The 57671-nt window shown below is 58.4% G+C and carries 48 protein-coding genes, 4 tRNA genes and 4 pseudogenes (2 of these 56 cut by a window edge); 24 read left to right on the top strand and 32 right to left on the bottom strand.

Annotated features, from left to right (window positions below; translation table 11 throughout):
* Positions 1–596, top strand: partial view of a glycine oxidase ThiO gene (thiO, locus tag CES87_RS09410; RefSeq protein ID WP_128605922.1) — the 3' portion only. The gene continues 505 nt to the left of window position 1, outside the view; only the last 596 of its 1101 coding nucleotides appear in the window; its start codon lies off the left edge, out of view; its stop codon occupies positions 594–596.
* A 128-nt stretch (positions 597–724) separates the two neighbouring features.
* Here the strand turns inward: thiO and CES87_RS09400 are convergent, their stop codons facing one another.
* The 4 genes from CES87_RS09400 to CES87_RS09385 form a co-directional block, all read right to left on the bottom strand.
* Entirely contained in the window at positions 725–2062 is a 1338-nt protein-coding gene (locus CES87_RS09400; protein ID WP_128605920.1) for a sigma-54 dependent transcriptional regulator, read from the bottom strand.
* Positions 2059–3645, bottom strand: coding sequence for a PAS domain-containing sensor histidine kinase (locus tag CES87_RS09395; RefSeq protein ID WP_128605919.1), 1587 nt, complete (start codon positions 3643–3645; stop codon positions 2059–2061). The genes CES87_RS09400 and CES87_RS09395 overlap by 4 nt, the downstream gene beginning before the upstream one ends.
* Entirely contained in the window at positions 3635–3868 is a 234-nt protein-coding gene (locus tag CES87_RS09390) for a PP0621 family protein (RefSeq protein ID WP_128605918.1), read from the bottom strand. The genes CES87_RS09395 and CES87_RS09390 overlap by 11 nt, the downstream gene beginning before the upstream one ends.
* A gap of 135 nt (positions 3869–4003) precedes the next feature.
* Positions 4004–5026 (bottom strand): outer membrane protein assembly factor BamD, encoded by a 1023-nt coding sequence (locus CES87_RS09385; protein WP_128605917.1) that lies wholly within the window; start codon positions 5024–5026, stop codon positions 4004–4006.
* Positions 5027–5177: 151 nt separating this feature from the next.
* On the opposite strand from CES87_RS09385, the gene rluD reads away from it, so the two are divergent.
* The 7 genes from rluD (at position 5178) to CES87_RS09350 (ending at position 10374) form a co-directional block, all read left to right on the top strand.
* Positions 5178–6140 carry a 23S rRNA pseudouridine(1911/1915/1917) synthase RluD gene (rluD, locus tag CES87_RS09380; protein WP_128605916.1) on the top strand — a complete coding sequence of 321 codons (963 nt, stop codon included), beginning with the start codon at positions 5178–5180 and terminating at the stop codon, positions 6138–6140.
* Complete coding sequence (gene pgeF / locus CES87_RS09375; protein WP_128605915.1) at positions 6137–6862, top strand: peptidoglycan editing factor PgeF; 726 nt, start codon at positions 6137–6139, stop codon at positions 6860–6862. Before rluD ends, pgeF begins: the two co-directional genes overlap by 4 nt.
* Before the next feature lie 130 nt (positions 6863–6992).
* Entirely contained in the window at positions 6993–9557 is a 2565-nt protein-coding gene (gene clpB, locus CES87_RS09370) for an ATP-dependent chaperone ClpB (RefSeq protein ID WP_128605914.1), read from the top strand.
* Between the two features lie 401 nt (positions 9558–9958).
* A tRNA-Asn gene (locus CES87_RS09365) sits at positions 9959–10034 on the top strand.
* Positions 10035–10043: 9 nt separating this feature from the next.
* Positions 10044–10120: transfer RNA gene (locus tag CES87_RS09360), tRNA-Pro, on the top strand.
* Between the two features lie 5 nt (positions 10121–10125).
* Positions 10126–10201, top strand: a tRNA-Lys gene (locus CES87_RS09355).
* A 96-nt stretch (positions 10202–10297) separates the two neighbouring features.
* Positions 10298–10374: transfer RNA gene (locus CES87_RS09350), tRNA-Pro, on the top strand.
* A gap of 178 nt (positions 10375–10552) precedes the next feature.
* On the opposite strand, the gene CES87_RS09345 is transcribed toward CES87_RS09350, so the two are convergent.
* The 5 genes from CES87_RS09345 to CES87_RS09325 form a co-directional block, all read right to left on the bottom strand.
* Positions 10553–11851, bottom strand: a complete 1299-nt coding sequence (locus tag CES87_RS09345; protein WP_128605913.1) for an NAD(P)/FAD-dependent oxidoreductase — start codon at positions 11849–11851, stop codon at positions 10553–10555.
* 60 nt (positions 11852–11911) lie between these two features.
* Positions 11912–12085 (bottom strand): DUF3094 domain-containing protein, encoded by a 174-nt coding sequence (locus tag CES87_RS09340; RefSeq protein WP_128605912.1) that lies wholly within the window; start codon positions 12083–12085, stop codon positions 11912–11914.
* A gap of 51 nt (positions 12086–12136) precedes the next feature.
* Positions 12137–12664: an MOSC domain-containing protein gene (locus CES87_RS09335; protein ID WP_128605911.1), complete on the bottom strand. Its 528-nt coding sequence runs from the start codon at positions 12662–12664 to the stop codon at positions 12137–12139.
* Positions 12661–13287 (bottom strand): DUF1780 domain-containing protein, encoded by a 627-nt coding sequence (locus tag CES87_RS09330; RefSeq protein WP_007970534.1) that lies wholly within the window; start codon positions 13285–13287, stop codon positions 12661–12663. Before CES87_RS09330 ends, CES87_RS09335 begins: the two co-directional genes overlap by 4 nt.
* A gap of 144 nt (positions 13288–13431) precedes the next feature.
* Complete coding sequence (locus CES87_RS09325) at positions 13432–15027, bottom strand: winged helix-turn-helix domain-containing protein (RefSeq protein WP_128605910.1); 1596 nt, start codon at positions 15025–15027, stop codon at positions 13432–13434.
* 259 nt (positions 15028–15286) lie between these two features.
* Here CES87_RS09325 and CES87_RS09320 point away from each other — a divergent pair, with 259 nt between their 5' ends.
* The 7 genes and pseudogenes from CES87_RS09320 (at position 15287) to CES87_RS09290 (ending at position 23563) form a co-directional block, all read left to right on the top strand.
* On the top strand, positions 15287–16045 hold the full coding sequence (locus tag CES87_RS09320) for an SDR family oxidoreductase (RefSeq protein WP_128605909.1): 759 nt from the start codon (positions 15287–15289) through the stop codon (positions 16043–16045).
* Positions 16046–16126: 81 nt separating this feature from the next.
* Positions 16127–16540, top strand: a complete 414-nt coding sequence (locus CES87_RS09315) for a cupin domain-containing protein (protein WP_128605908.1) — start codon at positions 16127–16129, stop codon at positions 16538–16540.
* A gap of 97 nt (positions 16541–16637) precedes the next feature.
* Positions 16638–17734 (top strand): annotated as a pseudogene (locus CES87_RS09310) (HlyD family secretion protein).
* Positions 17731–19337, top strand: a pseudogene (locus CES87_RS09305) (DHA2 family efflux MFS transporter permease subunit). Before CES87_RS09310 ends, CES87_RS09305 begins: the two co-directional pseudogenes overlap by 4 nt.
* 364 nt (positions 19338–19701) lie before the next feature.
* Positions 19702–21060: an aromatic acid/H+ symport family MFS transporter gene (locus CES87_RS09300; RefSeq protein WP_128605907.1), complete on the top strand. Its 1359-nt coding sequence runs from the start codon at positions 19702–19704 to the stop codon at positions 21058–21060.
* A complete protein-coding gene (locus tag CES87_RS09295; RefSeq protein WP_128605906.1) occupies positions 21057–22277 on the top strand; it encodes a benzoate/H(+) symporter BenE family transporter in 1221 nt (406 codons plus the stop codon). Before CES87_RS09300 ends, CES87_RS09295 begins: the two co-directional genes overlap by 4 nt.
* A gap of 17 nt (positions 22278–22294) precedes the next feature.
* Positions 22295–23563 (top strand): OprD family porin, encoded by a 1269-nt coding sequence (locus CES87_RS09290; protein WP_128605905.1) that lies wholly within the window; start codon positions 22295–22297, stop codon positions 23561–23563.
* Positions 23564–23571: 8 nt separating this feature from the next.
* On the opposite strand, the gene CES87_RS09285 is transcribed toward CES87_RS09290, so the two are convergent.
* A complete protein-coding gene (locus tag CES87_RS09285) occupies positions 23572–23808 on the bottom strand; it encodes a DUF2790 domain-containing protein (RefSeq protein ID WP_128605904.1) in 237 nt (78 codons plus the stop codon).
* Positions 23809–24121: 313 nt separating this feature from the next.
* On the opposite strand from CES87_RS09285, the gene CES87_RS09280 reads away from it, so the two are divergent.
* Positions 24122–24811 carry an energy-coupling factor ABC transporter permease gene (locus CES87_RS09280; protein ID WP_128605903.1) on the top strand — a complete coding sequence of 230 codons (690 nt, stop codon included), beginning with the start codon at positions 24122–24124 and terminating at the stop codon, positions 24809–24811.
* A gap of 52 nt (positions 24812–24863) precedes the next feature.
* Here the strand turns inward: CES87_RS09280 and CES87_RS09275 are convergent, their stop codons facing one another.
* Complete coding sequence (locus CES87_RS09275; protein ID WP_128605902.1) at positions 24864–25202, bottom strand: hypothetical protein; 339 nt, start codon at positions 25200–25202, stop codon at positions 24864–24866.
* A gap of 302 nt (positions 25203–25504) precedes the next feature.
* Between CES87_RS09275 and CES87_RS09270 the strand changes: the two are divergent.
* The 5 genes and pseudogenes from CES87_RS09270 (at position 25505) to CES87_RS09250 (ending at position 30514) form a co-directional block, all read left to right on the top strand.
* Positions 25505–26958: pseudogene (locus CES87_RS09270) on the top strand (c-type cytochrome).
* Positions 26959–26999: 41 nt separating this feature from the next.
* A pseudogene (ctaD, locus tag CES87_RS09265) lies at positions 27000–28774 on the top strand (cytochrome c oxidase subunit I).
* The gene (locus tag CES87_RS09260) at positions 28771–29463 is read left to right on the top strand and encodes a cytochrome c oxidase subunit 3 (RefSeq protein ID WP_128605901.1); all 693 of its coding nucleotides are present in this window, start codon (positions 28771–28773) and stop codon (positions 29461–29463) included. Before ctaD ends, CES87_RS09260 begins: the two are co-directional and overlap by 4 nt.
* Positions 29464–29469: 6 nt before the next feature.
* Positions 29470–30183, top strand: coding sequence for a heme-copper oxidase subunit III family protein (locus tag CES87_RS09255; RefSeq protein ID WP_128605900.1), 714 nt, complete (start codon positions 29470–29472; stop codon positions 30181–30183).
* Positions 30184–30196: 13 nt separating this feature from the next.
* Entirely contained in the window at positions 30197–30514 is a 318-nt protein-coding gene (locus CES87_RS09250; protein WP_128605899.1) for a cytochrome C oxidase subunit IV family protein, read from the top strand.
* Positions 30515–30546: 32 nt separating this feature from the next.
* Here CES87_RS09250 and CES87_RS09245 read toward each other — a convergent pair whose 3' ends face one another.
* The 5 genes from CES87_RS09245 to CES87_RS09225 form a co-directional block, all read right to left on the bottom strand.
* Positions 30547–31107 (bottom strand): magnesium transporter, encoded by a 561-nt coding sequence (locus tag CES87_RS09245; RefSeq protein ID WP_128605898.1) that lies wholly within the window; start codon positions 31105–31107, stop codon positions 30547–30549.
* Between the two features lie 232 nt (positions 31108–31339).
* Positions 31340–31540, bottom strand: coding sequence for a DNA gyrase inhibitor YacG (gene yacG, locus CES87_RS09240; RefSeq protein ID WP_128605897.1), 201 nt, complete (start codon positions 31538–31540; stop codon positions 31340–31342).
* On the bottom strand, positions 31537–32160 hold the full coding sequence (coaE, locus tag CES87_RS09235; RefSeq protein ID WP_128605896.1) for a dephospho-CoA kinase: 624 nt from the start codon (positions 32158–32160) through the stop codon (positions 31537–31539). The genes yacG and coaE overlap by 4 nt, the downstream gene beginning before the upstream one ends.
* Complete coding sequence (locus CES87_RS09230; protein WP_128605895.1) at positions 32157–33029, bottom strand: A24 family peptidase; 873 nt, start codon at positions 33027–33029, stop codon at positions 32157–32159. The genes coaE and CES87_RS09230 overlap by 4 nt, the downstream gene beginning before the upstream one ends.
* Before the next feature lies 1 nt (position 33030).
* Positions 33031–34248: a type II secretion system F family protein gene (locus tag CES87_RS09225; protein WP_128605894.1), complete on the bottom strand. Its 1218-nt coding sequence runs from the start codon at positions 34246–34248 to the stop codon at positions 33031–33033.
* Positions 34249–34509: 261 nt separating this feature from the next.
* Between CES87_RS09225 and CES87_RS09220 the strand changes: the two genes are divergently transcribed.
* Complete coding sequence (locus CES87_RS09220) at positions 34510–34914, top strand: pilin (RefSeq protein WP_128605893.1); 405 nt, start codon at positions 34510–34512, stop codon at positions 34912–34914.
* Between the two features lie 347 nt (positions 34915–35261).
* Positions 35262–35615, top strand: a complete 354-nt coding sequence (locus tag CES87_RS09215) for a BON domain-containing protein (protein ID WP_128605892.1) — start codon at positions 35262–35264, stop codon at positions 35613–35615.
* Positions 35616–35848: 233 nt separating this feature from the next.
* Here the strand turns inward: CES87_RS09215 and CES87_RS09210 are convergent, their stop codons facing one another.
* The 16 genes from CES87_RS09210 to dksA form a co-directional block, all read right to left on the bottom strand.
* Positions 35849–36148 (bottom strand): DUF2845 domain-containing protein, encoded by a 300-nt coding sequence (locus CES87_RS09210; protein ID WP_128605891.1) that lies wholly within the window; start codon positions 36146–36148, stop codon positions 35849–35851.
* Positions 36145–39096, bottom strand: coding sequence for a DUF748 domain-containing protein (locus tag CES87_RS09205; RefSeq protein WP_128605890.1), 2952 nt, complete (start codon positions 39094–39096; stop codon positions 36145–36147). Before CES87_RS09205 ends, CES87_RS09210 begins: the two co-directional genes overlap by 4 nt.
* Before the next feature lie 92 nt (positions 39097–39188).
* Positions 39189–40205, bottom strand: coding sequence for a class I SAM-dependent rRNA methyltransferase (locus tag CES87_RS09200; protein WP_128605889.1), 1017 nt, complete (start codon positions 40203–40205; stop codon positions 39189–39191).
* Positions 40206–40353: 148 nt separating this feature from the next.
* Complete coding sequence (locus tag CES87_RS09195; RefSeq protein ID WP_128605888.1) at positions 40354–41223, bottom strand: oxygenase MpaB family protein; 870 nt, start codon at positions 41221–41223, stop codon at positions 40354–40356.
* Positions 41224–41340: 117 nt separating this feature from the next.
* Positions 41341–43275: an acetate--CoA ligase gene (gene acs, locus CES87_RS09190; protein WP_128605887.1), complete on the bottom strand. Its 1935-nt coding sequence runs from the start codon at positions 43273–43275 to the stop codon at positions 41341–41343.
* Between the two features lie 308 nt (positions 43276–43583).
* Positions 43584–45248, bottom strand: coding sequence for a glucose-6-phosphate isomerase (pgi, locus tag CES87_RS09185; RefSeq protein ID WP_128605886.1), 1665 nt, complete (start codon positions 45246–45248; stop codon positions 43584–43586).
* A 223-nt stretch (positions 45249–45471) separates the two neighbouring features.
* Positions 45472–45852 (bottom strand): aspartate 1-decarboxylase, encoded by a 381-nt coding sequence (gene panD, locus CES87_RS09180; RefSeq protein ID WP_003228271.1) that lies wholly within the window; start codon positions 45850–45852, stop codon positions 45472–45474.
* A gap of 160 nt (positions 45853–46012) precedes the next feature.
* The gene (gene panC / locus CES87_RS09175; RefSeq protein WP_128605885.1) at positions 46013–46873 is read right to left on the bottom strand and encodes a pantoate--beta-alanine ligase; all 861 of its coding nucleotides are present in this window, start codon (positions 46871–46873) and stop codon (positions 46013–46015) included.
* Complete coding sequence (gene panB / locus CES87_RS09170) at positions 46870–47670, bottom strand: 3-methyl-2-oxobutanoate hydroxymethyltransferase (RefSeq protein ID WP_128605884.1); 801 nt, start codon at positions 47668–47670, stop codon at positions 46870–46872. Before panB ends, panC begins: the two co-directional genes overlap by 4 nt.
* Before the next feature lie 280 nt (positions 47671–47950).
* Entirely contained in the window at positions 47951–48436 is a 486-nt protein-coding gene (gene folK / locus CES87_RS09165; protein ID WP_128605883.1) for a 2-amino-4-hydroxy-6-hydroxymethyldihydropteridine diphosphokinase, read from the bottom strand.
* Between the two features lie 2 nt (positions 48437–48438).
* The gene (locus tag CES87_RS09160; protein WP_128605882.1) at positions 48439–49839 is read right to left on the bottom strand and encodes a polynucleotide adenylyltransferase PcnB; all 1401 of its coding nucleotides are present in this window, start codon (positions 49837–49839) and stop codon (positions 48439–48441) included.
* 791 nt (positions 49840–50630) lie between these two features.
* On the bottom strand, positions 50631–52070 hold the full coding sequence (locus CES87_RS09155; protein WP_128605881.1) for a sigma-54 dependent transcriptional regulator: 1440 nt from the start codon (positions 52068–52070) through the stop codon (positions 50631–50633).
* Positions 52071–52092: 22 nt separating this feature from the next.
* Entirely contained in the window at positions 52093–55047 is a 2955-nt protein-coding gene (locus CES87_RS09150; protein WP_178081408.1) for a sensor histidine kinase, read from the bottom strand.
* Complete coding sequence (locus CES87_RS09145; RefSeq protein ID WP_003176118.1) at positions 55031–55207, bottom strand: hypothetical protein; 177 nt, start codon at positions 55205–55207, stop codon at positions 55031–55033. The genes CES87_RS09150 and CES87_RS09145 overlap by 17 nt, the downstream gene beginning before the upstream one ends.
* Before the next feature lie 77 nt (positions 55208–55284).
* Positions 55285–56181: a tRNA glutamyl-Q(34) synthetase GluQRS gene (gluQRS, locus tag CES87_RS09140; protein ID WP_128605880.1), complete on the bottom strand. Its 897-nt coding sequence runs from the start codon at positions 56179–56181 to the stop codon at positions 55285–55287.
* Between the two features lie 76 nt (positions 56182–56257).
* Positions 56258–56701, bottom strand: coding sequence for an RNA polymerase-binding protein DksA (gene dksA, locus CES87_RS09135; protein WP_128605879.1), 444 nt, complete (start codon positions 56699–56701; stop codon positions 56258–56260).
* Positions 56702–57034: 333 nt separating this feature from the next.
* Here dksA and CES87_RS09130 point away from each other — a divergent pair, with 333 nt between their 5' ends.
* Positions 57035–57671 carry the 5' portion of a pyridoxal phosphate-dependent aminotransferase gene (locus tag CES87_RS09130; RefSeq protein WP_128605878.1) on the top strand. It continues 536 nt past the right edge of the window, so only the first 637 of its 1173 coding nucleotides appear in the window; its start codon is at positions 57035–57037; its stop codon lies off the right edge, out of view.

Raw genomic sequence — 57671 nt, 5'->3', positions numbered from 1 at the left:
TTCATGAGCAGTGCGAAGTCAGCGGGTTTATTCGCGAGGACGAAAAAGTGGTCGGTGTGCAGACGTCCACTGGCGCGATCCACGGCGATCAAGTGGTATTGACTGCTGGCGCCTGGAGTGGCGATTTACTCAAAAGCCTGGGCCTTGAGTTGCCAGTCGAACCGGTGAAGGGGCAGATGATTCTCTACAAGTGCGCGGCGGATTTTCTGCCGAGCATGGTGTTGGCCAAGGGGCGTTATGCGATCCCGCGCCGCGACGGACACATCCTGGTTGGCAGTACGCTGGAGCACGAAGGCTATGACAAGACGCCCACCGACTCGGCGCTGGAAAGCCTCAAGGCCTCGGCGGTGGAGTTGATTCCAGCGCTGGCGAATGCCGAAGTGGTGGGGCATTGGGCCGGTTTGAGGCCGGGTTCGCCGGAGGGGATTCCCTACATTGGCCGGGTTCCGGGGTTTGACGGGTTGTGGCTTAACTGTGGGCATTTCCGCAATGGGTTGGTGCTGGCGCCGGCGTCGTGTCAGTTGTTTGCCGATGTGATGTTGGGGCGTGATCCGATTATTGATCCTGCGCCGTATGCGCCGACCGGGCGGATCTAGTTTCGAGATTTTTGACATCTGTCAGATCGCTTTCGCGAGCAAGCCCGCTCCCACATTGGATCTGTGTCGTACACATTTGTGTCCAACGCATATCCAATGTGGGAGCGGGCTTGCTCGCGAAGGGGCCCTCAATCCAACCCGAGCTTCTTCAGTCTGTAACGCATCGATCTGAACGAAAGATTTAACCGCTGAGCCGCTGCCGTGCGGTTCCAGCGCGTTTCCTCCAAGGCCTGAAGAATCAACTGGCGTTCGACGTTTTCCAGGTAAGCCTCCAGATTGTCGATCTGCGTGAGGTCCGGCACGGTCCCTTCAGCAGCACAGTTACCTTCGACCAGACGCAGGTCCCCGGCTTCGATCTGTTTGTTTTCGCACAGCGTGTGAGCCCGTTCGAGCATGTTCTCCAGCTCCCGCACATTGCCCGGAAAGCGGTAGCTTTTCAGCGCATCGAGGGCTTGCGGGTGAAGCTTTGCCAGGGGTTGGCCGGTGTCGGTGGCCAGGCGCTTGAGCACATGACTGGTCAGCGGTTCGATATCGTCGCGACGTTCGCGCAAGGGCGGAACCCGCAGCTCGATCACGTTCAACCGGTAGTACAAATCCTGGCGAAAGCGCTCGGCGGCGACTTCGGCAGCGAGATCTTTGTGGGTGGCGCAAAGAATGCGCACATCGACCACCACTTCCTGTTGCCCGCCAACACTGCGTACGGCTTTCTCCTGAATCGCCCGCAGCAGCTTCACCTGCATCGGTAGCGGCAGGTCAGCCACTTCGTCGAGGAACAGGGTGCCGCCATGGGCAGCCTGAAACAGTCCGGGTTTGTCTTCGATGGCGCCGCTGAAGCTGCCTTTGCGATGGCCGAAAAACTCGCTTTCCATCAGCTCCGTGGGAATGGCTCCGCAATTGACTGGAACGAAAGGTTGGTTGGCGCGCGGCCCGCGGTCATGGATCAGGCGTGCAACCAACTCCTTGCCGCTGCCGGACTCGCCGCTGATGTATACAGGTGCCTGGCTGCGCGCCAGTTTATCGATCTGTTTGCGCAGGGTGCGCATGGGCAATGAATCGCCCAGCAAGCGGCGATCGATGGCAATGCCGGGGGCGGGCAGAAGAAGGGCGCTGGTGACCAGTTCTCTCAGGCGGGTGAGGTCCACCGGTTTGGTGAGGAAGTCGAAGGCGCCGGCCTTGAGGGCGTTGATCGCGGTATCGACACTGCCATAGGCGGTGATCATGGCCACCGGAACTTGCGGGTAGCGTTGCTGGATGTGCTGTACCAGTCCCAGGCCTGTACCGTCCGGCAGACGCATGTCGGTCAGGCACAGATCGAACGTCTCGCGTTTCAGCAGGGCCAGGGCCTCGCCAGCGTTACGAGCGCTCCAGGTTTCGAGTTTCATCCGTCCCAGGGTGATTTCCAGGAGTTCGCGGATGTCCGGTTCGTCGTCGACGATCAGGACTTTTTTCCGAGGGCTGGTATTCAACTTTGTTTCCGTCCGTGAGCAAAGGTGATGCGAAAGCAGCCGCCTTGGCGTGGTTTGAAATCTAGGCGGGCCTGGTTGCTTTCGCACAGCTCACGGGACAGATAAAGCCCCAGGCCAGTGCCTTGGTGGCTGGTGGTGAAGAACGGCTCGAACAGTTGCGCTTGATGGTCCGGGGCCACACCGGGGCCGTCGTCGAGGATTTCGAGGATTGGCAACTGGCTATCGGGATCGATAAACAGCTCAAGCCAGACCTGCGCCTGATCGTGGTTCTGGGCACTGTGGCGCCAGGCATTGCGTATCAGATTGTCGAGAATCTGGTTCAACTGGTTCGGGTCCATCAGGGTCTTGAAGTCCCCGGCAGCGATGTGCAGATGAATCTGCTGGTGCTCGGTTGCGCCCTCGCGGATTTCGGTGACGAACTGTTGCAGCCACGGCTTCAGGTTCAGCCGTTGCGCAACGGTTTGCTGGCGGCGGGACAGATGCAGGACGTTTTCGATAACCCGATTCATTCGCTGAGAGTGATCTTGAATAATCTGCGTCAGACGTTGATCCGCGCTGTTCAGTTCCTCAGATTCTCGCAATAGCTGCGCGGCATGACTGATGGCGCCCAACGGGTTGCGGATTTCATGGGCGATACCGGCAGTCAGACGCCCCAAGGCGGCGAGTTTCAATTGTTGGGCTTGCTGGGCGATCTGGGCGAGGTCTTCGAGAAAAACCAGTGTCTGGTGGTGCGGGCTTGGGTCCAGCGCAATGAAACTCGGTTGCAGCTCCACGCCGCTGTTGGCAATTCTCAGGCTTTGCGGTCGCAGCGTCGGATTGCTGAGCCACAGGTGCAGGCGTTCGACCAGAGCGGGGAAATGGTCGTCGATCAGGCAGCCTTCGAGGCGGCTGCTACCGAGCAGTGACAGGGCGCTGTGGTTAGCCAATTGCACGCGTCGCTGCTCATCGAGCACCAGAATACCGGTGCGCATGCGTTGCAGGATCAGCGCATTGAGTGCTTCCAGTCCGACGATTTCGCTGGCCTTCTGCTCCGCCAGGGTTTCGCTGACTTCCACCCGTCGGATCAGGCCTTGCACCAGCAATGCCGCGGCAAAACACAGGGCGCCAAGGGTGCCGACCTGTAAATAATCATTGGGACTGGGGGGATGACTGAGGTTCAGCAGGAAACTCGAGCCGACGATGCCAAGTGCGCCGATTGCGGCAATCAGCAGGCCTATGCGCCTTCGCAATAACGTATTGCTGATGGCCACCGAGACGATCAGCAAGTTGCCAATGGCGCTGGCCACACCGCCGCCGGCGTAGAACAAACAGCACAGCAGCATGACGTCGAGAAGAGCCAGGCTGAACAGTTGCGCTGGGCGGCGGGTGTTCTCGAAGAAAACCACCAGCAGAATGTTAAGCACGAGGTACAGCCAGCTGCCACTGCGCAGCAGGTCGTCATTGGCCGACGTCAGCAACCGATTGTCCACGTTGCTGGAAATCAGCAGCACCAGGGTAATGCCGATGCTCAAACGGTAGAGATGATAAAGGCGCAGCAGTCGCTGGGCCTGTTTGCCGCCGTGACTGGACGTCTCAGCGATCACTGGAGCCGGGGCCTTGCTCCAGATGAGCCTGGCTGCAATACCACTGTTGTTGAAAACTCACGGCGCGCTCACGAGGCAGGTGCACGCCGCAATGGGCACAGCGGACCATCGGTGCCGCTTCCAGTTCGGCAGATGACTTGGGTACGGCAGCCTGGCCCTTGTATTTGCGCCAGAACCATACTGCTGCGGCAATCACTGCGATCCAGAATAATAAACGAAGCATGATGAGCTGCTTTTTGGCTGATGAACCCGAAGTTTAGCCGGGGACATGGCAGGCGCACAGCGCTATTGCGTTTCACAAAATAGCGCAATAAAAAAGGGAGACTCGAGAGTCTCCCTTTCTGCACCGCCGGTCGTGTCAGTCGAACACGCCGAAGGTCATGTAGCTGAACCACGAACGATCTTCGTTGTTGCCTTGCGCTTCGTGATCTTCTTCTTTGATCACGTCGCCATTGGAGTTTTTAGGCTTCAGCTCGCTCGGAATCGCGTCCTTGGCATCCTGGAACTGCTTCTGCACGTCCTGGTTGGCGCGGGTTTCTCCCGGTGGCAGCGGCGGACGGGATTCGATCAGACCCAAAGTGGCCTTGCTCATCCAGGAACGGTTGTCGGCTTCGGCGACCGACGGCACGAACTGACCGTCTACCAGACTTGGGTGGTTCGGGTAGTTGAGCTTCAGGGTTTCGAGGCTGGTGGCAGCAAGCTCGTCCAGGTGCAGGCGCTGGTAGGCCTCGGTCATCACCGCCAGGCCGTCACCGACCGAAGGGGTTTCCTGGAAGTTTTCCACGACGTAACGACCACGGTTCGCCGCGGCAACGTAGGCCTGACGGGTCAGGTAATAGTCAGCAACGTGAATTTCGTAGGAAGCCAACAGGTTGCGCAGATAGATCATGCGCTGCTTGGCGTCAGGTGCGTAACGGCTATTGGGGAAGCGGCTGGTCAGTTGGGCGAACTCGTTATAGGAGTCGCGAGCGGCACCCGGGTCACGTTTGGTCATGTCCAGTGGCAGGAAGCGGGCCAGCAGACCGACGTCCTGGTCGAAAGAAGTCAGGCCCTTGAGGTAGTAGGCGTAATCGACGTTCGGATGCTGTGGATGCAGACGAATGAAGCGCTCAGCGGCAGCTTTTGCAGCTTCGGGCTCAGAGTTCTTGTAATTGGCGTAGATGAGTTCGAGTTGAGCCTGATCGGCATAACGACCGAACGGATAACGCGATTCCAGAGCCTTCAGCTTGGCGGTTGCGCTGGTGTAGCTGTTGTTGTCCAGGTCAGCTTGAGCCTGTTGGTACAACTCGACTTCGCTCAGGTTTTCGTCTACGACTTCCTTCGATGAGCAAGCAGCGGTCAATGCGAGGATGGCGATCAGCAGCAGGTGTTTCACTTGCATGGCGGCTTGCGTCCCTATGACGGCCGCTGTCTTGGGCGTGGCCGTCCTGTTATGATGAGCGCCCCGTTGAATAGCCTCGGGGCAAAAGACGCCGTATTTAACCACAAGCGCGCAGCCGAAACCAAAGGCTGTGCCGACGCCTAGTCTGAGCATGTCCGATAAAATTGAACTCCGCGCAGAGGTGCCGTCCGAATTGGGCGGCCAACGCCTCGACCAAGTCGCCGCACAATTATTCGCTGAGCACTCGCGCTCGCGCCTTTCCGCCTGGATCAAAGATGGCCGCCTGACTGTGGATGGGGCGGTTATCCGCCCGCGAGACATCGTTCACGGTGGCGCCATACTTGAACTCACTGCCGAGCAGGAAGCTCAGGGCGAATGGGTCGCTCAAGACATTGCCCTGGACATCGTCTATGAAGACGACGACATCCTGGTGATCAACAAGCCTGCGGGCCTGGTGGTGCATCCGGCCGCCGGTCACGCCGATGGCACGCTGCTCAACGCCTTGCTGCACCACGTGCCGGGCATCATCAATGTACCCCGTGCCGGTATCGTGCATCGTCTGGACAAGGACACCACCGGTCTGATGGTGGTGGCCAAGACCATTCAGGCGCAGACGCAACTGGTGACACAGTTGCAGAGCCGCAGCGTCAGCCGCATCTATGAATGCATTGTGATTGGTGTGGTGACGGCTGGCGGCAAGATCAACGCTCCAATCGGTCGCCACGGCCAGCAGCGCCAGCGCATGGCCGTGATGGAAGGTGGCAAGCAAGCCGTCAGCCATTACCGCGTGCTTGAGCGTTTCCGCTCCCACACTCATGTGCGGGTGAAGCTGGAAACCGGTCGTACGCACCAGATTCGCGTACACATGGCGCACATCAACTTCCCGTTGGTCGGAGACCCTGCCTACGGCGGTCGCTTCCGTATCCCGCCGGCAGCCAACCCGACCATGATCGAATCGTTGAAAAACTTCCCGCGTCAGGCGCTGCATGCGCGGTTCCTGGAACTGGATCACCCGACGACCGGTAAACGCATGAGCTGGGAGTCGCCGTTGCCCGAAGACTTCGTCTGGTTGCTGACCCTGCTCAAGCAAGATCGCGAGGCGTTCATCGGATGAGTGACTGGCTGATTCCTGACTGGCCCGCGCCGGCCGGGGTCAAAGCCTGCGTCACCACCCGTGCGGGCGGCGTCAGTCTGGCGCCGTTCGACAGCCTCAACCTTGGCGATCACGTCGACGACAACCCTGAGGCTGTCGCCGAAAATCGCCGTCGTCTCACCGACCACTTTTCCATTCGACCGGCGTGGCTACAGCAGGTCCACGGCATTGTCGTGGCTCATGCTGACCCGAGCCAGGTGGTGACCGCCGATGCAAGTTGGACGGCAACACCGGGGATCGCTTGCGCGGCGATGACCGCTGATTGCCTGCCAGCGTTGTTTTGTGACCGCGCCGGCACTCGCGTTGCGGCGGCTCATGCCGGCTGGCGCGGGTTGGCGGCGGGTGTGCTGGAAGCAACCCTCGACAGCCTGGCCGTGCCTCCTGCCGAAGTACTTGTCTGGCTTGGTCCGGCCATTGGCCCGCAAGCCTTTGAAGTCGGCCCCGAAGTGCGCGAAACCTTCGTTCAGCAATTGCCCGAAGCCGCGAAAGCCTTTGTGCCGAGTCAAAACGCAGGCAAGTTCATGGCTGATATCTACATGCTGGCGCGCTTGCGTCTGGCGGCTCGTGGTGTCACCGCTGTTTATGGTGGCGGTTTCTGCACCGTGACCGATCCGCGCTTCTTTTCATACCGCCGCAGTCCGCGCACTGGTCGGTTTGCCTCCCTTATCTGGCTTGAACGCTAGACTCCTCTGACCTGCGTCAACGTCACGACGCTTGAAACTCCCAGAATCGACCGCATCTATTGTGGTATCTGGCAGGTTTCTTCATTCAGGATGTTTTATAGGTCCGGCCTGCTCAAAAGGAAGGTGACCCATGCGTATAGACCGTTTAACCAGCAAATTGCAGTTAGCCTTGTCCGACGCCCAATCCCTGGCCGTTGGTCTTGACCATCCAGCCATCGAGCCGGCGCATTTGATGCAGGCCCTGCTCGAACAACAGGGTGGTTCGATCAAGCCCCTGCTGATGCAAGTGGGCTTCGACGTCAACAGCCTGCGTAAAGAGCTGACCAAAGAGCTCGACCAGCTGCCGAAAATCCAGAATCCGACCGGCGACGTCAACATGTCGCAGGATCTGGCGCGCCTGCTCAATCAGGCCGATCGCCTGGCCCAGCAGAAGGGCGATCAGTTCATTTCCAGCGAGCTGGTGTTACTCGCCGCGATGGACGAGAACAGCAAGCTCGGCAAACTGTTGCTTGGCCAGGGCGTCAGCAAAAAAGCCCTGGAAAATGCGATCAACAACCTGCGTGGTGGTGAGGCGGTCAACGACCCCAACCACGAAGAGGCACGCCAGGCTCTGGATAAATACACCGTCGACCTGACCAAACGCGCCGAAGACGGCAAGCTTGATCCGGTGATCGGCCGTGACGACGAAATTCGCCGGACAATTCAGGTCCTGCAACGCCGCACCAAGAACAACCCGGTGCTGATCGGTGAGCCTGGTGTCGGTAAAACCGCCATTGCCGAAGGTTTGGCCCAGCGCATCATCAACGGCGAAGTGCCGGACGGCCTCAAGGGCAAGCGCCTACTGTCCCTGGACATGGGCGCGTTGATCGCCGGTGCCAAGTATCGCGGCGAGTTCGAAGAGCGGCTCAAGGCGCTGCTTAACGAACTGTCGAAACAGGAAGGGCAGATCATCCTGTTCATCGACGAGCTGCACACCATGGTCGGCGCCGGCAAAGGTGAAGGCTCGATGGATGCCGGTAACATGCTCAAGCCAGCCTTGGCGCGCGGTGAGCTGCATTGCGTTGGCGCGACCACGCTAAACGAGTATCGCCAATATATAGAGAAGGATGCGGCCCTCGAACGGCGCTTCCAGAAAGTATTGGTGGACGAGCCTAGCGAAGAAGACACCATCGCTATCCTGCGTGGCCTTAAGGAACGCTACGAGGTTCACCACAAGGTGGCGATTACCGACGGTGCGATCATCGCGGCGGCCAAGCTCAGCCATCGCTACATCACTGACCGTCAGTTACCGGACAAGGCCATCGACCTGATCGACGAAGCCGCCAGCCGCATCCGTATGGAAATCGATTCCAAGCCGGAAGTGCTGGACCGATTGGAGCGTCGTCTGATTCAGCTGAAGGTGGAATCCCAGGCACTGAAGAAAGAAAGCGACGAAGCGGCGATTAAACGTCTGGAAAAACTCCAGGAAGAAATTACTCGTCTCGAACGTGAATACTCGGATCTCGAAGAAATCTGGAACTCGGAAAAAGCCGAGGTCCAGGGTTCGGCGCAGATTCAGCAGAAAATCGAACAGTCCCGTCAGGAACTGGAAGCCGCACGCCGCAAAGGCGACCTGAATCGCATGGCCGAGTTGCAGTACGGAGTGATACCGGATCTGGAGCGCAGCCTGCAAATGGTCGACCAGCATGGCAAAAGCGAAAACCAGTTGCTGCGCAGCAAGGTGACTGAAGAAGAGATCGCCGAAGTCGTGTCGAAGTGGACCGGTATTCCGGTGTCGAAAATGCTCGAAGGCGAGCGCGACAAACTGATGAAGATGGAAAGCCTGTTGCACCAGCGTGTGATCGGCCAGGACGAAGCGGTGGTCGCGGTTTCCAATGCGGTGCGGCGTTCTCGCGCCGGATTGTCCGACCCGAATCGCCCGAGCGGTTCGTTCATGTTCCTCGGCCCGACCGGTGTTGGTAAAACCGAACTGTGCAAGGCACTGGCCGAGTTCCTCTTCGATACCGAAGAGGCGATGGTGCGTATCGACATGTCCGAATTCATGGAGAAACACTCCGTGGCTCGCTTGATTGGCGCACCACCGGGCTATGTAGGCTATGAAGAGGGTGGTTACCTGACCGAGGCGGTGCGTCGCAAGCCTTACTCGGTGATCCTGCTGGACGAGGTCGAGAAGGCGCACCCGGATGTGTTCAACATCTTGCTGCAAGTGCTGGAAGACGGCCGCCTGACCGACAGCCATGGCCGCACGGTGGATTTCAAGAATACCGTGATTGTCATGACCTCCAACCTGGGGTCGGTACAGATCCAGGAATTGGTTGGTGATCGTGAAGCCCAGCGTGCGGCGGTGATGGATGCGATTTCCTCACACTTCCGGCCGGAGTTCATCAACCGGGTCGACGAAGTAGTGATCTTTGAACCGTTGGCGCGGGATCAGATCGCCGGCATTACCGAGATTCAGTTGAGCCGTCTGCGCAGTCGCCTCACCGAGCGAGAGCTGAAGCTGGAGTTGAGCCCTGAAGCCATGGATAAGCTGATCGCGGTCGGTTATGACCCGGTGTATGGCGCACGTCCGCTCAAACGTGCGATCCAGCGCTGGATCGAAAACCCGTTGGCGCAGCTGATTCTCTCCGGTCGATTCATGCCGGGAGATACTGCCAAAGGCACCGTGGAAAACGACGAGATCGTTTTCAACTGAGCCACTGTAGGAGCGAGCTTGCTCGCGATGGTCGTTAACGATAACGCGTACTTACTGGCTGAGGGCTGCGTTATTGAGCCCATCGCGAGCAAGCTCGCTCCTACAAAATCGCTGACTGAAAAGGAGGCCTCGCATTGCGAGGCCTTTTTTTCGCCAGGCTGTTGAACTTAAAGGAAAATGCTTGTAAAGTGCGCCCCGCAGTAAGTCACCCGGTAAGGGTTTCTGCTCCCCAAGCAGGAATCTGAAATAAGTTGCAAATCATTAACTTGAAAGCAATTTAGGGGGTTGACAGAGGTGCTTAAGATTGTAGAATAGCGCGCCTCAGACACACGAACGCAGCGATGCGAACGGGTCGAAGAGAACGCAGTAAAGCTTCAACGTTGTAAATTGAAATATGTAGTTCCGTGATAGCTCAGTCGGTAGAGCAAATGACTGTTAATCATTGGGTCCCAGGTTCGAGTCCTGGTCACGGAGCCAATTTCAAACCGGGGTATAGCGCAGTCCGGTAGCGCGCCTGCTTTGGGAGCAGGATGTCAGGAGTTCGAATCCCCTTACCCCGACCATTTTTGGGTCGTTAGCTCAGTTGGTAGAGCAGTTGGCTTTTAACCAATTGGTCGTAGGTTCGAATCCCACACGACCCACCATTTTTGAAACCAGTTAACGCTGGAATCGAATCTTAAGATCAGAGGCCAAAAGCGCTGATCGAAGAAGGCGACTTGTATAGGTCGCCTTTTTTTTACCGGGGTATAGCGCAGTCCGGTAGCGCGCCTGCTTTGGGAGCAGGATGTCAGGAGTTCGAATCCCCTTACCCCGACCATATTAAAAATCCTCGTATCGAAAGATACGGGGATTTTTTTTGTCTGCTGAAAAAGTAGATTCTTTCAAATGTGGGAGCGGCGGTGCGACGATTCGACTTGCTCGCGAATGCGGTATATCAGTCGACAAATGTACTGACTGATCCAGCGCTTTCGTGAGCAAGTCCCACCTGGAGCGAGTTAATGCAACTTAAGCCGCGGCTCGGTCCCACGTCCGATCTTGCTTCCCAACATCAGCATCGCCGTGCGGAACGGCCCGTACAGCGCCACCTGGTGCATGCGGTACAGCGACACGTAAAACATCCGCGCCAGCCATCCTTCAAGCATCACGCTGCCGGTAAGGTTGCCCATCAAGTTACCCACAGCGGAAAAACGCGACAGCGAGATCAGCGAGCCATAGTCGGTGTACTTGTACTCAGGCAACGCCTTGCCTTCGATCCGCAGCTTCAGCGATTTGGCCAGTAACGACGCCTGTTGATGCGCAGCCTGGGCGCGCGGCGGCACGTTGCGGTCGGAGCCCGGTTGCGGGCAGGCCGCGCAGTCACCGAAGGCGAAGATGTTCTCGTCGCGAGTGGTTTGCAGGGTTGGCAGCACTTGCAGTTGGTTGATGCGATTGGTTTCCAGGCCATCGATGTCCTTGAGGAAGCCTGGTGCGCGGATCCCCGCAGCCCAGACTTTCAGGCTGGCATTGATCACTTTGCCGTCGGCGGTAATCAAGGCATCTGCCGTCACTTCGCTGACCGCCGCATTGGTCATGACGTTGACCCCGAGTTTCTCCAGGGTTTTATGCACAGGCCCGCCGATGCGCTCCGGCAGCGCCGGCAGCACCCGTGGCCCGGCTTCGATCAGAGTGATGTGCATGTTTTCCGGTTTGATCCGGTCCAGGCCATAGGCCGCCAGTTCATGGGCGGCGTTGTGCAGTTCGGCGGCCAGCTCGACCCCGGTGGCGCCAGCACCGACGATGGCCACGCTGATTTGTTCGACCGTATCTGTCTGCCCGGCATGGGCGCGTAGGTAGTGGTTGAGCAATTGTTGATGGAAGCGTTCGGCCTGTTTGCGGGTGTCGAGGAACAGGCAGTGCTGCGCAGCGCCCTGGGTGCCGAAATCGTTGGTGGTACTGCCGACGGAAATAACCAGCGAGTCATAAGCCACTTCCCGCGCCGGCACCAGCTCCAGGCCGGATTCATCATAAGTGGCGGCCAACTGAATTTTTTTCTGCGCCCGATCGAGCCCGCTCATGCGCCCCAGCTGGAACTCGAAGTGGTTCCATTTCGCCTGAGCAACATAGTTGAGTTCGTCTTCGGAAGAGTTCAGGGAACCGGCGGCCACTTCGTGTAAAAGCGGTTTCCAGATGTGGGTCAGGTTCGCGTCGACCAGCATCACATTGGCCGTGCCGCGCTTGCCCAGAGTCTTACCCAGACGGGTAGCCAACTCCAGACCGCCGGCGCCGCCGCCAACGATGACAATACGATGAGTCATGGGGATATCTCGCAAGGCTAAAAGAAATCGGTGCAGATACCCTCGCGAGCGCTAAGCGGCTCATAGCGTCAGGTAGCTGATAAATCGGCTCAACAGGCCCAAACCAATGGTCACTGCCAACACCAGCACCAGGAGCATCCACGGCCTGAATGGCCGGCGCTCGACTCGGTGCTGGGACAACTGCAGGTACTCTTCGACATGCTTCTGGTCGTCGGGGTTCAGGCGGCTGGTCATAATGGCCTCGTCAGGTAGACGTTGCTGAATGTGTAGAAGCTACAGGCAGATTTAACGAATGATGAACGGAGCATAGCCGGTCTCGGGTATGGGCTCGACGCTCACCGTGTCGTCCAGGCGAATGATGCCACTTTGTAACACTCGGGCGGTGATTCCGCCATGTCCGCGCACCGCCTGAAAGGTCCCGGGGCCGAGGATGTTTTGCAGGCGGGCGCATGGTTGGCACCAGCCAGTGGTTTCGAGAATGGCCTGGCCAATCCGAAAACGCCTCCCTTTGAGGCTGAACAAATTGATCCCACTGATAACGAGATTGCGCCGCAGATCTTCAGGCATGACCGGTTGATTGTCCGCACGACCCATCAGTGAACTGATCACCGCCAGGTGTTCCCACTGAATCAGTGTCACCTGTCGCGCATTGCGCACGCCTGGCCGGGCGCGGTCACCGGTCAAGCCGGCCTCAAGTCGCGCTTCCACGGCATCAAGTTCGATCATCGGCACGTGAGGTGCCGGGCGCACGCCGATCCAGCGTACGCGGCCGATTTGCGGGACTTCAGCAATCAGTTCCTGCAGTGGACTCACAGGCTGATCCCGACATCGAAAACAATGCTGCGTCCCAGATTGCTACGCAGGAAATCTGGCGCGTCCGGATGCGCGAACAGCACGCGGGCGAAGGTCGGCCCTACCAGCGACAGCGAACGCCAGCCTTGGCGCAGGTATTCGGTGGGCGGCGGAAAATGGCTATTGAGGTCCAGCACTTCGCGCTTGAGGCTGGCGAAGGCGATGATGTCCAGTTCGCCCAAATCCATGCCGCGTTCTTTGTAGTTATGCGCTTTTTTGCGCAAGGTCGGTGCCAGTCGCAGCAAGAACTCGTTGGCCGGGATGCGCCGGGGCTTGGCCTCGCGCCGTACCAGTTGGCTGAGGGAAAACGCGCTGCGCCGGCGCTGCAGCTCGTCGCGCCATTCGTCGTTGAGGCGCCGGCCCTCGTCGAGGACGAAGAACACCTCGAAACTGGCGTCGCGAAACAACACGTCCGGCGGCTCCCCGGCCGGGGCGAATTCGTCGGCGCGATAAGGAATGTTCAAGCCTTGCAGCAGGCGCTGGCACACCCAACGCTCTCGCTCCCATTTGCGGGCATTGGAAAGGAATGCGTTGGCTTGCTCGGCCGCGATGGTCAGCAGGCGTAAATAATCTGAGTCATCCATAGGCCCAAGCTTAGCGCTCAAATGTGATCTTGAAGAATAAAGTCTGTCGCGCTCCTCGCTCTGGGGCTATTGATAATCGTGAGGTCTACCCACCAACGATTTCTCTGGATAGTCTGTCGTTGGTACCAGAAGGCCATTCCACGGTTACTCGGGTAACCCCGCCAGCCGCAGTCCATCGGCGAAGCGCGCGAAATCCTCGGGCCGTTGGATGGGCAGCCAGTCTTTCAGGTTGGAGAGGCGCAACGAGGGATCCAGTTCACGTAGACGCTGCATCGCCAACCTCGCTTTATCCATCCGTCCGCTGAGGGCATGACTGGCCGCTACCAGGGCCACCGGGGCCAGGAAACTGGACAGGTTGCCCAGCGCTTTTTCCGCCCATTGCGTCGTGAGATCGAAACGCCCGGCGAAGAAATGCGCGAGCGCCATTCCGACCTGCATCCTGAACATTTCCGGATCCAGCGGACTCAAACGAGTGGCATGGGTCAGGTGCTCGATGGCAGCGTCTGTTTCACCGCGCAGCGCGCGCAGGAGGCCGCCCAAGTACCAGGCGGGGGCAAGGTTGGGATTGAGCAGGCGTGCCCTGTCGAGCAATGCAATGCCGCCGTCAACATCGCCGGCGAGATGGCTCAATGCATGTCCGCCTCGCGTCAACGCGACCGCATCATCCCGGCCCAGTGTCACCGCCAATCGTGCGAGCCGTACGCCCTCAGCGATCTCTAGCGTCCGATCGGTCATCCAGCCATTGAGCTTGCGCCAGAAGTAGCACCAGGCTGCCATGCCATAGGCCGATGCAAATTCGGGATCGAGCTCGATGGCCTTGTAGAACAACGGCAGCGCCTTGTCGAGAGCTTCTCGGGTGCCATTGTGCAGTTTTTCCATTGCGCGCAGGTAGTAGTCGTAGGCGTCCAGGTTCTCCGTCGGTTTGCGTTTGGCGCGTTCGATTTCTGCCCGTTCGAGTTGCGGCGCAATGGCACCGACGACACTTTCGGTGATTTGATCTTGCAGCTCGAAGATGTCGTTGAGTGTGCCTTCGAAGCGCTCCGCCCAGATATGCGTCCCGCTCGTCGCGTCGATGAGCTGCCCGGTGATGCGTACCTTGTTCCCGCACTTGCGCACGCTGCCTTCCAGCACGTAGCGAACGCCCAGCTCCTGGCTGACGCCTTTGGCGTCCACCGTCCGGCCCTTGTATGTGAAGCTCGAATTACGCGCGATGACGAATAGCCAGCGGATACGCGACAGGGCAGCGATGAGGTCTTCCACGATGCCGTCAGCGAAATATTCCTGCTCCGGATCGCCGCTCAAATTTTGGAAGGGCAAGACAGTAATCGAGGGTTTGTCCGGGAGCACGAGCGAGGAGGGCATCTCCTTCGGGTCTGTGGACGCGCGTTCATCGATGTCAGGCCGGTAAGCCTGTTGCGTTTCGCCGATCCCGCCGACCTTGATTTGGCCGACAAAGCGGTAGCCCTTGCGGGAGACGGTGCGCACCAGACGCTGTTCCTCGCCGGTATCGCCGACGGCCTTACGCACCGCATTAATGTGGCTGGTGATCGTCGATTCCGAGACGATCCGGCCGTTCCACACCGCCTTGAGCAGGTCGTCTTTGCTGACAACGCGATCGGGGTTACTGACGAACAGCAGCAATAGATCGAAAACCTGCGGCCCGACGGCCACGACTTGCCCGCGCAAGGTCAGTTCCCGGCGCTCCTCATCGAGCACGTAGTCTTCAAACACGAATGGCAAAGTGAGGTTCCTTTGGCGAAGCGCCCTCAACTCCGTGTCCGAGGCGACTGGCGATTAGTATTTGAAATTGATGATACGGCAGCGCTAAACCCGCCGCACCGTCCGCAGCAGTGACGACGTCGGGCAGCGGCCTCTTTGGACGTAAAACCAAGCTTTCGTGGAGGGAAACCCACAGCAGGCACAAGGACTTCGCACACGCGCGCAGGCAATCTCCCTTTACACCGACGCAATGGTTGCAGTCGACACGTGGAGAAAGCCCATGAAGATCGTCGTCATCGGAGGCTCCGGCCTCATCGGATCGAAACTTGTGAAAAACCTCCGCGAGCTTGGCCATGACGTGCTCGCAGCCAGCCCCAGCACGGGCGTAAACAGCATCACCCGCGAGGGCTTGGCCCAAGCGATGGATGGTGCTGACATCGTTGTCGACGTGGCGAACGCGCCGTCGTGGGAGGATCAGGCCGTCCTCGAGTTCTTCGAAACGTCGAGCCGTAACCTGCTGGCCGCCGAAGCGGCCGCCGGGGTTCGCCATCACGTTGCCCTGTCGATTGTCGGGAGCGAACGACTTCCCGAGAATGGCTATTTCCGGGCCAAGGTCGCGCAGGAAAACCTTATTAAGGCATCCGGCATTCCTTACTCCATTTTGCGTGCCACGCAGTTCTTCGAGTTTGTCGGCGGCATTGCCCATTCGTTTACCGTCGGCGAAGAGCTTTGCGTTTCGCCGGCGCTGATCCAGCCGATGGCGTCCGACGACGTGGTGGCCGCACTCACCGACGTCGTGCTGGCAGCGCCGGTCAATGGCACGGTCGAAGTCGCGGGGCCCGAGGCCATGCCGCTCGACGAGCTGATCAGGCGCTTTCTACGAGCTACTCAGGATACTCGCCAGGTCGTACCGGACGTACACGCGCGCTACTACGGCGCCGTGCTTGACGATCAATCGCTGACCCCCGGCAAGAACACGCGCTTGGGCGCGATCCGTTTCGAAGACTGGCTCCGCCAGTCGATGGAAGCGGGCCGCTGAGGCCTCCAGAGACAACTCAGGAAGGCGCCGCCCCGGTAATGGGCGCGCCGTCATAACCGCTACACACGAAGGAGTATTGGCATGGTTGCCCGATTTCTCTTAGCCGCTGCTTTCGCAGCACTGTCGATCAGCGCAGCATCGGCCGCTGAGCCGCCTGCCGCCAAGGTGACTGTCGTGTTTGACCGTCCCATTCCCAACATCCCTGGCAAGAGCATGAAGGGTGTGGTCGTCGAGTATGGGCCGGGCGCCGCGTCGCCGTCCCACACCCATCCGAAAACGGCCTTCATTTATGCAACGGTTCTGGAGGGCGCGTTTCGCATCAAAGTCAAAGGCCAGCCGGAAAAGATCTACCACACCGGTGAAAACTTCGTAGAGGAGCCGGGTTCTGTGCACGAAGTCAGCGCCAACGCCAGCGACACCGAACCTGCACGCCTGTTGGCCGTGTTCGTCCTCGACACCGACGAAAAGACACTCGTCACACCGATCAAAAAGTGAGCTGATCAACGCGCACATAAGTGCTCGACAGCCGGGCGGCAGGCCACTGCCGCCCTGGGGCTGCTGTTGTGCATGGCATTGAACAGGAAATGAAAATATGAACTCGCTCCAGGACAAGACCGCCATTGCTTGCGGTGCAAGCGCCGAGACCCCCGTCGTAGTGCCTCGGCAAGGCAAGCGCAAGATAATCGGCATACTGCTGTGCGTTGGCGCCGTGGTGGTCGTGGCTGCCTGGGGGCCATGGCTGTTTCGAACGGCTCAACCTTGACCGATAACGCTTATATTCGTGGTGACGTCACCTCACTCGCCGCCAAGGTGGCCGGCTACGTCACTGCGGTAGAGGTCGATGACAACCAAACCGTCCAGGCGGGTGACGTCCTGTTCCGTATCGATGACCGGGACTATCGCGCCAAGCTTGCGCAAGCAGAGGCTAATGTCAGCGCTGCAAGGGCGCGCCTGACCCATGTCGATGCGCAGACCCAGCTTCAGCGTGCATTGATTCGGCAGGCCGAAGCCCAAAGACGCTCAGCCTCCGCCGACATGAATCTGGCGACCAAGACCCACGAGCGCAGCCGCAAACTGATCGTCAGCAACGCGGTGAGCCAAGCCTTGGTCGATGAAACCGACACGGCGCGTTCCAGAGCCGAGGCGTCGGTATCGGCCGCTTCGGCAACGGTCGAGGCGCAACAGCAACACATCGCCGTCTATGTGGCCGAACGAGAGGCTGCCGTGGCTGCCGTGTCGCAAGCACAGGCTGCACGTGATCTCGCCCAGATCAATCTCGACCACACCGTGGTACGTGCGCCTGTGGGTGGCGTCGTCGGAAACCGCCAGGTGCGTATCGGCCGGCTCGTTACGCCGGGGGTTTCCTTGCTCGATATCGTGCCAGTCAATGATGTGTGGGTCGTGGCGAACTTCAAGGAAACCCAGCTCGAACATATCCGCCCCGGTCAGCGCGTGCACATCACCGTCGATGGCTACCCTGACACGGTACTTGAAGGCGTGGTCGACAGCTTTGCACCCGGGAGTGGGGCGGCGTTCAGCTTGCTGCCGCCCGACAACGCAACCGGAAACTTTGTCCGCGTCGTGCAGCGGGTCCCGGTCAAGATCCGGCTGGCCAACAATCCACTGCCGGGGCGCATCGTGCCTGGCTTGTCCGCGCGGGTGGAGGTGACGCAAGGGAAAGGCTCATGAACACCTTTGTCAGCGCCACGCCGAGCAGCGCAACGACCACGATTGGCGCCCTGCTCATCGTGGGCATCGTGCTGGCCACGCTGACGGAAGCGATCGCCGGTACCGTTCTATCGATCGGGCGCGGCCATATCATCGGTGACACCTACGCAACACCTGATGAATTCGCCTGGCTGGACGTCGGCTACACCGCGCTCAAGCTGATCGGCTTTCTCATGGCCCCATGGCTTATGCAGCGTTTTTCTGCACGTAACCTGATCATCGGTTCAACCCTGGCCATGGGTTTGGCGTGTTGCATGGCCGCCATCATCGCTCGGCTGGACCTGCTGATCGGGCTTCGCATCATTCAAGGCTTCGCCGGCGGCACCCTGCTGGTGGCGGGCCAGGCGATGATTTTTCGTGCCTGGCCGCGTGTCCTTCAGCCGATCCTCCAAGCCCTGTTTGCCATGGGCTCCGTGGTCGCGCCGGCGACTCTTGCCCCGGCCCTTCAAGGGTGGTTAATCGACAGCCAGTCCTGGACCTGGATTTTCTTCAGCGTGGTGCCGCTGTCGCTGGCGGCGACCGGACTTTTGCTTATCGCAGACCACCCAACGCCCGCCAGGGTCCAGCAGCGTCCTTTTGACTGGCTCGGTTTTTCCCTGATCTCGACCACCCTGTTCTGTTTCACCTATGTTTCCAGTCAGGGCAGCCGATGGGACTGGTTCGAGGAACCTCGCGTCCTGATGCTGACGATGATCGGCGCCGCCGCGCTGCTGGCCTTTCTCGGCCAGCAAGTCTTGGCCAAAGGTCAGGGATTGCTCGATTTCACGGTGTTCAAATCGAGCGATTTTACCTTTGCCTTTATCGTCAGTTTTGTCGCCGGCGCCGCCTTGTTCGGCAGCGCGTTTCTGATTCCGGCGTTCGCCCTGTCGGTGCTTGCGTTCACGCCGACCGATGCCGGCTTGCTCCTGCTGCCCAGTGGCGGTTTTTTTGTGGGCTCGCTGCTCATCGCTGCCTTTCTCATCAAAGTCCGTCGCGTTCCACCGGTTGCGACAGTGCCCTTTGGCATCCTGCTGATCATGGGGGCGATGTGGATGCTGTCCGGTTGCACCAGCGAAAGCGGCACCGACGACATGATGGCGGGCATCCTATTGCGTGGCCTTGGCCTTGGCTTCCTGTTTCTGTCCATCACGCTGATCGCCTTCAGCGACCTCAATAGCCGCAACCTCGCCTGCGGCATAGGCCTGTTCAATACGGGGCGTCAATTGGGTGGCTTAATGGGCGTCGCCGGGCTCCAGACCCTGATCGACCATCACATCGTCATCAATGTCGCTGCCCTCGGCGCCAACGCTAACCCTGGGGGAACGCGCTCATCGAACGTCTGACGACCACCACGGCGATGTTGATGGGGAAGGGGATGGACCAAGCAGCCGCTGGCAGGGCAGCTACCAGCTTGCTGGGCAAGGCCGTGTCGGGTCAGGCCACGGTGATTGCTTTCGATACCGCGTTCTACACTGTGGCCCTGCTGTTTGTCGTCGCCGCTCCCTTATTGGTCGGCATCAAGATTGGTCTCTCGCGCCATGCGAAAGCGCGCAGCCATCCCGCAGAAAGGGGGATGCGTGAGTGAATCTCTCTTCTCAAGCAAGCCAGCGTAGCGCCCCTCAAATGATCTGATTGCCAGGGAAGCATCGAGTCCACTGCTTCCTAAGCCCCATCGGTAGAACAGCACCCAAAATCGCGACAGACTTTATTCATTGGATCAAATGTGATCGCAAAGAAAACAGTTTGTCGCACAAGCGCAAAAGCCTGAAGCGACACTCGCACATCCATCCCCATCCCCATCCCGCGCCCGGTTCAGTGCATTGCACAAAACGGATAGCGATCTGCGCAGCGCGGATATTTGCGCGCGCCTGGCGTCATTACCCTCGGCAGTACGGGACGTTCGCCGCATTTGCGAGCCTCTTCAAAAACAACAACAAGGGAAAGATGCCATGCGCAAGATCGACGTACATGAGGTTATCGACAAGGCTCGTTTCAACCGCTTTCACTGGATGGTGCTGTTCTGGTGTGCCCTGATCATCATCTTCGACGGTTACGATCTGGTGATCTACGGCGTAGTCCTGCCGATGCTGATGAAGGAATGGGGGCTCAGTCCTCTGCAAGCCGGTGCACTGGGCAGTTATGCATTGTTCGGCATGATGTTCGGTGCACTGTTCTTCGGTCCTCTTTCAGACAAGATCGGCCGCAAAAAAGCCATCACGATCTGCGTGATGCTCTTCAGCGGCTTCACCGTACTCAATGGCTTCGCCAGAAATCCCACTGAGTTTGGCGTCTGTCGCTTCATTGCCGGCTTGGGTATAGGCGGCGTGATGCCAAACGTCGTGGCGCTGATGAACGAATACGCGCCGAAAAAAATTCGCAGCACCCTGGTGGCGATCATGTTTAGCGGTTACTCGGTAGGCGGCATGCTTTCCGCCGGTCTGGGCATCGTGCTGATCCCGAGTTTCGGCTGGCAGTCAGTGTTTTACGTCGCGGTGCTGCCGTTGCTGTTGTTGCCGTTGATCATGTACTTCCTGCCTGAGTCGGTGGGTTTCATGCTGCGCCAGGGGCGCAATGAAGAGGCGCGCAACATTCTTCAGCGGATCGATCCGGCCTACGTCGCGCAAACCGGTGATCAACTGTACATGAGCGAAGTGAAGGGCACTGGAACCCCGGTGTTGCAGTTGTTCCGTGAGGGCCGTGCACTGCGTACGCTGATGCTGTGGCTGGCGTTTTTCTGCTGCTTGCTGATGGTTTACGCCTTGAGTTCCTGGCTGCCCAAACTGATGGCCAACGCCGGTTACAGCCTGGGCTCGAGCCTGTCGTTCCTGCTGGTGCTGAACTTCGGGGCGATTTTCGGTGCAGTGGGCGGTGGTGTGCTGGGTGACAAACTCAACCTGCCGCGCGTGTTGGCAGTGTTTTTCGCCGTGGCAGCCGTATCGATCACCTTGCTGGGCTTCAATAGCCCGATGCCGTTGTTGTATCTGCTGATCGCCCTTGCCGGCGCCACGACTATCGGTTCGCAGATTCTGCTGTACGCGTGCGCCGCGCAGTTCTACTCCATGAACATTCGCTCCACCGGTCTGGGCTGGGCCTCGGGTATCGGGCGTAACGGTGCGATTGTCGGTCCTCTACTGGGCGGTGCCTTGCTCGGGATCAGCCTGCCGCTGCAACTGAACTTCATGGCGTTTGCCTTGCCCGGTGCAATCGCCGCCGTCGCCATGACCGTGTTCGCCATCAGCAGTCGGCGCAGTGCCCGACAAATATCGCAGCAGGGAACGCCTGACGGGGCTGTTGGCGAGGTTTCATGAAAACGTTAATTCGGGACTTTTCCCTGTCTGCTGCGGTCGCCGGATTCATCGCCACGGTGATTTCCTACGCAGGCCCGCTGGTGATTATTTTTCAGGCCGCCGACGCCGCACACCTGTCACGGGAAGTGCTGTCGTCGTGGGTCTGGGCGATTTCGATCGGCAGCGCTGTGCTTGGCATCGGTTTGAGCCTGCGTTACCGCGTGCCGGTGATCATTGCGTGGTCGGCGCCGGGCTCGGCGTTGCTGGTGGCGTTGCTGCCGGGGATCTCCATGGCGGAGGCCGTGGGCGCTTATCTGGTCAGCAGCCTGATCATTTTTCTGGTCGGGGTATCGGGGGCGTTTGACCGGATCATCGGCAAGCTGCCGGCAGCGGTTGCGGCGGCGATGCTGGCGGGGATTCTGTTCAGATTCGGTACCGGGTTGTTTGTCTCGTTGCAGAGCAAGCCGTTGCTGGTGCTGGCGATGTTTGCCACGTACCTGGTCTGCAAAAGACTGATGCCGCGTTATGCCGTGCTGATGGTACTGCTGGTGGGTTGCTCGACGGCTTTTCTCGCCGGCGATCTGCACACCGAAGCGTTGGTCATCGGATTGGCCACGCCGGTGTGGATCACGCCGGCATTCAGCCTGAGCGCGACGCTGAACATTGCCTTGCCGCTGGTGATGGTGGCGCTGACCGGCCAATTCGTTCCTGGCATGGCGGTGTTGCGCGCCAGCGGTTACCCAACACCTGCGGGGCCGATCATTGCCGGCAGCGCACTGGGTACGGCGCTCTTGGCGCCGTTCGGTTGCCACGGGCTGAATCTGGCGGCGATTACCGCGGCTATCTGTACTGGCCGCGAGGCTCACGAAGATCCCGCCAGGCGCTATGTGGCCGGGGTCGTAGGTGGCCTGTTTTACCTGCTGCTTGGCATCTTCGGCGCCACGCTGGTTTCACTGTTTTCGGCGTTCCCCAAAGAACTGATCGCGGCGCTTGCCGGGCTGGCGCTGTTCGCTGCAATTGCCGGGGCATTGGCTGGCGCGATGGCGGTGCCGAGTGATCGCGAAGCCGCGCTGGTGACCTTTCTCACCACTGCATCGGGCATGTCGCTGTTGGGTTTGTCCGCGGCTTTTTGGGGGCTGATTTTCGGCATGGTCACCCACTTGATGCTGAACGCCCGTCGCCCCCTCCCTCGCAGCGAAAGGGTTGAGGCCAAAGCTCTACTACCTGTCGATCAATAAAAATAAGAGAAAAAACGATGAAACAGATTCTTCCAACAACCGGTTCAGTGTTGTCCATGGCGGTCGTCTCGAGTTTCTCCACCGGCGCGACAGCCGCCGAGGGCGGCTTCATCGAGGACACCTCGGCCACGTTGCAAGCGCGCAATTACTACTTCAGCCGGGACTTTTCCGACATCGTCGGGACTAACCAGCAATCGAAGGCTGAAGAGTGGGCGCAGGGCTTCATCCTCAACGTCAAATCCGGTTACACCCAGGGTCCAGTCGGTTTCGGTGTGGATGTGATCGGCCTGCTCGGCCTCAAACTCGACAGCAGCCCGGACCGGGTCAATACCGGTTTGCTGCCGGTGCAGGGGGATGGGCGCGCGGCGAATGATTACAGCCGTCTGGAGGGCGCGTTTAAAACGCGTTACTCCAAAACCGAGCTGAAAGTGGGTGAGCTGCAGCCCAACCTGCCGGTGCTGGCGTTCAGTGATATACGTCTGCTGCCGCCCAGTTACCAGGGTGCAAGCATCAGCTCCAATGAGATCAACGGCCTGACTTTGCAGGGTGGTCACCTGAGTTCAACCAGCCTGCGCAATGAAGCCGGCGATGAAAAAATGCAGGCGATGCTCGGTCATGTACCGCAACGGCAGGTCAGTAGTGACGGCTTCAATTTTGCCGGTGCCGATTACGTCTTCAACGACAAACGCAGCTCGGTCAGCGCCTGGTTCGGGCAACTGGAAGATATCTACAACCAGCGCTTTCTTGGCCTCAAGCACAGCGAGCCATTGGGCGACTGGACCTTGGGCGCAAACCTCGGTTACTACGATTCGCGCGAAGACGGCAAAAAACTGCTGGGTAACATCGACAACCGGGCGTTCTTCTCCCTACTGTCGGCCAAACGCGGCGGCCACACATTTTATGTCGGCTATCAGGGCATGTTCGGCGACAGCGCTTTTCCGCGGGTCTTTGCCAACATCTCACCGCTGGGCAACGAAGTGCCCACCTATGAATTCGCTTTCACCGATGAACGCTCGTGGCAGGCGCGTTACGACTACGACTTTGCGGCGCTCGGCGTGCCGGGGCTGACCAGCACAGTGCGCTATATCACCGGCAACAATGTCGACACTGGCAAAGGGTTCGAAGGCAAGGACCGTGAGCGTGATCTGGATATTGGCTATGTGCTGCAGAGTGGCAGTCTCAAAGGCCTGGGCATCCGTGTGCGCAATGCGATGGCGCGTTCCAACTACCGCAGTGATATCGACGAAAACCGTCTGATCCTCAGTTACACCTGGACGCTGCTATGAGCAACTGATCACAGGTCGCTCGTGCAATCACCCATAACCTCGTATTTCACTCGATGGGTCTGACCCTGATGATCGACATACACCATGGTCGCTGGCACAACCCCGCACGCGGTCGCGGTATTCGACACGGAAACTACCTTGGCGATGTCCAGCGGCTGCGTCGGGTTGTACGGTGTAGCCGCTTGCTCGTTGGCCATTGCGCAAGTGGCGATTAGGGTCAGAAACAGGCTGGTCAAGGTTTTCATTTTTGTTCGCTCGGGGGTGATTCTGATATCTGAAGTTTAGACTTTGGCCGCGAGTGATAAAGGGGGTTTGGGCTGATTCAGCCTTGCAGGAAATGTAACAATCGCGTGCGGCCTTTAGGAGCGATACTTGCTTGCTATGGACGATAACGATAACGCGTGCTGTCTGAATGATCGCCTTATCCGGACGTTTTTCGCGAGCAGAGCTCGCTCCTACAGTGTGATGTGCGTCCCACCTGAAGTCGAAGGGGACACAATGGGCGGTGTAAACTGAGGACCTGTTCTCCTTCGGCAAGACAAGGGAGTGTGCCCCGCCATGATCGGCGCCGAGTTACTGTCACCCGAAACCCTCACGGTGGGGTGGCTGATCTATGGGCCAGTACTGATCTGGGCGATCTGCCGCGCACCCTGGGTTGAGTTGTTTACCGACAGCCGTCGTCAGCATTTGCTGTTAGGCACAGTGTTCGCGCTGTTTATGCTGTGGCTGGTGCGACGGGATTTCGATACCGGCGTGTCCTATCACTTCATCGGCATGACCGCGGTGACGCTGTTGCTCGACTGGCCGCTGGCAATTGTCGGCGGCCTGGTGGCGCAAACCGGACTGATGCTGCTCGGCCGTCAGGACCTGATTGCAATGGGGGTCAATGGCGCGCTGTTGATTCTGTTGCCGGTGCTGATCACTGAGTGTTGCGCGATCCTGGTAGAGCGCGCGCAGCCGCGTAATCCCTTTGTGTATATCTTCGTTTCCGGTTTTTTTGCGGCGGCGCTGTCGGCGTTGCTGTGCCTGTTGCTGGCGTTGTGGTTGCTGTGGTTCAACGAGCGTTTTGCCATGCCCTATTGGCTGGAAGATTTTGTCGGTTACCTGTGGTTGATCATTTTTCCCGAGGCATTCATCAATGGCATGGTGGTTAGCGCGTTGGTGGTGTTCTGCCCTGAGTGGCTGGAGACCTTCAACCGCACGCGCTATCTGTCGGCGCCCTGGAAGGACGACGATCCCAAGTCTTGATTCCTTTCAAATCCGCCAAATGCTGACGATCCCATACTCTGTTTCCAGCGTTTCACTCAAGCAACTGATCAATCAAAACCACGTTGGAATAGATCAAACTGCCATCGCTCGCTCGGTGCCCGACCAGATGGAACTGACCACGGTCGTGGTGCAAATAGACGCGCATTTGACAGTCGGACAAGGGGCTGTACCCCTCTGGCAAGATCAAGTTCAAAGTGCCCATGTCGACATCGACCATCATTTCAGGCTCATGGGTTTTCTGAAGGCGTTCTTCAGCTTCCTCCAGCCGTAGATGGAGGGGGCCGTCGACGTAAAAATGGATCTCACCCATTGGGGTGGATTTTTGGTCGGTGCTGGTTTTGCACCTGCCTTCGAGCGTCAGGTTACTCATGACGAAACCTCCGTCGGGGCTGCTGGATTGGCTCTGTCTCTTCTCAATGCCTTCACTATCTGATCATTACGCATGGGCAGGATTCGACTTTTGGGGTCGCAGCTGGCCGATCACTGCCGTCCGTAATCTGAAATTGAGTATAGCTGGCAACCGGCTCTCGCTTGCCAACCTCACGGCAAAACCCGATGGCACTATACTTTTTACTGACTTGCCACCACGGGTGGTACTTGTCTGCCCTGCCTGGACGTCAGTGGCGATGCTTGCGCATAACCAATGAGCAACAGGAATAGGATGAAGAGAAAATGGCAATAGCAATTATCTTGATTCTAATCGTTATTGGCTCAGTGCTCTTTCATATACTAGCGCCTTGGCATGCAACACCGGCAGCGTCCAACTGGGGATCAATAGACACCACGCTGTTCATTACCCTGATCATTAGCGGAATATTTTTCATCGCCATCACGGTATTCATGGCGATAGCCGTGATGCGTTATCGTCACAAAGAGGGTCGTAAGGCGGCCTACCAGCCAGAAAATAAGAAGCTGGAATTATGGTTGATTATTGTTACCTCGATAGGTATTGCCGCGATGTTGGCGCCAGGTCTGGTTGTTTACAATGATTTCATCAGCGTGCCGAAAAATGCTTATGAACTTGAAGTGATTGCCCAGCAGTGGCAGTGGGCCTTTCGATTTCCCGGGCAAGACGGGAAGCTGGGCAAGTCGGATATTAAGTTTATTGATTCCGCCAATCCCTCGGCCTTGATCCCAAGGATCCTGCAGGGCAGGACGATGTGCTTGTAATAAGTAATGAAGTTCGCCTTCCGCTCGATCGGCCGGTGAAAGTTTTACTGCGCTCTAAAGACACTCTGCACGACTTCTATGTACCGCAAATTCGCAGCAAGATGGATATGGTGCCAGGGATGGTGTCGTACTTTTGGTTTACACCGACTAAAACCGGGAAATATGAAGTCCTTTGCGCTGAATATTGTGGTGTAGGTCATTACAACATGCGCGGCCATATGATCGTGGAAGAACAGGACGTCTTCGATCAATGGCTAAAAGGCCAACCGACTTTTGCGCAGACATTAGCGACAGCTGCCAGGCCCAGTCGGGACAGCGTGCTGGAAAAAGGCCGCCAGTTGGCCGAAAAATACGGCTGCGGTGCCTGCCATAGCCAGGATGGCAGTACCAGTCTCGGCCCGGGATGGAAGGGGCTGTTCGGCCGCACTGAGCCACTTGCCGATGGCACCAGCGTGCTGGTCGATGAGGCCTACCTGAAAGAGTCGATCCTCACTCCGCAGGCCCGCCTGGTACAGGGCTACCCGCCGGTCATGGTGGCCTATACTCTCAATGACGATGAACTGGGTGCACTCATCGCCCTGATCAAATCACTGGGTGTTGCGCCGCAAGCGTCGGGTCCAGGCGAGGACTTGGTGGCGCAGGGACAACAGCTGGCCCAATCGCTCGGCTGTCTGGCCTGCCACAGTGTCGATGGTAACAAGGGCGTCGGCCCCACCTGGCAGGGCCTGTATGGCAAGACAGAAACCCTTGCCGATGGTACGGGGATAAAGGTCGATGAGGGTTATGTAAAAGAATCGGTTCTTAATCCCGCTGCCAAAATCGTCAAGGGCTATGCAGCCGTCATGCCGGCCTTTACTCCGAGCGATAAGGAGTTGAACGCACTGATCGCTTTTATCAAATCCAAAGCGAATGCCGACGCTGAAGCGAGCAAGGCTGAGCCAGGGAAGCAGCCGTAACCGCCAGAAATACACCGAAACTTCGGCAGGAGGATGACGTGATGGCCTATGCGGAGCAAGCCGAAATAGAAGCACTGCACGAGCCTAAAAGCTTCCTGACCAAATACATCTGGAGTCAGGACCACAAGGTCATAGCCATTCAATATTCCCTGACGGCTATATTCGTGGGTCTTATCGCCTTGGTGTTGTCCGACTTGATGCGCATACAGATAGGCTTCCCCGGTAGTTTGGCGTTCATGGACGCCAGTACTTACTATCAGGCAATGACCATGCACGGCATGATCATGGTCATTTACTTGCTGACGGCCTTGTTTCTGGGGGCTTCGGCAACTATCTGATCCCACTGATGGTGGGCGCCCGAGACATGGTCTTCCCCTACGTCAACATGCTGAGTTACTGGACCTATCTGCTGGCGGTGCTGGTGTTGCTCGCCGGTTTTTTTGTCCCTGGGGGGCCCACCGGCTCGGGCTGGACGCTCTATCCGCCACAGTCCATTACCCAAGGTACACCGGGGACTGAGTGGGGCATCATATTGATGCTTGTCTCTCTGGCGATTTTTATTGTTGCAACCACCATGGGCGGGTTGAACTACGTCACCACGGTGTTGCAGTCACGTACGCACGGCATGACTTTGTTTCGCATGCCGCTCTCCGTATGGGGAATCTTCATGGCCTCGATCATGGCCTTGCTGGCTTTCCCGGCGTTGTTTGTCAGTGCGGTCATGATGTTGTTCGACAAACTGTTGGGCACCAGTTTCTTTATGCCGGCGATGATCTCGCTGGGGCAGCAGCTCGATCACCAAGGTGGCAGCCCGATACTGTTCCAGCATCTGTTCTGGTTCTTCGGCCACCCGGAGGTCTACATCGTTGCTCTCCCCGCGTTTGGTCTGGTCTCCGACCTGATCAGCACGCATGCTCGTAAAAATATCTTCGGCTATCGAATGATGGTGTGGGCCATTATTGCAATTGGCGTACTCAGCTTTGTGGTCTGGGCGCACCATATGTATGTCAGCGGAATGAACCCGTACTTTGGCTTTTTCTTCGCCGTAACCACTTTGATCATCGCGGTGCCGACCGCACTGAAAGTCTACAACTGGATACTGACGCTGTGGCAGGGCGACATTCATCTGACCGTGCCGATGCTGTTTGCCCTGGCCTTTATCGTCACCTTTCTGGTTGGTGGTCTGACCGGGTTGTTTCTCGGCAATGTGATTGTGGATATTCCGCTCTCGGACACCTACTTTGTCGTCGCCCATTTTCATATGGTCATGGGGGTCGCGCCGGTACTGGTGGTGTTCGGCGGCATTTATCACTGGTTCCCGAAAGTCACCGGCCGCATGACGAACGACATCCTGGGCAAGCTGCATTTCTGGATTACCTTTCTGGGCACCTACGCCATCTTCTTCCCCATGCACTATCTGGGTTTTCAGGGCATGCCACGCCGCTACTACGCCTACGACAACTACGCGTTCATTCCGCAGTCGGCGCACGATTTGAATGCCTTCATTACGGTGGTCGCATTGATCGTCGGCGTTTCCCAACTGCTGTTCCTGTTCAACCTGGCCTGGAGTGCATTTAAAGGCAAACCCGCAGGCAGTAATCCCTGGGGCGCGGCCAGTCTGGAATGGCAAACGCCGAACACCCCGCCGATACACGGTAACTGGGGAGAGAAGCTGCCGGTCGTGCATCGCTGGGCCTATGACTACAGTGTGCCGGGGATCGAGCAGGATTTTGTTCCGCAAACGGTCTCCGCCGAGGAGTTGGAGCAACTGCGGCAACTCAGTGCGGGAACCAAGATAGTGGACGTGAAAACATGAACAGACTGTTCTTGAGAAACGCCGACGGCGCTGACCCCGGTGGCAGTTGGAGTCGTGACCCTGAAGGTATTCAGGCCCCCGAGGGTGCCGATAGAAGCCAAACCGCAAAAATAGGCCTGCGCTTGTTTCTGGCCGTGGTGAGCTCGTTATTCTTTCTCTTCCTGATCGCCTTTGTCGCCCGCTCACAAATGGCCGACTGGCGACCCCTGACAGAGCCCTTGGCGCCGTTAGCCAATCCATGGCAACTCTGGCTGAATTCGGCTTTTCTAGTGTTCAGTTGCATTGCACTGCAGTGGTCGCGCATGGCCGCCCGTCAGGCTCGACTGGACGCAACGGTCATTGGCTTTGTATTGGGTGGGCTATTTGCAATTGCCTTTCTGACGGGACAACTCTGGGTCTGGCAGCAGTTTGTCACCTGGGGTTACTTTGTCGCCAGCAATCCGGCCAACAGTTTCTTCTATCTGTTGACCGGTGTGCACGGGGTCCACTTGCTGGGTGGGTTGATAGCCTGGGGCAGAATCGTCGCCAAATTCCTGCATCACGTGCCGTTGCCGCAACTCGGCGCCAGCATAGAGCTCTGTGCCATCTATTGGCATTACTTACTGGGTGTTTGGTTTGTGCTATTCGCGCTACTGACCAGTACGCCAGAAACCTATGAAGCCATCGCCAGAGTCTGCGGCCTGAGGTGAAAAACCATGGCATCGCTTCCACAAGCCCCAGTCGAGTCCGGCTCATCCAATCCACCAGGCTTGCCGCCTGCACCGGGATGGGAGGGCATCGCCAGCGACTGGTCCTCGGATAGAGACGCTTTCAAGCAGGTCCCCTGGGGCAAGGCGATGATGTGGATATTCCTGCTCAGCGATACTTTTATATTCACCTGCTTTTTAACCGGCTACATGTCGGTACGCATGACCATCACCGACCTGTGGCCGAATCCCAGTGAAGTGTTTGCATTGACGATCGGCGGGAGAGAAATTCCGCTTATTCTGATCGCCATCATGACCTTTGTGCTGATCAGCAGCAGCGGCACGATGGCCATGGCCGTTAACTTCGCCTATCGCCGTGATCGCGCGAAAACCACTGCCCTGATGCTGGCGACCGCTGCCTTGGGTGTGACCTTCGTCGGCATGCAGGCATTTGAATGGAGCAAGCTCATCGCAGAAGGGGTGCGTCCTTGGGGGAACCCCATGGGGGCAGCGCAATTTGGTGCCAGCTTTTTCATGATTACCGGTTTCCACGGACTGCATGTATCAATCGGCGCTATCTACCTCAGCATTGTGGCGATGAAAGTATTCCGGGGAGATTATGAGCGCTCCGGAAACTATCAGAACGTCGAGATTGCCGGGCTTTACTGGCACTTCGTGGATTTAGTGTGGGTGTTTATTTTTGCTTTCTTCTATTTATGGTAGAGGAGCACGGGTGATGGCGCATGCTCAAGGTCAGCAGCATCCAATTAGTTTGTACCTCAAAATCTGGGGACTGTTATTCGTCCTCAGTACGATGTCGTATCTTGTCGACTATTTCCACTTCCACGGCTATCTCAGGTGGTTCCTGATTATTACTTTCATGTTGATGAAGGCAGGTTTGATTGTCTCCATCTTCATGCATATGGCCTGGGAACGGTTGGCCATGGTCTACGCCATATTGATTCCACCGTTGTGTTTACTGGTGCTCGTCGGACTGATGGCCACCGAGGCAGACTATGTTTTCCTCAGCCGGGTCATTTTCTTCGGCAAATAAGCAACTTCCCGATGGCCTTGAGTCTCCAGGCGCTAACCTGATATCACTCGCTTGAACTGATGCCATTTGTGTTGCCAGGCAACTGTCCAGTGAGGGGCTGCAGTTCCTGTACCGGCGATCGTCAGCTTTGGATGATGTCCGATTACCTGGTCCAATACCGATTCTTGATGCGGTTCAACATCCACGAAGAAGATATGTTTGCCTTCTTTTACCGCCTGCTTGAAATTGCGGAAGTGAGTGTTTGGCACCTGGAACCCGAAAAAACCGCCTTCCCAGATGCAGAAGCCCAAAATAACAATGGCAAGGAAGATAAAGGGCATCCAGCCTGCGGCGGATTCGGTCCAGCCCAACCAATAGGCGCCACCCAGGACCAGCGCCGCGAGTGGCACACCGACCACTGCACCAATCTCACCAGAGTGAACAGCATCTTGTTCCATTAACGAGCTAATCTCGTGGAGGTGATGTTGTTCAACATCAGCAACTTTTTCACTGAGCACATGAATTTGTTCGGAATTGATGCCGTTGGATTCCAATTCACATTCAACGGTTTCAAGATCGTTGAGATTGTCACTGATGTAATAGTGTCGATTCATGCCACACCTCCCATCTCGCGTTTGCTGTAGACCTCCTCTGTCCAGCAGCCGTTAACCGAGATTGGCCGTCGGTATTGGTACCCGTGGGGAACGTTGCACTCTTCATGCAACCCGAAAGAAGTATAGCACTCGCTAGCATGCTGGTGGTTGGGTGTCAAGATCAAGAAAACAGCATCAGGGCCTGACACACCTCGTTGATTTCTGGTTCAAGTCACGCTTCTGACGATCGGGATCAGTGACGAGGATCGAAATCGCCGCTGAACAATTCGTCCTCGGCATCAGGGGGCACTGGAATCTTGTGCTCTTCCGACGCCCACGCGCCCAGGTCGATCAGTTTGCAACGGTCGGAACAGAACGGCCGGAATTTACTCTCGGTGCTCCATTCGACAGGGGCGCCGCAGGTCGGGCATTCGACGGTTGGGATCTGGCTCATGACTGGCCTCCACGCAAAGTAAGGTAAAAGTGATGCAGGCGTTCGACCTCGCTGTGCAGCCAGGCGAGGTCGCGGTCGTTGACCACCACCTCGTCGGCATGGCTGACGCGATCCTGGCGGCTGGACTGGGCCTTGAGGATCGCCTGGACCTGCTGTTCGCTGGTCTGGTCGCGCTGCAGGGTGCGTTCGATCTGTAGCTGTTCGGGGGCATCGATCACCAGCACCCGCTGGGTCATGGCGTACTGGCCGGATTCGATCAGTAGCGGCGAAACCAGTATGGCGTAAGGTGATTTTGCCAGCGCCAGATGATGGGCGATTTCCTCGCCGATCAGCGGATGCAGCAAGGCTTCCAGCCAGCGACGTTCATCCGGTACTTCAAAGATCAGTTTACGCAAGGCAGCGCGATCCAGTTGCCCGTCGGCCTGCAACACGCTGGTGCCAAAGTGCTCGGCGATTGTCGCCAGCGCGGGCCGGCCGGGTTCGACCACCCAGCGAGCGGCATGATCGGCATCTACCACATGCACACCCAGGTCGATGAAGTGTTGGGCCGCCGCGCTTTTGCCGCTGCCAATGCCGCCGGTCAGGCCGAGAATCCAGGGTTTTTCCACAGGGGTATTCATTTCAAACCGACAAACTGCCAATAGAAGTCGGTTATTTGACCACCCCAGAGCAAGGCAATCCAGCCGGCAATCGCCAGATAAGGGCCGAAGGGGATCGGCGTCGAGGTTTTTGCCATGCGCAGGCGCAGGTAAATCACGCCGATGACAGCCCCCACCAGCGAGGAGAGCAGTAGGGTCAGCGGCAAAATCTGCCAGCCGCCCCAGGCCCCAAACATCGCCAGCAGCTTGAAGTCGCCGTGGCCCATGCCGTCCTTGCCAGTGAGCAGCTTGAACAGCCAGAACACCGACCATAGCGCCAGGTAGCCGGCAATGGCGCCCCATAACGCGTCATGCAGCGACACGAACAGGTCGAGACTGTTGATGATCAGCCCGAGCCACATCAACGGCAGCACCAGCACATCCGGCAGCAGTTGATGCTCGGCGTCGATCAGGCTCATGCCCAGCAGACCCCAGGTCAGGAGCAGCGCCATGCAGGCTTGCCAGCCGAAACCGAAGTGCCAGGCAATGAATGCCGACAACAGACCGCAGGCCAGCTCAGTCAGCGGATAGCGTTTGCTGATCGGTGTCGCGCAGGCTGAGCAGCGCCCACGCAGAAACAAAAAGCTGAGTACGGGAATGTTCTCCCATGCGCGAATCCGGTGGCCGCATTTCGGACACTGGGAGTGGGGCAGCAGCAGATTGTAGGTCGGCAGCGGCGTTTCACCGGACAACCCGAGGATCTCATGGGCCTGCACGCGCCATTCGCGTTCGAGCATTTTCGGCAGGCGCCAGATAACTACGTTGAGGAAGCTGCCGACCAGCAGGCCCATCAGCCCGGCGATGACGACGAAAGCCAGCGGGTAGTGAGTCAGAATTTCGTTCAAGGGCATGTCAGATCGCTGAGCCGAGTTGGAAGATGGGCAGGTACATCGCAACCACCAGGCCGCCGACGATAACACCCAGCACCACCATGATGAACGGTTCCATCAGGCTGGTGAGGTTATCGACCATATTGTCCACCTCGTCTTCATAAAAACCTGCAACTTTGTCGAGCATGTCGTCCAGTGCGCCAGACTCTTCGCCAATGGCAGTCATCTGAATCGCCATGTTCGGAAAGACGCCGCAGGTGCGCATGGAAAAATTCAGCTGCATACCTGTCGAAACGTCCTGCTTGATGCGCAGCACCGCACGTTTGAAGACGATGTTGCCGGTGGCGCCGGCCACCGACTCCAGGGCCTCCACCAATGGCACGCCGGCGGCAAAGGTGGTCGACAGGGTGCGGGCGTAACGGGCCACGGCGGATTTGTACATCAGGGTCCCCACCAGCGGCAGTTTCAGCAGCCATGCGTCCGTTCGATCGCGAAAGCCTCGCGACGTCTTGAAGGCGTGACGCACACCGAAGATCGCCGCGATCAGCCCGCCGAGCATCATCCACCACCCGTCCTGCATGAACTTCGACAGGCCGATGACCATCACTGTAAAAGCGGGCAATTGGGAACCAAACCCTTCGAAAACCGACTGGAACTGCGGCACCACTTTGACCAGCAGGATCCCGGTCACAATGGTTGCGACGAACACGACGGCCAGTGGGTAGGTCATGGCTTTCTTGATCTTGGCCTTGAGGCTTTCGCTTTTTTCCTTGTAGGTCGCCACCCGTTCCAGCAGCGTATCCAGGGCGCCGGCCTGCTCGCCGGCATCCACCAGATTGCAGTACAGCTCATCGAAATAACGGGGCTTTTTACGCAGGGCGGCGGCGAAGCTGTTGCCTGCCGCGACTTCCTGTTTTACCTCGTCCACCAGCGTGCGCATGGCCGGGTTATCGAAGCCTTCGGCGATGATGTCGAACGACTGCAATAGCGGCACGCCGGCTTTCATCATGGTCGCCATCTGCCGAGTGAACAGGGCAATGTCCTGGGCTTTGATGCGGTTGCCCAGCGTGAACAGCGAGGTGGATTTCTTGCGAACCTTGCCGGGGTTGATGCCTTGTTTGCGCAGCTGCGCCTTGATCAGCGCGGGGTTTTTTCCGCTCAGCTCGCCGGTTACTTTCGAGCCTTTACGGTCGGTGCCTTCCCAAGCGTAGAGGCTGAGTTTTACTGCTTTGACCGCCATGTTCAGTCCTTGGTGACCCGGTTGGGCAATGTCATTGGAATTGTGGGCGAAGACCGTTGGATGACTTATAGCCTAGTCAAGCGGTGGAACCAAACCAGCCGTCGTCAGGTGACAATTAGTGTCAGATAGTGCCGGATCCTGGGGGTCAGGAAGGGCGAACAGGTGGTCGCGCACCCTGCCGGTAGGGCGTGCGGGGCTTGGCATGGGCTGTGCTGAGATAGATCCGATCATGAGATTTCGACTCATGCACGGAGGCTGTCTATGAAGGCTCAAAAAGGTTTTACGCTGATCGAGCTGCTGATCGTTGTGGCGATCATCGGGATTCTTGCGACGTTTGCGATACCGGCCTATTCCAAATACCAGGCGCGAGCGAAAGTGACCGCTGGACTGGCGGAAATTTCAGCGCTCAAGGTCAACTACGAGGATGTAATCAACTCGGGCACGGCGGCGCCAGCGGTCGATGCATTTGCACCGAATGCCCACACCACGAACTGCACGATTACCGCGAGTGCCAGCCCTGCTTCCGGGATTGTCTGTGCGCTTAAAGGTGCACCGGCTGTTATCAGTGGGGGCACTGTGACATTGACTCGAGACGCAACCAAAGGCTGGTCGTGTAATACCAGCGTCCCTTCCGAATACGCGCCTGCAGGTTGCACGTCAAGTTAAGCCCCGATCTGCCGGCCTGAGCGCTCTTACAGAGGATTGGGGCCACCGCAGCAATCTCCTCAGGCGGATTTTTTTGCGCTGGGACGCAAAATTGGACCATCCTCTGAGGCATTGCTAAAAACTTTGAAAATTCATGGCCTTAGGCCTTGGTGAAAACCGGCAAGTTGCATGCAGAGAATTTCCAAGTCATGCATTTTGCATGATTCTGGAAATTCTCATGTTTAATAACTATTTGATTTATATCGATTTTTTATCTGTCGTAAAGTTGGCACAGCGTTCGCTATATCTCTGGTAACCCTGCTGACAAGACAAGCAGCAGACTTTCCAGAAAAACAGGAGTTACTCGTATGAAGAAGTTCGCTATCGCTGCCGCTACTGCTACCGCGCTAACCCTGACCATGGCCAATGCTGCGTTTGCACAGACTCAAGCCACTCAGGCTCCGATGACTCTGGCAGCCGGTGAAATGACCAAGGCCAAGGATGCTACCTCCGATACCTGGATTACCACCAAAGTCAAAAGTGACCTGGTCACCGAAAAAGGCATTCCTGGCACCGACATCAAGGTTGAAACCAACAAAGGCGTTGTGTCCCTGTCGTCCACCGTTGCAGTGACCGATGCTCAGAAAGCCACCGCCGTGGCGATCACCAAGAAAATCAAAGGCGTCAGAGCGGTCTCCGCTGACGGCCTGAAAGCCGAATAAGGCAAAGCTTCTCGCCTGGACTGGGAGAAGGCGGGCAGGCGGGCCAGGATATACGTCTGTCGCATCTTGGGAGTTCCATGCGAACGGCCATAAGGATGTGGCCATTACAGGCCCCGGCATTCGTGTCGGGGCCTGTTCTATTTGGGCAAAGCAAAAGATCGCAGCCTTTGGCAGCTCCTACAGGAGATTGGGTTCACCTGTAGGGGCTGCCGAAGGCTGCGATCTTTTGATCTTCAGTTACCGCGTTTGCTGGTGATCTGCATCAAGCGATTACCCTCGAACCGCAGGTACTGATACATCCCGCCGTTCGGCCCGTAGGTCCATTCCTCGACCTGAAATTCTTCTCGTCGATTGGCACTGCGCTTGTAACCCAGCAAATCGCGGCTGAGCGGTTCGCCGCATTTTTGCAGTACTTCGCTCGACCGGTCGCCGACACTGATCAATTGGCTGCCGCAGCGTAAGGTATCCGCCGCCGAGGCCAGGTTCGACGCCATCACCAACGCCAGGGCTGGCAGCAGTCGTCTGCCTGTCATTCGGCGTCCAGATGCATCGGAGTAATCACCTTGCCGTCCTTTTCAGCTTCGCCCAACTGAGCATCGATGAAGTACACGCGATCATCCGCCAGCTGACCCTTGTCGACCAGATAGTCCTTGATACTGCTGGCGCGGTCCTGACCCAACTGCCGCAACAGCACTTCGCTCGCGCTCCAGAACTGGATCAGGCCTTCGCGCATCTTGGCGGTGCGATCTTCCTTGCCCAGGTCTTTCCACTCGGCCGGTGGTTGCTCCTTGAGACGTGTGCGGTAGATCCCTTCCAGCAGCGGGCCTTTTTCGCTGTCCGGCACTTCCAGCAAGGAGGCTTGGGCCGGAACCTTGTCGCCGCGACGCTGGAGCATCTTGTAATAGTTGTACTGATATTCCCGTTCCAGACGTTGCTCGGCAATCAGAGGACCGTCGCTGGTCTTGGCCGCGGTGCCTTCGATTTCCAGGCGCAAGGCCGGGCGTTCCTTGAGGGCGTTGGATAGCTTGACCAGTGCCGCTTGCGCGTCCTTGCTCAGATCGCTTGAGCCCGGTGCGAACGAGACACTGCCCAGATCTTCTGAACCACTCCCGCTGACCAGTCCGCCAATAAGTTTGAACGGCGCGGCGGCAGCCTTGACGATCAGGTTGCGCAGGGTTTGCCAGACAATCGGCATGACGCTGAACTGCGGATTGTTCAGATCACCAGTGACCGGCAGTTCGATGGAAATCTTGCCATCGACATCCTTTAGCAAGGCTATCGCCAGTTTCAGTGGCAGGCTTACTGCGTCCGGGCTGTCGACTTTTTCGCCGAGTTGCAGTTGTTCGACCACGACTTTGTTTTCGGCTTTGAGCTGACCTTTGGTGATCAGGTAATGCAGATCGAGATTCAGCCGGCCCTTGCGGATGCGGTAACCGGCGAACTTGCCGGAGTAGGGCGTCAGCGTGGTCAGTTCCACGCGTTTGAAGCTGGTGGCAATGTCGAGGCTGGCCATCGGGTTGAACGGGTTGACCGCGCCCTTGATGGTCACTGGCGCATAGCGATCGACCTTGCCCTTGACGTCGACGCTGGCGGGTTTTACCTGGCGGCTGTCGATGGTGCCGATCTGACCGTTGAGTTGTTGAATGGCGGTGGCGAAGTTCGGCGTCAGGCTGAAGTCGGCGAAGTTGGCCGAGCCGTCATTGATGGCAATGCCACCGATGTGGATGCCCAACGGTTTTTCTTTGCTGGCGGGCTTGGCGGCTGCGGTCTTGGCGCCGGAATCAGCAGGTTGCGGGATCAACAGGTCATCGATGTTGGTGGTACGGTCATCGTTGATCATGAAACGCACATAGGGCTGCAGCAGGTTGATCTTGTCGATCGACAGGCTGTCACCATGCTGATAGTTCAAGCCTTCGACGACCACCTGCTGCCACTTGAGGAAGTCGCGGGTTTTCAGGGTGTCGAGGGTATGCAGCTGATCGACCTGGGCGCGGCCGGTAACGCTGAGGGCCAGCGGCTCGGTGCCTTTCAGATTAACCGCCAGATCACTGCCGAGCATACCGCTGCGCAGTTCCAGGCGAATGAACGGGGTGATATAGGACTGGGCGACGCGCAGGTCGATGTCCTTGGTCTGTACATTGAGTTTGGCGCTGATCGGGGCCAGATTGACCTCGCCATCCGCCGTGAGCTTGCCTTGTTTGCCCACGCCGGTGTCGAGCTTGAGCGTAAAGGGCGAGCCGTTGAGGCTGTCGAACTTCTGCAAGTCCAGATTCAGCGGGCCCAGCTCCAGTGCCACGGCGGGTTGCGCCTTGCGGTCCGCCAGGTGCACCTGGTAATCGCGCAGTTGCACATCGTTGAGCAGCACTTGCCAGGGCTTGGCGGGTGGTGCCGGTTCGGGTTTCGGCGAATCGGCTGCCGCCGGTGTGCTCGGCGGTTCGGCCTTGGCCTTGGCTGCCGGTTTGGAAGGTTGGCTGGCGAACAATTTCTGCCAATCGAGTTGACCATCGGCTTCCAGGGCCGCCCAGGTTTCCAATTTGTGGCTGCGGATCTTGCCGACGACGATTTGCTGTTTAGCCAGATCGACAGTGGTTTCGCTGACCTCCAATCGCTCAAGCTTTACCAGAGGTCGACCGTCTGGGGCCTTGATGGCGAAGGGCGCGATGGTGGCCGAGACATTGCTCAATAGCAGTTCGGTTTGTTTGGACAGGTTGAGTTTGTAGTCGGTGCTCAGGCTGATAACCCCGTTTTCCAATACCAGCGGCACCGCATCACGAACATAGGGCCAAAAGGCTTTCATCTTGCCGTCGGTGATCTTCAGCTTGCCTTCGGAGGCTATCGGAATGAGGCTGAAGTTACCTGTCCAGTCGATCTGTCCACCATTGGGGCCGACGGCCACCAGGGTCATATTGGCACTGTCTTCGGGCAGGGTGCTGAGGTTTTTCAGTTCGAAGTCGAGTTCGTTGTAGAGAAATTCGATGGGTTCGCTGGGGCGTTCATCCAGAAAATGCACGGCGCCGCCGGCCAGTTTGATGCTGTCTATTCGCAACGGGAAAGGCTTGGTGTTGGGATCGGCCGGGGCGGGTTCGCTTGCCGGCAGTTTGAACAGGCCCAGTAGATTGAGCTTGCCGTCCTTGCCGAAGAGAACTTCGGTCTTGGGTTTGTCCAGTTCGATATTCGACAGATGCAGCGCCTTGGTCCAGAGGCTGTCTAGTTGCAGGTTGGCATATAGGCGTTCAAACCCTACCTGTTCCTTGCCTGGCTCGCCGATGTTCAGGCCCCAGACTGTCACTTCAAGAGTGAACGGGTTGAGTTCGATTCGCTGGATCGTAGCAGGCGTCGCCGCGTAGTTGGCCAGTTGTTGGTTGGCTACACGCAAGGCAATGCCCGGCAAAATCAGAAACCCCAGCAGGCTGTAGAGGGCCAGAGCAGTCAACAGGGCGCCAACGGCGCGAATCAATCCTTTGTACATGCGTGGCTTCATCTGTCTGAATCGGAGTGCCTTGGAGTATGGCACGCGTTTCCGGTTCCGAAGTATTTGCCCTGGCCAGGCTTTTCAGATTTGTCTGACGTGAGTCAGAGCTGCAAGATCAGAGTTTTTAGCGGTGGTTGCTGATCCATCGACGGGAAATCGCCACCCGGTTTCATCACCGTCCAATCGCGCACTGGCCGCCCGGCCTTCTCTGCGCAACGCAAAACCTGTTCGCGCCAGTCGTCCATGCTGACTTTTGCCAGGTTGTTGCAGCAGATCAGCACGCCGTTGTCGGCGGTGGTCAGCAGGGCCGGTTTGAGTAGGCTTTGATAGTCGCGCAGAAGGTCGACGGTGCCGAAAGCGCTCTTGGCCCAAGCCGGAGGATCGAGCAGCACCAGATCGTACTGGCGCTGTTCCAGGCGCTGATAGCTCGGCAACTTTTGCCCGCGACGCTGGCTGATTGGCAGGCCGGCTAATTGGCGGATAGCCGGAAAATAATCGGACTGGATGAATTCCATGGTCGGCAACTGCGGGTTGAGCAGGCCGTTTTCACGACCGACCGCCAGGTTGCCTTCGGCGAAGTCCAGGTTGCACACTTCGCGGGCGCCACCGGCCGCAGCGCTGAGGCCAACGCCACAGGTGTAGGCAAACAGGTTCAGCACACTTTTATTTTTACTGTGCTCCTTGACCCAGCCACGGGTGTTGCGCAGGTCGAGGAACAGCAACGGATCCTGCCCGGCGTGACGCCCGCGTACCCGGTAGTTCAGGCCCCACTCGTGACCGACCAGGTCTTGCAGTGCCGCTTCGTCGGCGCGGTAGACGGTGTCTTCACGGTCGATGCGCGAATTGCCGCGAGAGCGATCGTTGTAGACCAGCAGACTTTCAAAGCCCAAGTGCTGGTTCACTGTCTCGTGCAGTTGCAACAGCGCATCGTGTTCCAGTGACTGGTGAAAACTCTGCACCATCAGTTGCGGGCCATAGCGGTCGATGGTCAGGCCCCCGGCGCCTTCCTGGCTGCCATGGAACAGGCGATAGCAATCGGTGCCTTGCGTATGCAGCTCGGCGAGCAAGTCCTGGCGATGTTCGAGGGCGGCGCGCAGCGCCTGATTCAAGGAAGACATGCTGGGCGCCTTGCAGGTGGGAATTTGGCGCGGGAGTTTAGCAGCTATGGGCGAAGAAGAACCTGTAGGAGCGAGGCTTGCCCGCGAAGAAGGCCACGCGGTCTGGCAAATACACCACGTTATCGTTCTTCGCGGGCAAGCCTCGCTCCTACAACAGACCCATCCGCCGCTTGGCCCGCTGTACCGAACCATTGCGCACCGCCCAGCGCAGCATTGGCGCGCTGCGATTGACGCTGGCGCGGACCAGCTTGCGTTGCAGAGTGCTCTGACTGACGCCGAGCAAGTCGCTGGCCCAGTCCGGCAGCAGGTCGATCCCGGCCTGCATCATCAGGCCGCCGAAAGGTTTGGCCAGAAGGCTCGGGGAAGGGGCATTCAGCAGCAGTCGCAGCACTTCGCGACTGCGTTCGTCACACAGCAGTTGCGGCCTGATTCGCTCAAGATAATCGGAAATTTCCTGCCGGGAACGGGGCACATCTCGGGCACCCAGGCGTTCGGCAACCAGCGCGATTTCTGCGTAATAACGATCCTGATCGACCAGTGACAGGTGCGGATTGCGATAGCGCAAATGCGCGGCGAGAAAGTTACTCACCTCGGCCACGTGCACCCAGGTCAACAGGTCGGGATCGCTGGCGGCGTAGGGCCGACCGTCCGGTGCCGTGCCGGTGACCTGAAGGTGAATGGTGCGAACTTTCTCGATCAGCCAGTTGGCATCCTGTCGCGAGCCGAAGGTGGTGCCAGAGATAAACTGCCCGGTGCGGCGCAGCCGGCCGAGCATGTCCTCGCGAAAGTTCGAATGGTCCCACACGCCAGCCAGGGCCAGCGGGTGAAGGGCTTGCAGCATCAGGGCGCTGATGCCGCCGATGAGCATGCTGCTGAAGTCGCCATGCACTTGCCAGCTCACCGAATCAGGCCCGAACAGACCGGGATCGCCCTTGGGGTTTTCCAGATCGAGCTTGCCCAGGGACAGGCCGCTCAGACTCATGATTTGGGTTTCGATGCGGCTGCGGATGAATTCCATGGTGACCCTGTAGGAGCGAGCATGCTCGCGATGGACGTTAACGAAAACGCGTGTTTCCTGAATGTACGCGGCGCGCTTGAGTTCATCGTCGGAACGCCGCCCGGAGCAAGCTCGCTCCTACACCAGGCGCTTATCGATCAAACCCTGCACCACGCTGGGGTCGGCCAGGGTCGAGGTATCCCCCAAGCTGTCCAGTTCGTTGCAGGCAATCTTACGCAGAATGCGCCGCATGATCTTGCCGGAACGGGTTTTCGGCAAGGCCGGTGCCCACTGGATGAGGTCCGGTTTGGCGAAGCTGCCGATTTCCTTGCTAACGTGTGCCAGCAATTCTTTTTTCAGTTCGTCGTTGGGTTCGACACCGTTCATGGGGGTGACGAAAGCGTAGATGCCCTGGCCTTTGACGTCGTGGGGGTAACCGACCACGGCGGCCTCGGCGATGCTGTCGTGCAGCACCAGGGCGCTTTCCACTTCGGCGGTGCCGATGCGGTGCCCGGACACGTTGATCACATCGTCGATGCGCCCGGTGATCCAGTAGTCGCCATCTTCGTCGCGGCGGGCGCCGTCGCCGGTGAAATAGTAGCCGGGGTAAGGCTTGAAGTAGGTGTCAACCATCCGTTGCGGGTCGCCGTAGATGCTGCGGATCTGCGCCGGCCAGCTGGATTTGATTGCCAGCACGCCGCTACCGGCACCTTTGATTTCCTTGCCGTGTTCGTCGAGCAGGACCGGTTGGACGCCGAACATGGGTTGCGTGGCGCAGCCGGGTTTGATCCGTTGGGCGCTCACCAGGGGGCTGAGCATGATGCCGCCGGTTTCGGTCTGCCACCAGGTATCGACGATCGGGCAACGCTCTTCGCCAACCGTGTGGAAGTACCATTCCCACGCTTCCGGGTTGATCGGCTCACCTACAGTGCCGAGCAATCTCACGCTGGCGCGGGAAGTTTCCTTCAGCGGTTCGGGACCTTCACGCATCAGGGCGCGCAGGGCGGTCGGGGCAGTGTAGAAAATGTTGACCTTGTGCTTATCGATCACTTGCCAGAAGCGCGAACTGTTCGGGTAGCTCGGCACGCCTTCGAAGATCAGTGTCGTGGCGCCATTAGCCAACGGGCCGTAGACGATATAGCTATGGCCGGTGACCCAGCCAACATCCGCAGTGCACCAGAAAACTTCGCCATCGCGGTAGTCCAGCACGTATTTGAAAGTCATTGCCGCTTGCAGCAGGTAGCCACCGGTGGTGTGCAGCACGCCTTTGGGTTTACCGGTACTGCCGGAGGTGTAGAGGATGAAAAGCGGATCTTCGGCATCCATCGGCTCGGGTGGGCAGTCATCGCCGACATCGCGCAGCGCCTGGTGATACCAGATATCCCGGCCTTCGACCCAGTTCACCTGATTCTGTGTGCGCTCGACCACGATCACGGTGCTGACGTCGGGGCAACCTTGCAGGGCTTTATCGACGTTCTGTTTGAGCGGGACAAATTTGCCCCCACGCACGCCTTCATCGGCGGTGATTGCGGTTCGGCAGTCGGCATCAAGAATGCGGTCGCGCAGGGAGTCGGGGGAAAAACCGCCGAACACCACCGAATGCACCGCACCGATCCGTGTGCAGGCGAGCATGGCGTAAGCCGCTTCGGGGATCATCGGCATGTAGATGCACACGCGGTCGCCTTTCTTCACGCCACGGCTTTTGAGCACGTTGGCCAGGCGGCAGACGTTGTGATGCAGTTTTTTGTAGGTGATTTGCGTGGATTCGGCGGGATCGTCGCCTTCCCAGATGATCGCGATTTGATCGCCGCGCTTTTCCAGATGACGGTCGATGCAGTTGTAGCTGACGTTCAGCTTTGCCCCGGCAAACCAGCTGGCTTCGCCGGTCTTCAGGTCATAGCGCTGGACGGTGTCCCACGGAGCGCTCCAGTCGAGAAAGCGGGTGGCTTGTGCGGCCCAGAACGTACTGGGGTGTTCGATGGATTCGCGGTACAGGCGGTGATAGTCGTCTTGACTCAGTTGTGCAGCCCGGCGGACGGCATCGGCTTTGGGGAACTTGCTGATATCGAACATGACGGTTCCTTATTCTTGTTTTTGGCAACAAGAGGGGAGCTGCGCGACCCTCGTAGGAGCCGGCTTGCTGGCGAAAGCGGCGTATCAATCGACAAAAATGTTGAATGACACAGCGCTTTCGCCAGCAAGCCGGCTCCTACAAGGTTAGTACCCCCGCAGGAATGGCGTCAGATCATCCGCGGTGACGACCTGTAGGAGCAGAGCTTGCTCGCGATAGCGTCAGTTCATTCAACATCAATGTTGAATGACAAACCGCAATCGCGGGCAAGTCGGATCACCGCCCGCTTGCTCCTACAGGGGCGGAGGCGTTATCCGCGGTGACGACCACGGAAGTAGTTGATCAGCCCTTGAGTGGACGGGTCATCAGCCGGGGTTTCCTCGCTGCCAACCAGGCGGTTGTAGACGCCTTTGCCCAGTTCCTTGCCCAGCTCCACGCCCCATTGGTCGAAGGCGTTGATGCCCCAGATCACGCTTTGCACGAAGACTTTGTGTTCGTACATCGCCACCAGTGCGCCGAGGCGACGCGGGCTGATGCGTTCGACCACCAGGGTATTGCTCGGACGGTTGCCCGGGATCACCTTGTGCGGTGCGAGTTTGTGCACCTCTTCTTCGCTCATGCCCTTGTCGCGCAGTTCTGTTTCGGCTTCGGCCAGGGTCTTGCCGAGCATCAGCGCCTGGCTCTGCGACAGGCAGTTGGCATACAGCCATTGGTGGTGATCGGACACCGGGTTGAAGCTGACGATCGGCACGATGAAATCGGCCGGGATCAGTTGGGTACCCTGGTGCAGCAACTGGTGGTAGGCATGCTGACCGTTGCAGCCCACACCGCCCCAGATCACCGGGCCGGTATCGGTGGACACTGGCGTGCCGTCCTGACGCACGCGCTTGCCGTTGGACTCCATGTCCAGCTGTTGCAAGTGCTTGGTGATGTTACGCAGGTAGTGGTCGTACGGCAGGATCGCATGGCTCTGCGCGCCCCAGAAGTTGCCGTACCAGACACCGAGCAAGGCCAGCAGCACCGGCATGTTCTGTTCGAACGGCGCGCTCTGGAAGTGCTGGTCCATGGTGTAGGCACCGGACAGCAGCTCCTTGAAGTTGGACATGCCGATGGCCAGGGCAATCGGCAGACCGATGGCCGACCACAGCGAGTAACGCCCGCCAACCCAGTCCCACATCGGGAAGATGTTCTCTTCACGGATGCCGAACGCCACGGCGGCGGCGTTGTTGCTCGATACCGCGATGAAGTGGCGATACAGCTCGGCTTCCGAACCGCCCTGAGCCAGGTACCAGGCACGGGCGGCCTGGGCGTTCTTCAGGGTTTCGAGGGTATTGAAGGATTTCGACGAGACGATGAACAGCGTGGTCTCGGCGCGCAGCTTCATGGTCAGTTCGTGGAACTCGCTGCCGTCGATGTTCGCCAGATAGTGGCAACGCACGCCTTTCTGGGCGTAGGACAGCAGTGCTTCGGAAACCAGCTCAGGGCCAAGGAACGAGCCACCGATACCGATGTTCACCACGTCGGTGATCGGCTTCTCGGTGTAACCGCGCCATAGACCGTCGTGGATGCGGCCAACCAGGTCGGTGATCTGGTTCAGCACCTTGTGCACTTCAGGCATCACATTGACGCCGTTGACCGACAGCTTGTCGCCGACCGGACGGCGCAGGGCTGTGTGCAGGGCCGGGCGACCTTCGGAGGCATTGACGATTTCGCCGTCGAACAGCGATTTGATCGCGCCCTTGAGGTCGACTTCATTGGCCAGACCAACCAGCAGATTACGGGTCTCGGCGTTGATCAGGTTTTTCGAGTAGTCGAGAAACAGGCCGCAGCTGCTGAGGGTGAATTGAGTAAAGCGCTGCGGATCGGCATTGAAGGCCTCGCGCATGCTGAAATCCTGCATGGCTTGGCGGTGGTCATTCAACGCTTGCCAGGCGGGCAGAGCGGTAACGTCATGAGGGGTGCGGTAATACGCCATCGCTGCGGGTTTCCTTTTTACTTGAACGGCCTTTTGAACTCTAAAATCCCGGAGCGCTTTGGGTGGGCGTCCGGTCAACTGCGTCGACACGAATTCATGGCGCAGGGCGAATACAGTAAACCCCGCGCAATGATCTGTCTTGAGTTTGTCTGACCTGTTTTCGGTACTTTTTTAACATCAAAGTTAGGAGTGGCCGACAAACGGACGAAAGACAGGACTTCGATCAGGCGACCTGGACCGGAATGGCGTTGCTGGTGTGGCTCAGTTCATTGCCCGGCGCCATGTAGAGCATGCGCGGTTTGAAGTTGAGCAATTCGGCTTCGCTGTAGTGGGCGTAAGCGCAGATGATCACGCGATCGCCAACCTTGGCCTTGTGCGCAGCGGCACCGTTGACCGAGATCATGCGTGAACCTTCCTCGCCACGAATGGCATAGGTGGTGAAGCGCTCGCCGTTGTCGACGTTGTAGATCTGGATCTGTTCGTATTCACGGATGCCGGACAAATCCAGCCATTCGCCGTCGATGGCGCAAGAACCTTCGTAATCGAGTACAGCGTGGGTGACTTCGGCGCGATGCAACTTGGCTTTGAGCATGATGGCGTGCATGAGTGTTTCCCAGTCGGAATCGAACAGGGGCAGGTTGCCCGTTGGTTTTGGAGGTGGAGATCCCCTGTAGGAGCAAGGCTTGCCCGCGAAGGCGTCGCCTCGGTCTGATGATGAACCGCGGAGATACCTTCGCGGGCGAGCCTCGCTCCTACAGGGGGGGTTAGGCCGGTGTATCGAGGTTCAGGTGCAGGTTGTCGATCAACCGCGTAGTACCGAGGAACGCCGCCACCAGAATCACCAGGTCCCGATCCTCGGGCGTTGCAGGGCGCAAGGTCAGGGCATGACGGATTTCCAGGTAATCCGGACGCAAACCTGCAGCTTCCAGCTGTTTGATCTGCGCACTGATCAACGCCGGGAAATCCCGCTCACCCTGTTTGATCGCATCGGCAATCTGACTCAGGGTGCGATAGACAACCGGAGCAACGGCCCGCTGTTCTTCGCTGAGGAAACCATTGCGCGACGACAGTGCCAGACCATCGGCCGCACGAACGGTAGGCTCGCCAATTATCTGGACCGGCATGTTCAGGTCATGGACCAGGGCACGGATAACGGCGAGTTGCTGGAAATCTTTCTGGCCGAAAATCGCCAGATCCGGCTGGACCATGTTGAACAGCTTGCTGACCACCGTCGCCACGCCTTCGAAATGCCCCGGACGGCTGGCGCCGCACAGACCCTCGGACAATTGCGGAACGCTGACACGGGTCTGGCCGGCCATGCCATCGGGATACATCTCTTCAGCCGTTGGCGCGAATAGCAGGTCGCAACCGGCCTCGAGCAGCTTTTCCTGATCCGCCGAGAGAGTGCGCGGGTATTTGTCGAGGTCTTCACCGGCGCCGAATTGCAGCGGGTTGACGAAAATACTCGCGACTACGAAATCCACTCGCTGGGTGGCCTTGGTGATCAGCGCGACATGACCGCTGTGCAGGTTGCCCATGGTCGGCACGAAGCCAATGCGTTTGCCTTCGTTACGGGCGCGAGCCACGGCGGCGCGCAGTTCGCGTACGGTTTTTACGGTATTCATGCAGAGAATCCATGTTCGATGCCAGGGAAGGTCGCCGCTTTGACTTCAGTGACATAGGCGCTCAAGGCGGCGTGAATGCTCTCTTGGCCAGCCATGAAATTCTTTACGAATTTGGGCACCCGACCGGTGATGGACAAGCCCAGCATGTCGTGCAGGACCAGTACCTGGCCGTCGGTGCGATGGCCAGCGCCGATACCGATCACCGGAATCTTCACTGCCTGGGTGATCTCTTCGGCCAGCTCGCTTGGCACACACTCGAGCAACAGCATCGCCGCGCCAGCCTGTTCCAGTGAGATCGCATCGGCACGCATTTGCCGCGCCTGGTTTTCATTGCGACCCTGGACCTTATAGCCGCCGAGGATGTTCACCGATTGCGGCGTCAGGCCCATGTGCGCGCACACCGGGATACCACGCTCGGCGAGCAGGCGGATCGAGTCCGCCAGCCACAATGCACCTTCGACTTTGACCATGTGCGCGCCGGCCTGCATCAACAGGGCGCTGTTGGTCATGGCTTGTTCGGTGGTGGCGTAGGCCATGAATGGCAGGTCGGCGAGGATCAACGCGTCGGTGTTACCGCGTTTGACGGAGGCCACGTGGTAAGCCATTTCGGCGGTGTTAACCGGCAGGGTGCTGTCGTGACCTTGCAAAACCATGCCGAGGGAGTCGCCCACCAGCAGCACTTCGACGCCAGCCTGATTGCAGGCGTGGGCGAAGGTCGCGTCATAGCAGGTCAGCATGGTGATTTTTTCACCTTTCTGCTTGAGGCTCTGGAGCGTGGTCAGGGTGATGGCTGGCATGTCGAAAAATCCTCGTTCAGGCGCTATGGAAACTACTGCGAGTAACGCGCGTGATTCGTCATCTACTCAGGCGCACGGTCTTCTGTCGTGCTTATAAGGCCTGGATTGCGCCCTTGTGTGCCGTGATGGCGGCAGCGGGACGCCTATAGTCGTGAGGAGAACTCGGGAAGTCAATTGCATGTGTTACCGCATTGTTACGTGCGGAATGTTACCGGGGTAACTGATGCGTTTCAGCAGCTGTGATCTTATGTTCGACACAAAACCCCACACGGGTTTTGTATTAATTTGTAGTGAGGCGTTCGAGGCCGACGAACGGGCACGCAGCGAGCAATTCTGTAAGGCTGCGGCCATCGGCCAAGCGCAGATCCGCGGGCGCCAATTCCGCCAGTGGATACAGAACGAAGGCTCGTTCCTGCATATGGTAATGCGGGACTTTGAGGCGAGGTTCGTCGATCAGACGGTCACCGAACAGCAGGATATCGAGATCCAGCGTGCGTGGCCCCCAGCGCTCAAGACGTGTGCGGCCCTGTTCGTTTTCGATGGCTTGCAACGCATCGAGCACATCCAGCGGCGCCAGGGTGCTGTCGAGGGCGGCGACCGCGTTGGTGTAACGCGGTTGGCCGGGGAGGAGAGAGTCGCTCTGATAAAACCCGGAAACCCCAACCATTTCCGATTGCGGCAGCTGCGCCAGTGCGGCGATGGCGCTGCGTAATTGTTCGGCGGGTGCAGCCAGATTGCTGCCCATGCCGATGTAGATGCGCTCCATGATTACTCGCCCGTGGCACCCGAAACGCCTGCGGCGCGCTTGCGCTTGGAGCCGCCGCTGCGGCGACGTTTGCGCGGTGCACCGGTGCCTTCGTCCTTGCCGCTGAGGTCGCGGATCATGTCGCGACGTTCGCTTTCATTGGCGTCCTGATAGTCCGTCCACCATTCGCCCAGCCCATCGGTCTGCTCGCCCGCGCTCTCACGCAGCAGCAGGAAGTCGTAGCCGGCGCGGAATCGCGGGTTGTCCAGCAACAGATCGGCACGTTTACCGCTGCGTCGTGGCAGACGCTCCTGCATGTCCCAGATCTCGCGGATCGGCATGGTGAAGCGTTTAGGAATAGCGATGCGCTGGCACTGCTCGGCAATCAGTTCGTGCGCCGCTTCCTGCATCGCCGGAATCGGCGGCATGCCACGTTCCAGCAGGCGCAGAACGCGCGCTGGCAGGGCAGGCCACAGCAGGGCTGCAAACAGGAACGCCGGGGTCACCGGTTTGTTCTGCTTGATCCGCAGGTCAGTGTTGATCAGCGCTTCACTGATCAGGGTATGGGTGTAGGTCGGGTTGTACTCCAGCGCCTCGGCACTGGCCGGGAACAGCGGATCGAACAGTTGCAGGTCGACCAGCATCTCGAAAGTGTCCGCGGCGTGGCCGGAAAGGAACAATTTGAGCACTTCTTCGAACAGACGGGCCGCCGGAATCTCGCGTAGCAACGGTGCCAGATCGCGGATCGGCATGGCGCTGTGTTTTTCGATGCCGAAATTCAGCTTGGCCGCAAAACGCACGGCCCGCAGCATCCTTACCGGGTCTTCCTGATAGCGTTGTTTTGGATCGCCGATCAGACGGATCAGGTGATTGCGGATGTCGTGTACACCGTTGGCGTAGTCGAGGATGCGCTCGCTGACCGGATCGTAATACAGGGCGTTGATGGTGAAGTCGCGACGTTGAGCGTCTTCTTCCAGGGTGCCGTATACGTTATCGCGCAGGATGCGCCCGCTCTCGTTGCGCGAAGACTGGTTGCTGTCTTCCTCTTCATCGTTTTGCGGGTGATTGGCGCGGAAGGTCGCGACTTCGATGATTTCGCGACCAAAGTGGATGTGTACCAGTTTGAAGCGACGGCCAATGATCCGCGCGTTGCGGAATTCGGCCCGGACTTGTTCAGGGGTGGCACTGGTGGCGACATCAAAGTCTTTCGGCGTGATGCCGAGCAGCATGTCGCGCACACAACCGCCGACCAGATAGGCCTGGTAACCGGCGCCCTGCAGGCGTTCGACGATGTTCACCGCGTAACGGCTGAATTGCGCCTTTTGCAGCGAATGTTGGCCGCTGTTGAGCACTTCAGGCGTGCTGCGAATGTGTTGCGTTCGACGCACGGGAGTACGGAATGACTGGAACAGCTTCTTCAGCATGGGATGCACTGTTTGAAGGAATGTTCGGCCAAAACGAAGAATGACCGCATGATGGGCGGGGATTCTAGCATTTAGTCGGGGATGGTGTAGGACGCAGCAGATGTAGGAGCGAGCTTGCTCGCGAAAGGCGTAAACGATGACGCGTAGAACCTGATACCCAACGTTGCCCGTAGGCTTTTCGCGAGCGAGCTCGCTCCTACAGTAGGCAGGTGTCCGAATCGCGGAAACTACAAGGGGAGCCGAAGCTCCCCAAGAAGTAGTTGCATGTTCTATTTTTGTTATTGGTTTCGGGCTTTTGTTTTTGTTGAGTGCCCTCGCCATGAAGCTTTCCTTCATGACCCTCCCAATCGGGAGCCAAGAGCAAACGGATTGCTTTGGTCGCTGAATTGCAGTGATCTCTCGATCCAACCAGTACAGGCTCTGTCTTATGACAGTTTTTTGTTGTTCTCGGCCTGGTCGTGGGGCACGCCCCAATTACAACGCCTCTCCAAAAGAATCAGTTAGCTGCGCCTCTCGCCGTCTTGTTTTTATTGTGCGTGAGTCGATACGTCTTATTTTTATTGTCTTGTGCATTGCTTGTTATTGTTCTTGTACCAAACATATAGCAGGGCGCGTGCCAACTTTTGCAAAGCCCAGTAAAACAAGGGTTTAGGCGGGTTGGTGGGGTTTGCTCAGGCGAAAAAAAGCCGGGGTTTCGTTACCGTAAGCCCCGGCTTTCTGTTACGTGAAAAACTGAGGTAACAGTTTTTTTCACAATGTCACGTGTTACCCACACATCAGACAGGTGTGGTTCAGCTCTCGCTGGCCACCCCGGTCTTGCGCCGTGGAATACCCAGCCGTTGACGGCGTTCCCACAGGCACTTGCGACTGACCCCTAGTTTGCGTGCCAGCTCTGTTTCAGTCATGTGATCCTGATGTTCGAGCACGAAATGCTGGAAATAATCTTCCAGGGATAGGTCTTCGGTCGGTTCGTGGTTGTTGTTACCGGCATTGCTGTTGCCCTGTTGCGGGGGCAGGCCGATGAATTCGTCGTCTTCCAGATCGCCCAGCTCAATGTCGATACCCAGCAGCTCGGCGGAAATCTCCGGGCTCTCGCACAGGATCACGGCGCGCTCGACGGCGTTTTCCAGCTCGCGAACGTTACCCGGCCAGGAGTAATGACGGATGGCTTGTTCGGCGTCCGGTGCGAATTTCAGATCGGTGCGGTTGATCCGCGCGCTCTGGCGCGCGAGGAACGCATTGGCAATTTCGTTGACGTCGGCACCGCGCTCACGCAGGGCCGGCAGTTTCAGGGCGATCACGTGAAGGCGGTAGTACAAGTCTTCACGGAACTGGCCGATTTTTGCCAGGCTCTTGAGATCACGGTGAGTCGCGGCGATCAGGCGCACATCGACTTTTTGCGACTGGACGGAGCCGACCCGACGAATTTCACCTTCCTGAAGTACCCGCAGCAGTCGGGCCTGGGCTTCCAGTGGCAGTTCGCCGATTTCGTCGAGGAACAAGGTGCCGCCGTCCGCTGCTTCGACCAGACCGGCACGCCCGGCACTCGCACCGGTGAACGCGCCTTTTTCGTGGCCGAACAGTTCGGACTCGATCAGGCTTTCCGGAATGGCCGCACAGTTCACCGAAATCATCGGGGCCTTGGCCCGTTTGGAGAGATTGTGCAAGGCGCGCGCCACCAGTTCTTTACCGGTACCGGATTCGCCCTGGATCAGGACATTGGAATCAGTAGGCGCGACTTTGCGGATCTTGCCGTACAGATCCTGCATCGGTGGGCACGAGCCGATGATGCCGATCTCGCCGTTGCTGTTATCGATGCCCGGTTTTGCGGCGCCATTGGCGACCTTGCCCGCTACCGGTTCACCGCTGGCTTGCGCCGATTGGCGGTCCCGCAGGATGCGTGCGACAGCCTGAAGCATTTCGTCGTGATCGAAAGGCTTGGCGATGTAATCCACCGCGCCCATCTTCATCGAGTCCACCGCTGAGCGCAGGCTGGCGTAGCTGGTCATGATCAGCACTGGAGTGCCTTGGCCAAGTTTGATCAATTCGGTGCCCGGTGCGCCAGGCAGGCGCAGGTCACTGACGATCAGGTCAAACGTGGGAATGGTGAAGCGTTCTTGTGCTTCCTGCACTGAACCGGCTTCGCTGACCTGGTACTGGTTGCGTTCCAGCAGGCGGCGCAAGGCGGAGCGGATAATTGTTTCGTCTTCGACGATCAAAATGTGCGGCATTGATTCGATACTCTCGACGGTCTCAGTTCACAGCGGACGTCGCTTCGACATGACGCGGTAAGGTCACCCGGATACGGGTGCCGCGTTGGCTCTGAACATCAGCCGGGCTGTCGATGGTGATTTGTCCATAATGCTCTTCAACGATGGAATAGACCAGTGCAAGGCCCAGACCGGTGCCTTCACCCGGGTCCTTGGTGGTGAAGAAGGGTTCGAACAATCGATCCATGATGCTCGATGGAATCCCACTGCCTTCGTCTTCCACGATCAGGTCGACCGTGTGTTCGCCGGCTTCGCTCTTGACGCGCACTGCGCTGCCCGGAGGTGAGGCGTCGCGGGCGTTTGAGAGCAGGTTGATCAATACCTGGGCAAGCCGCTGTGGGTCGCCTTCAACCCAATGATCGGGGTCGCACAGGTTGTAGAACTGTACTTCGAAATTGCGTCGGTTCAGGGCCAGAAGGCCGATAGCGTCCTGGGCGACTTCCGCCAGACAAACGGGCTCGTCACTGTGTTGGTGGCTGCCGGCATGGGCAAAGCTCATGAGCGATTGCACGATGCGCGACACACGTTTGGTCTGTTCGAGGATCTGCCCGCTGATTTCCTTGAGTTCGCCGTCTTCTTCGCGCTCTTCGCGCAGGTTCTGCGCCAGGCACGCAATACCAGTGATCGGGTTGCCGATTTCATGGGCCACACCAGCCGCCAGGCGACCGATGCTGGCCAGACGCTCTGAGTGCACCAGTTTATCTTCGAGCATCTGGGTTTCGGTCAGATCCTCCACCAGTAACACCAGGCCACTGTTGCCGGGAGCAAGCGGTTCGTCGATCGCTGCCTTGTGCAGGTTCAGCCAGCGGGTCTGGCCGTCAAGAGCCAGGTGTTGCTTGTGCAAATGTTCGTCCGGGACATTGATGAAACCTTGCAACAGCCCTTTCCACGGGTCGCCAATGGTACTCAGGCGCGAACCGACTACCCGTTGAGCGGCGATCCCGGTCAGTTCCTCCATGGCTTTGTTCCACATGAGGATTTCCTGATCCTTGGCCAGCGAGCATACGCCCATCGGCAATTCCTGCAGGGTCTGGCGGTGATAGCGGCGCAGGGCATCGAGTTCGGCGGCCAGCCCGGTCAGGCGCGAGTGGTAATCTTCGAGGCGGCTTTCGATGAAGTGGATGTCCTCGGTGACATAGTTTTCGCCGCTGGCCTTGTACGGCAGGAAGGTTTCGACCATGTCCTGGGCCACGCTCGGTCCCATCAGGCCGGAGAGGTTGGCCTCTATGCGGTCACGCAAGCGGCGCAAGGCATAAGGCCGGCGTTCATCGAATGGCAGATAAAGATCGCGTAGCGCTTGCTCGACTTCTTTCTGCGCGGCCTTGGCGCCAAGCGGCTTGGCCAGTTGGGTGGCGAATTCCTGAGGCGAGGCAGCGTGCAGTTCGCGGCGTTGCGGGCGACGCACATTGTCCACGGCACAGGCTTCGGCGGCGCTGGCCTCTTCGGTGCTGGCGTTGGTGAACAGCGAGATCAGGGTGAACATCAGCACGTTGGCGGCCAGCGAGGCGATCGCCGCCATGTGCCAACTGGTGTCGTCCAGTACATAGATCATGTTCAGCAGGGGAATGTAGAAGCCCTGCAAATTGCCGACCAGCGGCAGCAGCATGGTCACCAGCCACACCAGAATCCCTGCCAGTAACCCGGCGATGAAGCCGCGACGGTTGGCGGTCGGCCAATACAGTACCGAGAGCACACCCGGCAGGAACTGCAAAGTTGCGACAAAGGCAACGATGCCGAGGTTGGCCAGGTCCTGTTCCGCGCCCAGTAACAGGTAGAAACCGTAACCAGCCATGATGATCGCGACGATCAGCGCCCGGCGCGTCCACTTTAGCCAGCGGTAGATATTGCCTTCCGCAGGCGGTTGATACAGCGGCAGCACCAGGTGGTTCAGGGCCATGCCGGACAGCGCGAGGGTGGTGACGATGATCAGGCCGCTGGCGGCGGAAAGGCCGCCGACATACGCCAGCAACGCCAGCGCTTTGCTGTTGGCGGCGATGCCGACGCCTAGCGTGAAGTATTCCGGGTTGGTGGTAGCGCCGAGTTTCAGGCCGGCCCAGAGAATCAGTGGCACCGCCAGGCTCATCAGCAACAGAAACAGCGGCAATCCCCAGCTCGCGCTGACCAGCGAGCGCGGGTTGAGGTTTTCAGTGAACGTCATGTGGTACATGTGCGGCATCACGATCGCCGAGGCGAAGAACACCAGCAGCAGCGTGCGCCACGGGCCTTCCTGCAACGGCGTGTGTAGCGCGGCGAGGGCAGTCTGGTTTTGCAACAGCCACAACTCTAGCTGTTGGGGACCGTCGAATACGCCATACAGCGCATAAAGGCCGACGCCGCCTATGGCGATCAGCTTGATCACCGATTCGAAGGCGATCGCGAACACCAGTCCTTCATGCTTTTCACGAGTAGCTATGTGCCGGGAACCGAAGAAAATCGTGAACAACGTGATCAGGGCGCAAAAGCTCAGGGCCACGCGATGTTGCACTGGCTCGCGGGTGAGGATGCCGATTGAGTCGGCCACCGCCTGAATCTGTAACGCTAGCAGCGGCAGTACGCCAATCAGCATGAAAATCGTGGTCAGCGCGCCGGCCCAGGTACTGCGGAAGCGGAACGCGAACAAGTCCGCCAGGGACGACAACTGATAGGTGCGGGTGATCTTCAGGATCGGATACAGCAACACTGGCGCGAGCAGGAATGCCCCGGAAACCCCGAGGTAACTGGACAGGAAACCGTAACCGTACTGATAAGCCAGGCCCACGGTGCCATAAAACGCCCAGGCGCTGGCATAGACCCCCAGCGACAGGGTGTAGGTGAGCGGGTGGCGAATGATCGCCCGGGGGATCATGCCCCGTTCGCTGATCCAGGCCACGCCGAACAGCACCGCCAGGTACGCGGCACTGATCAGGATCATCTGGGTCAGGCTAAAGCTCATCGGCATCTTTTTGGCTCTGCAGGATGAAGGTCACGACGATCAGGATCAGCCAGAGCAGATAAGGGCGATACCAGGCGCCAGTGGCGTCGATCCACCAATCCATGATGGCTGGGGAAAACAGATAAATCCCCACTACCAGGAGCAGGACCAAGCGATAGATGTACATCCCGGCCTCTCTTTTTTATGCGCGTGCCCGAAAACGTGCGGCGATGGTAACGGATGGGCGCGCCACTGCAAGCACGATCACTGCAGCTGCGCCTCGGGCAGGCTCAATGTGCGTGGAATCAGGCTTGCATCCCAGTGGGCGATGCCCCAGTTCAACACTTCCCTTGGCGTGGCGTAATCCAGTTCGGCACCGGGAGTCTGCCCCAGTGCACGCAAGGCGCGCAGCAACAACGGTGTTGCCTGATCTTCGGTCAATGGCGGAGAGCGGTAGGACTTGCCGAGTTTGTTGCCATCGGGCTGAGTAATCAGCGGGATGTGCAAATAACGCGGTTGCCGCAAGCCGAGCAGTTCCTGCAGGTAGAGCTGGCGTGGCGTGGAGTCGAGCAGGTCCGCGCCGCGCACGATATCGGTGATGCCTTGCCATGCATCGTCCAGTACCACCGCTAGTTGATAGGCATAGAGCCCGTCGCGGCGGCGAATCACGAAATCTCCGACATCCCGACCCAGGTGCTGATGGAACTCACCTTGCACGCGGTCAATGAAGTGGTAGTCCAGCTCAGGAACGCGCACCCGGATCGCGGCATCGTCGCAGCCATGCCCGGCATTGCGGCACAGTCCCGGATAAATGCCGTGGTACGGCGCCAGTTGCTTGCGCGAGCAGGTGCAGGCGTAGGCAAGGCCGTGATTGAACAGGCGATTGAGCACTTCGGCGTAGGCTTCGTGCCGGTCGCTCTGACGGACCATCTCGCCATCCCACTCGAAACCATAGCTCTCCAGCGCCTTGATAATCGCTGTCTGGGCACCGGGCTCCTCACGGGGAGGGTCGAGGTCTTCCATGCGCATCAGCCAGCGGCCGCTTACCGAGCGCGCGTCGAGGTACGAGGCCAGTGCTGCGACCAGTGAACCGAAATGCAGATGGCCGCTGGGTGTAGGGGCGAAGCGCCCGATGTAGGAGGGAGAGGTAATGACGGTCATGAATGCAATTAAAGCCAAAAAACATCAGAAACAAAAACGGAGCGTTCGCACGCTCCGTTCTTCGTTCAAGTCGATATCACTTGCCGACTTGCTTTTCCTTGATTTCCGCCAAGGTCTTGCAGTCAACGCACATGTCGGCGGTAGGGCGGGCTTCCAGACGCTTGACGCCGATTTCAACGCCGCAGGACTCGCACCAACCGTACTCTTCGTCTTCGATCAATTGCAGCGTCTTGTCGATCTTTTTGATCAACTTGCGCTCACGATCGCGGGCTCGCAGTTCGAGGGCGAACTCTTCTTCCTGGCTGGCACGGTCTGCCGGATCCGGGAAGTTGGCTGCTTCGTCCTTCATGTGGTCAACCGTGCGGTCGACTTCCTGCATCAAGTCCTGTTTCCACTTGTTCAGGACTTTGGTGAAGTGCGCGCGCATGGGCTTGCCCATGTATTCCTCACCCTTGACTTCTTTATAGGGTTCGAAGCCGCTGATCGTCTGAGCTGGTTGTTGCTTTGCTTGGGTGGACATGAAATAGACCGCCTCTACTCTTGTAATCCATCTGCGCAGGATTGCTCCATCACCGGCACCCGCCGGCCCTGCGGCTGCAAGCGGGCGAACTTACCAGATCAAATCAGACCGCGCTACTCCCGGATGTCGAGGCCGTGGCCTGCGGTGCCTGCAAATGATGGCAAAGCGCTGTCTGGTGGCTCTGGAGCCCTGATCAATTATTGATTTTAGTCAAACCTTGGGCACTCGCTTGAGTCGTTTTGGGTCTGGGTGATACGGGTCTGACCGCTTTAGGTTCTCGCTCGTTCCTGCGCTTGGGTAGAATCGATTCTTTTCTTCGTTGAAGGAAGGCCAATGGCTCAGTCCTACAGTGCTCGCAGTCGCGCGATCGAACCTTTTCATGTCATGGCCTTGCTGGCGCGGGCCAATGAGCTACAGGCCGCCGGTCACGATGTGATTCACCTGGAAATCGGCGAACCGGACTTCACTACCGCCGAGCCGATTATCCGCGCCGGCCAGGCCGCACTGGCATCGGGGAAGACGCGATACACCGCCGCCCGCGGCATTCCCGAGCTGCGTGAGGCCATTTCGGGCTTTTATCAGCAGCGCTATGGCTTGAACATTGACCCGCGGCGCATCCTCATCACGCCAGGTGGTTCCGGTGCGCTGTTGCTGGCCAGCGCCTTGCTGGTGGATCCGGGCAAGCATTGGCTGCTGGCGGACCCGGGTTATCCGTGCAACCGGCACTTCCTGCGGCTGGTGGAAGGCGCCGCGCAGCTGGTTCCTGTAGGTCCGGACGTGCGTTATCAACTGACGCCGGATCTGGTCGAACGGCATTGGGATCACGACAGTGTGGGTGCGCTGGTGGCATCTCCGGCCAACCCGACAGGGACGATCCTTACTCGCGACGAACTGGCGGGACTATCCACCGCCATCAAGCAGCGTCACGGTCATCTGGTGGTGGACGAGATCTACCACGGCCTGACCTACG

The sequence above is a fragment of the Pseudomonas sp. ERMR1:02 genome, from assembly GCF_002277815.1.
Lineage (GTDB): Bacteria > Pseudomonadota > Gammaproteobacteria > Pseudomonadales > Pseudomonadaceae > Aquipseudomonas.
This window is presented reverse-complemented; position numbering and strand designations above follow the sequence as displayed.

What these genes read in the sequence shown, in the direction of transcription:
- CES87_RS09205 (WP_128605890.1), bottom strand. Translation starts at nt 39,096, where the DNA reads ATGAAGCCACGCATGTACAAAGGATTGATTCGCGCCGTTGGCGCCCTG.
- CES87_RS09260 (WP_128605901.1), top strand. Translation starts at nt 28,771, where the DNA reads ATGAACAGACTGTTCTTGAGAAACGCCGACGGCGCTGACCCCGGTGGC.
- clpB (WP_128605914.1), top strand. Translation starts at nt 6,993, where the DNA reads ATGCGTATAGACCGTTTAACCAGCAAATTGCAGTTAGCCTTGTCCGAC.
- gluQRS (WP_128605880.1), bottom strand. Translation starts at nt 56,181, where the DNA reads ATGACCGTCATTACCTCTCCCTCCTACATCGGGCGCTTCGCCCCTACA.
- CES87_RS09160 (WP_128605882.1), bottom strand. Translation starts at nt 49,839, where the DNA reads ATGCTGAAGAAGCTGTTCCAGTCATTCCGTACTCCCGTGCGTCGAACG.
- CES87_RS09275 (WP_128605902.1), bottom strand. Translation starts at nt 25,202, where the DNA reads ATGAGTAACCTGACGCTCGAAGGCAGGTGCAAAACCAGCACCGACCAA.
- CES87_RS09155 (WP_128605881.1), bottom strand. Translation starts at nt 52,070, where the DNA reads ATGCCGCACATTTTGATCGTCGAAGACGAAACAATTATCCGCTCCGCC.
- panC (WP_128605885.1), bottom strand. Translation starts at nt 46,873, where the DNA reads ATGAATACCGTAAAAACCGTACGCGAACTGCGCGCCGCCGTGGCTCGC.
- CES87_RS09225 (WP_128605894.1), bottom strand. Translation starts at nt 34,248, where the DNA reads ATGGCGGTCAAAGCAGTAAAACTCAGCCTCTACGCTTGGGAAGGCACC.
- CES87_RS09245 (WP_128605898.1), bottom strand. Translation starts at nt 31,107, where the DNA reads ATGAATCGACACTATTACATCAGTGACAATCTCAACGATCTTGAAACC.
- CES87_RS09285 (WP_128605904.1), bottom strand. Translation starts at nt 23,808, where the DNA reads ATGAAAACCTTGACCAGCCTGTTTCTGACCCTAATCGCCACTTGCGCA.
- pgeF (WP_128605915.1), top strand. Translation starts at nt 6,137, where the DNA reads ATGAGTGACTGGCTGATTCCTGACTGGCCCGCGCCGGCCGGGGTCAAA.
- CES87_RS09280 (WP_128605903.1), top strand. Translation starts at nt 24,122, where the DNA reads ATGATCGGCGCCGAGTTACTGTCACCCGAAACCCTCACGGTGGGGTGG.
- folK (WP_128605883.1), bottom strand. Translation starts at nt 48,436, where the DNA reads ATGGAGCGCATCTACATCGGCATGGGCAGCAATCTGGCTGCACCCGCC.
- yacG (WP_128605897.1), bottom strand. Translation starts at nt 31,540, where the DNA reads ATGAGCCAGATCCCAACCGTCGAATGCCCGACCTGCGGCGCCCCTGTC.
- rluD (WP_128605916.1), top strand. Translation starts at nt 5,178, where the DNA reads ATGTCCGATAAAATTGAACTCCGCGCAGAGGTGCCGTCCGAATTGGGC.
- panB (WP_128605884.1), bottom strand. Translation starts at nt 47,670, where the DNA reads ATGCCAGCCATCACCCTGACCACGCTCCAGAGCCTCAAGCAGAAAGGT.
- CES87_RS09300 (WP_128605907.1), top strand. Translation starts at nt 19,702, where the DNA reads ATGCGCAAGATCGACGTACATGAGGTTATCGACAAGGCTCGTTTCAAC.
- dksA (WP_128605879.1), bottom strand. Translation starts at nt 56,701, where the DNA reads ATGTCCACCCAAGCAAAGCAACAACCAGCTCAGACGATCAGCGGCTTC.
- acs (WP_128605887.1), bottom strand. Translation starts at nt 43,275, where the DNA reads ATGTTCGATATCAGCAAGTTCCCCAAAGCCGATGCCGTCCGCCGGGCT.
- CES87_RS09385 (WP_128605917.1), bottom strand. Translation starts at nt 5,026, where the DNA reads ATGCAAGTGAAACACCTGCTGCTGATCGCCATCCTCGCATTGACCGCT.
- CES87_RS09320 (WP_128605909.1), top strand. Translation starts at nt 15,287, where the DNA reads ATGAAGATCGTCGTCATCGGAGGCTCCGGCCTCATCGGATCGAAACTT.
- CES87_RS09200 (WP_128605889.1), bottom strand. Translation starts at nt 40,205, where the DNA reads ATGTCTTCCTTGAATCAGGCGCTGCGCGCCGCCCTCGAACATCGCCAG.
- CES87_RS09340 (WP_128605912.1), bottom strand. Translation starts at nt 12,085, where the DNA reads ATGACCAGCCGCCTGAACCCCGACGACCAGAAGCATGTCGAAGAGTAC.
- CES87_RS09290 (WP_128605905.1), top strand. Translation starts at nt 22,295, where the DNA reads ATGAAACAGATTCTTCCAACAACCGGTTCAGTGTTGTCCATGGCGGTC.
- coaE (WP_128605896.1), bottom strand. Translation starts at nt 32,160, where the DNA reads ATGAATACCCCTGTGGAAAAACCCTGGATTCTCGGCCTGACCGGCGGC.
- CES87_RS09215 (WP_128605892.1), top strand. Translation starts at nt 35,262, where the DNA reads ATGAAGAAGTTCGCTATCGCTGCCGCTACTGCTACCGCGCTAACCCTG.
- CES87_RS09145 (WP_003176118.1), bottom strand. Translation starts at nt 55,207, where the DNA reads ATGTACATCTATCGCTTGGTCCTGCTCCTGGTAGTGGGGATTTATCTG.
- CES87_RS09295 (WP_128605906.1), top strand. Translation starts at nt 21,057, where the DNA reads ATGAAAACGTTAATTCGGGACTTTTCCCTGTCTGCTGCGGTCGCCGGA.
- CES87_RS09315 (WP_128605908.1), top strand. Translation starts at nt 16,127, where the DNA reads ATGGTTGCCCGATTTCTCTTAGCCGCTGCTTTCGCAGCACTGTCGATC.
- CES87_RS09210 (WP_128605891.1), bottom strand. Translation starts at nt 36,148, where the DNA reads ATGACAGGCAGACGACTGCTGCCAGCCCTGGCGTTGGTGATGGCGTCG.
- CES87_RS09150 (WP_178081408.1), bottom strand. Translation starts at nt 55,047, where the DNA reads ATGCCGATGAGCTTTAGCCTGACCCAGATGATCCTGATCAGTGCCGCG.
- CES87_RS09230 (WP_128605895.1), bottom strand. Translation starts at nt 33,029, where the DNA reads ATGCCCTTGAACGAAATTCTGACTCACTACCCGCTGGCTTTCGTCGTC.
- CES87_RS09220 (WP_128605893.1), top strand. Translation starts at nt 34,510, where the DNA reads ATGAAGGCTCAAAAAGGTTTTACGCTGATCGAGCTGCTGATCGTTGTG.
- panD (WP_003228271.1), bottom strand. Translation starts at nt 45,852, where the DNA reads ATGCACGCCATCATGCTCAAAGCCAAGTTGCATCGCGCCGAAGTCACC.
- CES87_RS09250 (WP_128605899.1), top strand. Translation starts at nt 30,197, where the DNA reads ATGGCGCATGCTCAAGGTCAGCAGCATCCAATTAGTTTGTACCTCAAA.
- CES87_RS09345 (WP_128605913.1), bottom strand. Translation starts at nt 11,851, where the DNA reads ATGACTCATCGTATTGTCATCGTTGGCGGCGGCGCCGGCGGTCTGGAG.
- pgi (WP_128605886.1), bottom strand. Translation starts at nt 45,248, where the DNA reads ATGGCGTATTACCGCACCCCTCATGACGTTACCGCTCTGCCCGCCTGG.
- CES87_RS09390 (WP_128605918.1), bottom strand. Translation starts at nt 3,868, where the DNA reads ATGCTTCGTTTATTATTCTGGATCGCAGTGATTGCCGCAGCAGTATGG.
- CES87_RS09255 (WP_128605900.1), top strand. Translation starts at nt 29,470, where the DNA reads ATGGCATCGCTTCCACAAGCCCCAGTCGAGTCCGGCTCATCCAATCCA.
- CES87_RS09330 (WP_007970534.1), bottom strand. Translation starts at nt 13,287, where the DNA reads ATGGATGACTCAGATTATTTACGCCTGCTGACCATCGCGGCCGAGCAA.
- CES87_RS09195 (WP_128605888.1), bottom strand. Translation starts at nt 41,223, where the DNA reads ATGGAATTCATCCGCAGCCGCATCGAAACCCAAATCATGAGTCTGAGC.